General features: G+C 61.5%; 46 protein-coding genes and 2 tRNA genes (2 of these 48 cut by a window edge). 34 read left to right on the top strand and 14 right to left on the bottom strand.

Features of this window, described 5'->3' with window-relative positions; genetic code table 11:
• The 6 genes from ACOYXI_RS21965 to ACOYXI_RS21990 all read left to right on the top strand — a co-directional run.
• Positions 1–115, top strand: the final stretch of a protein-coding gene (locus ACOYXI_RS21965) for a YqiA/YcfP family alpha/beta fold hydrolase (RefSeq protein ID WP_096794752.1). The gene continues 494 nt to the left of window position 1, outside the view; 115 of the gene's 609 nt are visible here — the last part of the coding sequence; its start codon lies off the left edge, out of view; the stop codon is at positions 113–115.
• 42 nt (positions 116–157) lie between these two features.
• Entirely contained in the window at positions 158–2,065 is a 1,908-nt protein-coding gene (gene parE, locus ACOYXI_RS21970) for a DNA topoisomerase IV subunit B (RefSeq protein ID WP_003221068.1), read from the top strand.
• Positions 2,065–3,054 (top strand): esterase-like activity of phytase family protein, encoded by a 990-nt coding sequence (locus ACOYXI_RS21975; protein ID WP_098966918.1) that lies wholly within the window; start codon positions 2,065–2,067, stop codon positions 3,052–3,054. The genes parE and ACOYXI_RS21975 overlap by 1 nt, the downstream gene beginning before the upstream one ends.
• Positions 3,051–3,575, top strand: coding sequence for a retropepsin-like aspartic protease family protein (locus ACOYXI_RS21980; RefSeq protein WP_027611396.1), 525 nt, complete (start codon positions 3,051–3,053; stop codon positions 3,573–3,575). The genes ACOYXI_RS21975 and ACOYXI_RS21980 overlap by 4 nt, the downstream gene beginning before the upstream one ends.
• Before the next feature lie 7 nt (positions 3,576–3,582).
• Positions 3,583–5,847, top strand: coding sequence for a DNA topoisomerase IV subunit A (gene parC, locus ACOYXI_RS21985; RefSeq protein WP_135294830.1), 2,265 nt, complete (start codon positions 3,583–3,585; stop codon positions 5,845–5,847).
• Positions 5,848–6,033: 186 nt separating this feature from the next.
• A complete protein-coding gene (locus tag ACOYXI_RS21990) occupies positions 6,034–6,744 on the top strand; it encodes a PqiC family protein (protein WP_095138104.1) in 711 nt (236 codons plus the stop codon).
• 302 nt (positions 6,745–7,046) lie between these two features.
• Here ACOYXI_RS21990 and ACOYXI_RS21995 read toward each other — a convergent pair whose 3' ends face one another.
• Positions 7,047–8,561, bottom strand: coding sequence for an AhpA/YtjB family protein (locus ACOYXI_RS21995; protein ID WP_096794755.1), 1,515 nt, complete (start codon positions 8,559–8,561; stop codon positions 7,047–7,049).
• A 134-nt stretch (positions 8,562–8,695) separates the two neighbouring features.
• Between ACOYXI_RS21995 and serB the strand changes: the two genes are divergently transcribed.
• Positions 8,696–9,910 (top strand): phosphoserine phosphatase SerB, encoded by a 1,215-nt coding sequence (serB, locus tag ACOYXI_RS22000; RefSeq protein ID WP_461675297.1) that lies wholly within the window; start codon positions 8,696–8,698, stop codon positions 9,908–9,910.
• A 102-nt stretch (positions 9,911–10,012) separates the two neighbouring features.
• Here the strand turns inward: serB and ACOYXI_RS22005 are convergent, their stop codons facing one another.
• Positions 10,013–11,767, bottom strand: coding sequence for a molecular chaperone (locus tag ACOYXI_RS22005; protein ID WP_461675298.1), 1,755 nt, complete (start codon positions 11,765–11,767; stop codon positions 10,013–10,015).
• A 220-nt stretch (positions 11,768–11,987) separates the two neighbouring features.
• Between ACOYXI_RS22005 and ACOYXI_RS22010 the strand changes: the two genes are divergently transcribed.
• Positions 11,988–12,389, top strand: a complete 402-nt coding sequence (locus tag ACOYXI_RS22010; protein WP_027611401.1) for a lectin OAA family protein — start codon at positions 11,988–11,990, stop codon at positions 12,387–12,389.
• 60 nt (positions 12,390–12,449) lie between these two features.
• Here the strand turns inward: ACOYXI_RS22010 and asd are convergent, their stop codons facing one another.
• The 3 genes from asd to ACOYXI_RS22025 are packed head-to-tail and all read right to left on the bottom strand — an operon-like array spanning position 12,450 to position 15,724.
• Positions 12,450–13,310 (bottom strand): archaetidylserine decarboxylase, encoded by an 861-nt coding sequence (gene asd / locus ACOYXI_RS22015; protein WP_027611402.1) that lies wholly within the window; start codon positions 13,308–13,310, stop codon positions 12,450–12,452.
• Entirely contained in the window at positions 13,310–14,143 is an 834-nt protein-coding gene (gene rhdA, locus ACOYXI_RS22020) for a thiosulfate sulfurtransferase (RefSeq protein ID WP_134785298.1), read from the bottom strand. Before rhdA ends, asd begins: the two co-directional genes overlap by 1 nt.
• A 42-nt stretch (positions 14,144–14,185) precedes the next feature.
• The gene (locus tag ACOYXI_RS22025) at positions 14,186–15,724 is read right to left on the bottom strand and encodes an HDOD domain-containing protein (RefSeq protein ID WP_098966923.1); all 1,539 of its coding nucleotides are present in this window, start codon (positions 15,722–15,724) and stop codon (positions 14,186–14,188) included.
• 166 nt (positions 15,725–15,890) lie between these two features.
• Between ACOYXI_RS22025 and motA the strand changes: the two genes are divergently transcribed.
• Positions 15,891–16,742 carry a flagellar motor stator protein MotA gene (gene motA / locus ACOYXI_RS22030; protein WP_007952169.1) on the top strand — a complete coding sequence of 284 codons (852 nt, stop codon included), beginning with the start codon at positions 15,891–15,893 and terminating at the stop codon, positions 16,740–16,742.
• A 3-nt stretch (positions 16,743–16,745) separates the two neighbouring features.
• Positions 16,746–17,822 (top strand): flagellar motor protein MotB, encoded by a 1,077-nt coding sequence (gene motB, locus ACOYXI_RS22035; RefSeq protein WP_098966924.1) that lies wholly within the window; start codon positions 16,746–16,748, stop codon positions 17,820–17,822.
• 52 nt (positions 17,823–17,874) lie between these two features.
• Here the strand turns inward: motB and ACOYXI_RS22040 are convergent, their stop codons facing one another.
• The 4 genes from ACOYXI_RS22040 to rsgA all read right to left on the bottom strand — a co-directional run bounded on the left by ACOYXI_RS22040 (position 17,875) and on the right by rsgA (position 20,973).
• On the bottom strand, positions 17,875–18,360 hold the full coding sequence (locus ACOYXI_RS22040; RefSeq protein WP_027611406.1) for a toll/interleukin-1 receptor domain-containing protein: 486 nt from the start codon (positions 18,358–18,360) through the stop codon (positions 17,875–17,877).
• Positions 18,360–19,319, bottom strand: a complete 960-nt coding sequence (locus ACOYXI_RS22045) for a caspase family protein (RefSeq protein WP_098966926.1) — start codon at positions 19,317–19,319, stop codon at positions 18,360–18,362. The genes ACOYXI_RS22040 and ACOYXI_RS22045 overlap by 1 nt, the downstream gene beginning before the upstream one ends.
• A gap of 2 nt (positions 19,320–19,321) precedes the next feature.
• Positions 19,322–19,729 (bottom strand): TIR domain-containing protein, encoded by a 408-nt coding sequence (locus ACOYXI_RS22050; RefSeq protein ID WP_461675299.1) that lies wholly within the window; start codon positions 19,727–19,729, stop codon positions 19,322–19,324.
• A 212-nt stretch (positions 19,730–19,941) separates the two neighbouring features.
• The gene (gene rsgA, locus ACOYXI_RS22055; protein WP_095138114.1) at positions 19,942–20,973 is read right to left on the bottom strand and encodes a small ribosomal subunit biogenesis GTPase RsgA; all 1,032 of its coding nucleotides are present in this window, start codon (positions 20,971–20,973) and stop codon (positions 19,942–19,944) included.
• 107 nt (positions 20,974–21,080) lie between these two features.
• On the opposite strand from rsgA, the gene orn reads away from it, so the two are divergent.
• Together orn and ACOYXI_RS22065 are read left to right on the top strand one after the other, a co-directional pair.
• Complete coding sequence (gene orn, locus ACOYXI_RS22060; protein ID WP_003221098.1) at positions 21,081–21,623, top strand: oligoribonuclease; 543 nt, start codon at positions 21,081–21,083, stop codon at positions 21,621–21,623.
• Between the two features lie 204 nt (positions 21,624–21,827).
• Complete coding sequence (locus ACOYXI_RS22065) at positions 21,828–22,439, top strand: trimeric intracellular cation channel family protein (RefSeq protein WP_047290974.1); 612 nt, start codon at positions 21,828–21,830, stop codon at positions 22,437–22,439.
• A 91-nt stretch (positions 22,440–22,530) separates the two neighbouring features.
• Here the strand turns inward: ACOYXI_RS22065 and queG are convergent, their stop codons facing one another.
• Positions 22,531–23,595: a tRNA epoxyqueuosine(34) reductase QueG gene (gene queG / locus ACOYXI_RS22070; protein WP_098966929.1), complete on the bottom strand. Its 1,065-nt coding sequence runs from the start codon at positions 23,593–23,595 to the stop codon at positions 22,531–22,533.
• A 63-nt stretch (positions 23,596–23,658) separates the two neighbouring features.
• Here queG and ACOYXI_RS22075 point away from each other — a divergent pair, with 63 nt between their 5' ends.
• From ACOYXI_RS22075 to ACOYXI_RS22130, 12 genes are all read left to right on the top strand, one after another.
• Positions 23,659–25,155 carry an NAD(P)H-hydrate dehydratase gene (locus ACOYXI_RS22075; RefSeq protein ID WP_210556701.1) on the top strand — a complete coding sequence of 499 codons (1,497 nt, stop codon included), beginning with the start codon at positions 23,659–23,661 and terminating at the stop codon, positions 25,153–25,155.
• A complete protein-coding gene (tsaE, locus tag ACOYXI_RS22080; protein ID WP_098966932.1) occupies positions 25,143–25,613 on the top strand; it encodes a tRNA (adenosine(37)-N6)-threonylcarbamoyltransferase complex ATPase subunit type 1 TsaE in 471 nt (156 codons plus the stop codon). Before ACOYXI_RS22075 ends, tsaE begins: the two co-directional genes overlap by 13 nt.
• A 51-nt stretch (positions 25,614–25,664) precedes the next feature.
• Entirely contained in the window at positions 25,665–27,044 is a 1,380-nt protein-coding gene (locus tag ACOYXI_RS22085; protein WP_371260346.1) for an N-acetylmuramoyl-L-alanine amidase, read from the top strand.
• A 5-nt stretch (positions 27,045–27,049) separates the two neighbouring features.
• The gene (mutL, locus tag ACOYXI_RS22090; protein ID WP_461675576.1) at positions 27,050–28,948 is read left to right on the top strand and encodes a DNA mismatch repair endonuclease MutL; all 1,899 of its coding nucleotides are present in this window, start codon (positions 27,050–27,052) and stop codon (positions 28,946–28,948) included.
• Positions 28,948–29,919 (top strand): tRNA (adenosine(37)-N6)-dimethylallyltransferase MiaA, encoded by a 972-nt coding sequence (gene miaA / locus ACOYXI_RS22095; RefSeq protein ID WP_096794765.1) that lies wholly within the window; start codon positions 28,948–28,950, stop codon positions 29,917–29,919. The genes mutL and miaA overlap by 1 nt, the downstream gene beginning before the upstream one ends.
• Before the next feature lie 94 nt (positions 29,920–30,013).
• A complete protein-coding gene (hfq, locus tag ACOYXI_RS22100; protein ID WP_003221112.1) occupies positions 30,014–30,274 on the top strand; it encodes an RNA chaperone Hfq in 261 nt (86 codons plus the stop codon).
• Positions 30,275–30,286: 12 nt separating this feature from the next.
• Positions 30,287–31,588, top strand: coding sequence for a ribosome rescue GTPase HflX (gene hflX / locus ACOYXI_RS22105; RefSeq protein WP_003221114.1), 1,302 nt, complete (start codon positions 30,287–30,289; stop codon positions 31,586–31,588).
• Positions 31,589–31,684: 96 nt separating this feature from the next.
• Positions 31,685–32,860: an FtsH protease activity modulator HflK gene (gene hflK, locus ACOYXI_RS22110; protein ID WP_007967435.1), complete on the top strand. Its 1,176-nt coding sequence runs from the start codon at positions 31,685–31,687 to the stop codon at positions 32,858–32,860.
• Positions 32,860–33,729 (top strand): protease modulator HflC, encoded by an 870-nt coding sequence (hflC, locus tag ACOYXI_RS22115; protein WP_027611416.1) that lies wholly within the window; start codon positions 32,860–32,862, stop codon positions 33,727–33,729. The genes hflK and hflC overlap by 1 nt, the downstream gene beginning before the upstream one ends.
• Positions 33,730–34,042: 313 nt before the next feature.
• Positions 34,043–35,230, top strand: a complete 1,188-nt coding sequence (locus ACOYXI_RS22120) for an ATP phosphoribosyltransferase regulatory subunit (RefSeq protein WP_047600701.1) — start codon at positions 34,043–34,045, stop codon at positions 35,228–35,230.
• Positions 35,231–35,284: 54 nt separating this feature from the next.
• Positions 35,285–36,574, top strand: a complete 1,290-nt coding sequence (locus ACOYXI_RS22125; RefSeq protein ID WP_003221122.1) for an adenylosuccinate synthase — start codon at positions 35,285–35,287, stop codon at positions 36,572–36,574.
• A gap of 139 nt (positions 36,575–36,713) precedes the next feature.
• Positions 36,714–38,648 (top strand): methyl-accepting chemotaxis protein, encoded by a 1,935-nt coding sequence (locus tag ACOYXI_RS22130; RefSeq protein ID WP_098966935.1) that lies wholly within the window; start codon positions 36,714–36,716, stop codon positions 38,646–38,648.
• Between the two features lie 100 nt (positions 38,649–38,748).
• Here ACOYXI_RS22130 and ACOYXI_RS22135 read toward each other — a convergent pair whose 3' ends face one another.
• From ACOYXI_RS22135 to ACOYXI_RS22150, 4 genes are all read right to left on the bottom strand, one after another.
• The gene (locus tag ACOYXI_RS22135) at positions 38,749–40,314 is read right to left on the bottom strand and encodes an ABC transporter permease (RefSeq protein ID WP_282412715.1); all 1,566 of its coding nucleotides are present in this window, start codon (positions 40,312–40,314) and stop codon (positions 38,749–38,751) included.
• On the bottom strand, positions 40,314–41,324 hold the full coding sequence (locus ACOYXI_RS22140; protein WP_098966939.1) for an extracellular solute-binding protein: 1,011 nt from the start codon (positions 41,322–41,324) through the stop codon (positions 40,314–40,316). The genes ACOYXI_RS22135 and ACOYXI_RS22140 overlap by 1 nt, the downstream gene beginning before the upstream one ends.
• Positions 41,325–41,539: 215 nt before the next feature.
• Positions 41,540–41,626 (bottom strand) — tRNA-Leu (locus ACOYXI_RS22145).
• Between the two features lie 180 nt (positions 41,627–41,806).
• Positions 41,807–41,893 (bottom strand) — tRNA-Leu (locus ACOYXI_RS22150).
• 225 nt (positions 41,894–42,118) lie between these two features.
• Here ACOYXI_RS22150 and rnr point away from each other — a divergent pair.
• The 10 genes from rnr to ACOYXI_RS22200 all read left to right on the top strand — a co-directional run.
• Positions 42,119–44,749, top strand: a complete 2,631-nt coding sequence (gene rnr / locus ACOYXI_RS22155) for a ribonuclease R (protein WP_027611420.1) — start codon at positions 42,119–42,121, stop codon at positions 44,747–44,749.
• Positions 44,746–45,510, top strand: a complete 765-nt coding sequence (gene rlmB / locus ACOYXI_RS22160) for a 23S rRNA (guanosine(2251)-2'-O)-methyltransferase RlmB (protein WP_135294838.1) — start codon at positions 44,746–44,748, stop codon at positions 45,508–45,510. Before rnr ends, rlmB begins: the two co-directional genes overlap by 4 nt.
• A gap of 309 nt (positions 45,511–45,819) precedes the next feature.
• Positions 45,820–46,242, top strand: coding sequence for a 30S ribosomal protein S6 (gene rpsF, locus ACOYXI_RS22165; protein ID WP_003221133.1), 423 nt, complete (start codon positions 45,820–45,822; stop codon positions 46,240–46,242).
• Positions 46,243–46,270: 28 nt separating this feature from the next.
• Positions 46,271–46,501 carry a 30S ribosomal protein S18 gene (gene rpsR, locus ACOYXI_RS22170; RefSeq protein ID WP_002551829.1) on the top strand — a complete coding sequence of 77 codons (231 nt, stop codon included), beginning with the start codon at positions 46,271–46,273 and terminating at the stop codon, positions 46,499–46,501.
• 36 nt (positions 46,502–46,537) lie between these two features.
• The gene (locus tag ACOYXI_RS22175) at positions 46,538–47,431 is read left to right on the top strand and encodes a hypothetical protein (RefSeq protein WP_210556700.1); all 894 of its coding nucleotides are present in this window, start codon (positions 46,538–46,540) and stop codon (positions 47,429–47,431) included.
• Between the two features lie 19 nt (positions 47,432–47,450).
• Positions 47,451–47,897, top strand: coding sequence for a 50S ribosomal protein L9 (gene rplI / locus ACOYXI_RS22180; RefSeq protein WP_003221136.1), 447 nt, complete (start codon positions 47,451–47,453; stop codon positions 47,895–47,897).
• Positions 47,898–48,017: 120 nt separating this feature from the next.
• Positions 48,018–49,415, top strand: coding sequence for a replicative DNA helicase (dnaB, locus tag ACOYXI_RS22185; RefSeq protein ID WP_047600693.1), 1,398 nt, complete (start codon positions 48,018–48,020; stop codon positions 49,413–49,415).
• A 192-nt stretch (positions 49,416–49,607) separates the two neighbouring features.
• A complete protein-coding gene (locus ACOYXI_RS22190) occupies positions 49,608–51,911 on the top strand; it encodes a YgiQ family radical SAM protein (RefSeq protein ID WP_007967456.1) in 2,304 nt (767 codons plus the stop codon).
• Positions 51,912–52,250: 339 nt separating this feature from the next.
• Complete coding sequence (locus ACOYXI_RS22195) at positions 52,251–55,526, top strand: transglutaminase family protein (RefSeq protein ID WP_282413218.1); 3,276 nt, start codon at positions 52,251–52,253, stop codon at positions 55,524–55,526.
• 88 nt (positions 55,527–55,614) lie between these two features.
• Positions 55,615–57,671, top strand: the 5' portion of a protein-coding gene (locus ACOYXI_RS22200; RefSeq protein WP_461675300.1) for a circularly permuted type 2 ATP-grasp protein. Its footprint extends 430 nt past the window's final position; 2,057 of the gene's 2,487 nt are visible here — the first part of the coding sequence; it begins with the start codon at positions 55,615–55,617; the stop codon falls past the right edge of the window.

Here is a 57,671-nt window from a genome sequence, read left to right on the forward strand (position 1 = left end):
TCAGGCCGGCGGCGACCATGGTTACCAGGGTTTTGCCGAACAATTACCGGCGTTGTTGAGTTTTGCCGGCATTGGCGCCGATTTGTATCAGGCAATCGATTTCACCGCACTGTGAAGTCTTGCCCCTTTTTCATTGAATCACTGACGACGAGACCCTATGGCCACTCCCAGCGCTAGCTCTTATAACGCCGACGCCATCGAAGTCCTCTCGGGCCTCGACCCGGTGCGCAAACGCCCCGGCATGTACACCGACACCAGTCGGCCGAACCACCTCGCCCAGGAAGTCATCGACAACAGTGTCGACGAAGCCCTGGCCGGCCATGCCAAATCGGTGCAGGTCATTCTGCACGCCGATCACTCGCTGGAGGTCAGCGACGACGGTCGCGGCATGCCGGTCGACATTCACCCGGAAGAGGGTGTGTCGGGGGTCGAGCTGATCCTCACCAAGCTGCATGCGGGCGGCAAGTTTTCCAACAAGAACTACCAGTTCTCCGGCGGTCTGCACGGGGTGGGTATTTCCGTGGTCAACGCTTTGTCGACCGAAGTCCGGGTGCGCGTGAAGCGTGACGGCAACGAATACCAGATGACCTTCGCCGATGGCTTCAAGGCCACCGAACTGGAAATCGTCGGCACCGTCGGCAAGCGCAACACCGGGACCAGCGTGTACTTCGCGCCGGATCCGAAATACTTCGATTCACCGAAATTCTCCATCAGCCGTCTCAAGCACGTGCTCAAGGCCAAGGCTGTGCTGTGCCCGGGGCTGCTGGTCAGCTTCGAAGACAAGGGCACCGGCGAGAAAGTCGAATGGCATTACGAAGACGGCCTGCGCTCCTATCTGGTGGACGCGGTCAGCGAATTCGAACGCCTGCCGGACGAGCCATTCTGCGGCAGCCTCGCCGGTAATAAAGAAGCGGTGGACTGGGCGCTGCTGTGGCTGCCGGAAGGTGGCGACGCGGTGCAGGAAAGCTACGTCAACCTGATCCCGACGGCGCAGGGCGGGACCCATGTCAACGGTTTGCGTCAGGGCCTGCTGGATGCGATGCGCGAGTTCTGCGAATTCCGCAGCCTGCTGCCGCGCGGGGTGAAGCTGGCGCCGGAAGACGTCTGGGAGCGCATCGCTTTCGTGCTGTCGATGAAGATGCAGGAGCCGCAATTCTCTGGCCAGACCAAAGAGCGCTTGTCGTCCCGTGAAGCGGCGGCATTCGTTTCCGGCGTCGTGAAAGATGCATTCAGCCTGTGGCTCAACGCCAACCCGGAAACCGGTCTGGCGCTGGCCGAACTGGCGATCAACAACGCCGGTCGCCGCCTGAAAGCAAGCAAGAAAGTCGAGCGCAAACGCGTCACCCAGGGGCCGGCGTTGCCGGGCAAACTGGCTGACTGCGCGGGTCAGGATCCGATGCGTTCCGAGCTGTTCCTGGTCGAAGGTGATTCCGCCGGCGGTTCCGCCAAGCAAGCGCGGGACAAGGAATTCCAGGCGATCCTGCCGTTGCGCGGCAAGATCCTCAACACCTGGGAAGTCGATGGCAGCGAAGTGCTGGCCAGCCAGGAAGTGCACAACATCGCCGTGGCCATCGGGGTCGATCCGGGTGCGGCAGACATGAGTCAGCTGCGCTACGGCAAAATCTGCATCCTCGCCGACGCCGACTCCGACGGTCTGCACATCGCGACGCTGCTGTGCGCGTTGTTCGTCCAGCATTTCCGCCCGCTGGTGGACGCCGGTCACGTCTACGTGGCGATGCCGCCGCTGTACCGCATCGATCTCGGCAAAGAGATCTACTACGCCCTCGACGAAGCCGAGCGCGACGGGATTCTCGATCGTCTGGTGGCCGAGAAGAAACGCGGCAAACCGCAGGTCACCCGATTCAAAGGTCTGGGTGAAATGAACCCGCCGCAACTGCGTGAAACCACCATGGACCCGAACACCCGGCGCCTGGTGCAGTTGACGCTGGGCGATGATTTTGCCGAAACCTCGGAAATGATGGACATGTTGCTGGCGAAGAAACGCGCCGGTGACCGCAAGACCTGGCTCGAATCCAAGGGCAACCTTGCCGAGGTGCTGGCCTGATGCGGTTTGGCTGGGCCTTGGCGGGTGCATTGCTGCTGAGTGCGATGGGCGTGTCGGCGGAGCCGCTGCAGGAGTTGCGCGTGCTCTCGGAACATCCGGTCGAAGGCATGCGTGGTGGCAACCTGTCGGGACTGGCCATGTGTGGCAGCGAGTTGTGGACGGTGTCGGACCGCGATGACGATCAGATCTATCGGCTCAATACCGCCGATCAGGTCTGGCAGGCCGAAGCCTTGCACATCGACGTGCCGCTGGTGCCGGAGACCGGTTTGCCGTGGGGATTGCGCTCGCGCAATTGGGCCGCGTCGTTCGTGCGCGGTGGCGACCTCGATTTCGAAGGCATCAGCTGCGACAGCGCCGGCAATCGCTACATTGTCAGCGAGGGCCACGCGGCGGTCTTGCAGGTGCCCGTCAGCGGCCCGGTCAACTGGCTGAAGATTTCGCCGATGATGGTTCGCGAAGCGCGGGCCAGTGGCATGCTCCTGCATTTCAATGCGATCTTCGAAGGTCTGGCGATCAACCCGGCGGGCGATCAGATGTGGCTGGCCGGCGAACGGCAAAACCGCGGCTTGCTGCTGATCAAGCGTCAGCAGACGGTGTGGGATTGCGACGGTCGTTGCGTGCTGCTCAGCGAGGGCGGCAAGGAGATGCAGCCGCCGCAGTTCCCGCACGCCAAAGCGGTCGACCGCGACTTTTCCGACCTTTCGTTGTTCAACGGCAAATTGTTTACCCTTGAACGCAACGCCTTCCAGATTTGTCGGCGCGATGCGCAGACTGCCAAGGTCGAGCGCTGCTGGTCGTACGCCGCTGAACTGTTGCAGGCCAACCGCCGTTACTCGCAAAACTTCGGGTTGGAAGAGGCATTGATCGTTGACGCTGAGGGTGCGTGGGTCGGCGTCGACAATAATTTCGGCCCCCGCGCCGACGGTGAGGTTCGCCCGATCGTCTGGCGCTTCGCCGCGCCTGAAGGTGGCTGGAGCGCCAAGCCGTGAGTCAGCAACCGCCGGGCAAACGCGCCGGCCGGGTGTTGATGATTCTGGCCTGGTGCGCGGGGCTGTTTCTGGCCACGCGGTTTTTCGGCCAGTGGGAAGAACGTCAGCAGAATCCGAACGTGGTGGTCACGTCCGAGCAGCATGGCGGCGTGATCGAGGTGAAGCTGGCCGGCAACGCCCAAGGGCATTTTGTCGCCAGCGGTCAGATCAACGGTGAGCCGGTGGAGTTCATGCTCGACACCGGCGCGACCGATGTGGCGATCCCGGCGGATCTGGCCAAACGGTTAAAGCTGGAAGAAGGTTTCGGCGTGACCCTGAGCACGGCCAACGGCCTGAGCCAAGGTTACCGGACAAAGATCGACCGTCTGCAACTGGGCGACATTGTGCTGCGGGATGTCCGCGCGCTGGTGGCGCCGGGGCTGCATGGCGATCAGGTGCTGCTCGGCATGAGCGCCCTGAACAAACTTGAATTTACCCAGCGCGGCGGCACCATGCTGCTGCGCCAGACAACGAACCGATGAGGCCCGCATGAGCGACATCCTTGCAGACAGCTTAGACGGCGTAGAACGCCGATCGCTGGCTGACTTCACCGAAAATGCCTACCTCAACTACTCCATGTACGTGATCATGGACCGTGCTCTGCCGCATATCGGCGACGGCCTGAAACCGGTACAGCGGCGCATCATTTATGCGATGAGCGAGCTGGGGCTGGACGCCGATTCCAAGCACAAGAAATCGGCGCGTACCGTCGGTGACGTGCTCGGCAAGTTCCACCCGCACGGCGATTCGGCGTGTTATGAAGCGATGGTGCTGATGGCCCAGCCGTTCAGCTATCGCTACACGCTGGTCGACGGCCAGGGCAACTGGGGTGCGCCGGACGATCCGAAGTCCTTCGCCGCCATGCGTTACACCGAAGCACGCCTGTCGCGCTATTCCGAAGTGCTGCTCAGCGAACTGGGCCAGGGCACCGCTGACTGGGGCCCGAATTTCGACGGCACCCTGCAGGAACCGCTGGTGTTGCCGGCACGTTTGCCGAACATCCTGCTCAACGGCACCACCGGCATCGCTGTCGGTATGGCCACCGACGTGCCGCCGCACAACCTGCGCGAAGTCGCCACTGCCTGCGTGCGCCTGATCGATGAGCCGAAAGCCACGGTCGAACAGCTCTGCGAACACATTCAAGGCCCGGACTATCCGACCGAAGCGGAAATCATCACGCCGCGTGCCGACCTGCTGAAAATGTACGAAACCGGCAAGGGCTCGGTACGCATGCGCGCCGTGTACCACGTCGAGGACGGCGACATCATCGTCACCGCGCTGCCGCACCAGGTCTCCGGGGCCAAAGTGCTGGAGCAGATCGCCGCGCTGATGCAGGCCAAGCCGTCGAAAGCACCGCAGATCGCTGACCTGCGTGATGAATCCGACCACGAAAACCCGTGCCGCATCGTGATCATTCCGGTCAACAGTCGCGTCGATCATGAAGCGCTGATGCAGCACCTGTTCGCCAGCACCGAGCTGGAGTCGACCTACCGGGTCAACGTCAACATCATCGGTCTGGACGGCAAGCCGCAGCTGAAAAACCTGCGGGCGTTGCTGGTCGAATGGCTGGAATTCCGCGTGCTGACCGTGCGTCGCCGCCTGCAATTCCGCCTCGACAAGGTCGAGCGTCGCCTGCACCTGTTGGACGGTTTGCTGATCGCCTACCTCAACCTGGATGAAGTGATCCACATCATCCGCACCGAGGAGCACCCGAAAGCCAAGCTGATCGAGCGATTTGCCCTCAGCGAGATCCAGGCCGACTACATCCTCGACACCCGCCTGCGGCAGTTGGCGCGTCTGGAAGAGATGAAGCTGCGCGACGAGCAAGACGAACTGCTCAAGGAACAGGCCAAGCTGCAAGCCCTGCTGGGCAGCGAAGCCAAGCTGAAGAAGCTGGTGCGCACCGAGCTGCTCAAAGACGCTGAAACCTATGGCGATGACCGTCGTTCGCCGATCGTCGAACGTGCTGAAGCGAAAGCGCTGACCGAACACGATCTGCTGCCGAACGAGAAAGTTACCGTCGTGCTGTCGGAAAAAGGCTGGATCCGTTCGGCCAAAGGCCATGACATCGATGCCACCGGCCTGTCGTATAAGGCGGGTGACGGCTTCAAGACCTCGGCGGCGGGGCGTTCCAACCAGTCTGCCGTGGTGATTGACTCCACTGGCCGCAGCTATTCGGTCGCCGCCCACACCTTGCCGTCGGCGCGTGGCCAGGGCGAACCGTTGACCGGCCGTCTGACCCCGCCACCGGGTGCGACCTTCGAGTGCGTGCTGATGCCGGAAGACGATGCGCTGTACGTGATCGCCTCCGACGCCGGTTACGGTTTCGTGGTCAAGGGCGAAGACCTGCAAGCCAAGAACAAGGCCGGTAAAGCCCTGTTGAGCTTGCCGAACAACGCCAAGGTGATCGCGCCGCGTCCGGTGACTGATCGCGAGAATGACTTGCTTGCCGCCGTGACAAGCGAGGGGCGGATGCTGGTCTTCAATATCAGCGATTTGCCGCAGCTGGCGAAGGGCAAGGGCAACAAAATCATCGGTGTGCCGGGTGACCGTGTCGCCAGCCGTGAAGAGTTTGTCACGGACATTGCTGTGATTCCCGCGGGGGCAACCTTGATCCTGCAAGCAGGCAAACGTCCGTATAAACTGAAAGCTGAAGACCTCGAACACTACAAAGGTGAGCGTGGACGGCGTGGCAACAAGCTTCCACGTGGCTTCCAGCGGGTCGATGCACTGCTCGTCGAAAACCTCAATTAGGCGAAAACGCCCATCTAGAGGCGTCGATCTACGATTTAACGCGTAGATCGACGCTTTGGCGCTGGAGTCGGAACGCATATTCACGGATGATATGGCCTTTCCAAGCGCCGGCGTGGCCGAGCGTTCTTCATATTTATTGAGTATTTTCACTGTGGTCAGCCTTGTGGCGGCCACCTGGACGGGATGATGACTGCTCTGCGCCCCCTTATTTTCCTGCTCGCCGGCGTTTTGGGCCTGGCGGGTTGCAGCGTTCACCAACCGGTGTCGCTGTATCAGCTGGACAGCGGAAGTCCGGCTCAGCCTGCGCAAAGCACAGGCATGGCGGTTTTGTTGGGTCCGGTAGTCATTGCTGATTACCTGCAACGTGAAACTTTGCTGCAACGTCAACCGGACGGCAGCCTGCAAGCCTCGACCGACGGTCGCTGGGCGGGCAGCCTTTCGTCGGATATCGATCAATTGCTGATGCGTCAGGTGGCCGGTCATCTGGACAGCCAGCGTGTGGTATTGGCACCCGCCACTCTGGGATTTGCCCCGGATGTGCAGGTATTGCTGACCATCACGCGTCTGGACTCCGGTGAGAAGCAACCGGCGATCCTCGATGCACAATGGCGTCTGATCGACCGTCGTGGTCAGGTGCGCGATAACCGCATCGTTCATCTGCAGGAGCTGCATGCCGGTACCACGGCTTCGCAGGTGCAGGCGCAGGGGATTCTGCTACAGCGTCTGGCCGAGCAGTTGTCGGTGGCGCTCAAGCCATTGGCCAACCAGCCTCCGGTGGCCGAAGCACCGCGTAAGGCAGCGCCTAAACCGGCAGCGCCGGCGGCGGATGCAGAGAAGCAGCCGAAGATTCCGATGGCTTCGCCGATTCGCACGGATATGGAAGTGTTCCGCTTCTGAAGTCTGAATCAGAGTCAAACCAGAGCCCGCCTTTTGCGGGCTTTGTTGTATCTCCCTCACCCTAGCCCTCTCCCGGAGGGAGAGGGGGACTGACCGAGGTGTTATGCGTCATACGTCCACCTGGAAGATGTTGGCGATTGTGGATTCGGTAGAGCAGGGGCAGGTCGGTGTAACTCTGGAATATCCCCCAATGAGTCCCCTCTCCCTCCGGGAGAGGGCTAGGGTGAGGGGCTTTTCAATCGCCCACAAAAAAGCCCGCAGACAATCACTTGTCTGCGGGCTTCTGTGCATCTGGCTAAGGCTTACGCCCGGCGCTCATGCATCCGCGCCAGTTGTCGCTCGAGCATCGAGGGATAAGGCTCCATCAACCGCTCGACACAGCAGGCCCCCTCAGGGCTGGCGATCGGGCGGATCCGCGCACGCTGACGAATCAGTGCATCGTCACCGATCTTGCGCTCGACCAGCAGCAGGTTGCGACTGTGTTGCGACAGGGCCAGGGCATCCTGAGCCGAATCGGTCAGCAGCAGGTCGATCTGGCTCAGGCCGAACAACTCGTCGCCCAGGGTCAGGCCCAGTTGCAATTGCAGGGTGATGCCGCTGTCGGCGACTTCGATCTGCAACTGATGGCCCAGCGCCCGCAGCAACTCGCCGCAGCAGATGGCGTTGGTCAGGTAGTCGTCACCGCTGTCTTCGGTGTGGAACAGCATCAGTGTGCTGCCATCGTTCAGGGTTTCGATTTCGCCCTGATACAGCGAAGCGGCCTGATCGAGACAATCGCGATAGCGCTCCAGCAACTCTTCCAGGCGGGCACGCGGCAGGCGCCGCAGTTGCTCTTGCGAACCCAGCTGGATCGCCAGCACCGCGCTGTGCTGCGGCACGCTTGGTGTCGCTTTACGCGGCGCCGGAACAGCTTCGGTCAGCGACTCGTCGCGCAGATCGGCAAACGGATCTTCGTCGTCATCATCGTCTTCAACGGTGCTGACCACGTGGCGCGGCGCCGGTTTTTGCGCGGCCATCGGGCGGGTTTCGTCAAAGCTCGGGTCACGCAGGTTGCGCACTTCGAACTCTGGCTCATCCTCTTCCTCGAACTCGGGTTCCGGCTCTGGCTCAGGTTCAGGCGCAGGCTCGGGAGCGTAGTTGGCGTGCAGCTGACGCGCCAGATCGCCGATTTCGTCCTGACGATCTATGCCCGGTGTGTGTTCGTCGATGCGCCGCAGCCAGACGCGCAATTGCAGCAATGGCGTCGATAGATAGCGCCCCATGCGCAGGCTCAGGGCCAGCGACAAGGCCAGGAGGATCGCACTGAGAATGCCCATGCTCTGCAGGCTGATGGTCATCGGCTGCTGGAACTGATCCATGTCCAGGCTGATGCGCAGTTGCCCGGCAGTCACGTCCTGGAAGGTGATCTTGCTCTCGTACATGCCCTCGGCTTCGCCCAGCAGGCTGTGCTTGGGGCGCTGACCGGATTCGGCGAGGATGCGGTTGTCCACGCTATAGATAGCGGCGTGTGCCACCAGCTTGTTCTTGGTCAGGTTGTTGAGCAGCACGTTGAGGCTGAGGATGTCGTTGGACACCAACAGTTCAGTGGCGGAAGTGGCGGTCTGCGTGGTCAGGCTTTCACCCAGCGCATCGGCCTGCTCGTGCATGGCCTGCTTGAACTGCAGGCCCATCACCCCGGCATAGATCACCAGGGCCAGAGCGACCAGGATCACGTTATGGCTGGCAATGCGCAATGCAATCGGCACACGGCGATGACGCAGTGCACGGAAGATCAGCAGGAAGAAGTTATCGGTTTTAACTGGCGTGGGCCGGTTCACTGAGCTCGGCTCTTTTGTCCGTGAAGTTGACGCGCAGTATAGCGACAGGCCCTAGACCGGCAAAGCGCTCGCGGTGCCCGATGGTCACTGAAAGTGGGTAGAATGCGGTTTTTTTCCAGTTGCGGGGGTGCGCGTTGCGCGAAATCGTCCTGATTAACATCACGGGAGTCGACCGTCCGGGTCTGACTGCGGCCATTACCGGCGTTCTGGCACAAGGTGGTGTGAACATTCTCGACATTGGTCAGGCGGTGATCCACGACACCCTGTCGTTCGGCATCCTGGTTGAAATTCCCGACTCCGAGCAAGGCAAGGCCGTGCTCAAGGACATCCTGTTCAAGGGCTACGAGCTCGACCAGCAAGTGCGCTTCACCCCGGTGCCCGAAGAGGATTACCAGCAATGGGTGGGCAATCAGGGCAAGAAACGCCACATCGTCACCCTGTTGACCCGCAAAGTGACCGCCGGCCAATTGCAGGCAGTCAGCGCGATCACCGCCAAATATGGCCTGAACATCGACCATATCGACCGTTTGTCGGGTCGCATGCCGCTGGACACTCCGGCGGACAAGGGCAAGGGCTGCATCGAGTTCTCGGTGCGTGGTGAAGCGGCTGATCCGCAGGCGCTGCGTGCCGAATTCCTCAGCGTCGCGCAGGAGCTGAACGTCGACATCGCCTTCCAGGAAGATTCGCTGTTCCGTCGCAACCGGCGTCTGGCGGTGTTCGACATGGACTCGACGCTGATCGAAGCCGAAGTCATCGACGAACTGGCCAAGGCCGCCGGTGTCGGCGAGCAAGTCTCGGCCATCACCGAGCGCGCGATGGCCGGCGAACTGGACTTCCGCGCCAGTTTCAAAGAGCGCCTGGCGTTGCTCAAAGGTCTGGATGTCAGCGTGCTGGACTCGATCGGCGCTTCGCTGCGCCTGACCGAAGGCGCCGAAACCCTGTTCGCCGAACTCAAGCGCCTGGGCTACAAGACCGCGATCCTGTCCGGCGGCTTCACTTACTTCGCCAAGCAGTTGCAGGCCAAACTCGGCATCGACTACGTGTTCGCCAACGAACTGGAAGTGGTCGACGGCAAGTGCACCGGCGTGGCCATCGAGCCGATCGTCGATGCGCAGCGTAAAGCGGATCTGCTGAAGGAACTGGCGCACAAGGAAGGCTTGCGTCTGGAGCAGACCATCGCTGTGGGCGACGGCGCGAATGACCTGCCAATGCTGGCGATTGCCGGGCTGGGTGTGGCGTTCCGCGCCAAGCCGCTGGTCAAACAGTCGGCGAAGCAGGCGATTTCTACCCTTGGGCTGGATGGCGTGCTGTATCTGCTGGGCTTTCGCGATCGCGACGGGCAGCTCTGATATCTCTGTAGTCTGAGCGGGCCCTTTCGCGAGCAAGCCCGCTCCCACATTGAACTCGGTCTCCTGTGGGAGCGGGCTTGCTCGCGAAGGGCTCAACCCGATCTAAAGCGATTTCCACAACGAATCGAAATCCTCCTCGCCCCCGCCATTCTGCGCGGCCTCCAGCGAGCGATAGGCAAACTGATTGAAACTGTGCGTACTCGCCACCCGTCGATCCAGCCCGGCGCGGTGTTCTTCGCCGTGGGTGTTGATCAGCACTTTATTGCCTTCCTGAAACGGCAGGCGCGGGGCGAGCAAGGTCGCGGGCAAGTCGATGGCGCTGATCTCCGGTAGCAGCAGACCGCGCAAATACTGACTGTGATCATCTCGCGAGCGCACCAGTTGCAAACCGCAGGGTTCGGCGTGTGGCGCCACCAGTTCTATGCCCATTTGCGGCCCGCTGCCGCGCACCTGACGAATCCAGCGCACCACCGCAATGCTCCAGCCCTGATTCGCACTGTCCTGAATTCCGAGCATTTCCCCGGCCTGCAATTCGGCGGGTACTTCACTCGGCCACGCCAGACAATAGCCGCCGGGACTGTGGTTGATCACCGGCAAACTGTAGGTCGGATAGTGTGGAGGGCTGTCGGTGTTGCTCTCGTCTTCGCCCAGATGGTCGTACTGGATTTCTTCGTACGGCAGCAACTCTTCAGTCGCGCCCAGCGGTGCGGCGTCGAAGGCCTGGCTCCAGCTGTCCTTTTCGCCCTGGACCACGACGCGACTGAAATTGGCCGCGCGAGCACCGGGATGTTTCAGCAGTTCGCTGAAGCTGCGTTCGCCGCCCAGGTAAAAGTGCAGGGCGCTCATGCCGACGCACACGGTCAGGCTGCCTTGACCGGCGGTGCGCTGAAAACTGCGCTCGGCGGCCTGTCCCCAACTGGCGTGCAAATGTTGCAGGGTATCGAGGCTCAGTCCTGCCGGGACCGGTAGCGGCGTCGACGTCTCCTGCTGCAGTAAATGCGCTTCGATCATGTTCACCAGCGGTTGCGGATCGAAGCCCAGCAATGCGCCCTGTTGTTCTTTGCGAAACATGCTGCGGTAGCGCGGGCCAGCGTCCAGTTCAGCGCTGATGGCGAACAGTCCATCCTGCGGGCTGCCGGGATGCAGCTTGAGCAGGGCACTCCACGGCTCCAGCACTTCGGCCAGCCGGGCGATCTGGTTCTGCCGCAGTTGATTGCAACGGGCGCTGCCCAGCAGCAGGGCGGCGATGTAGGTCTGTTCCAGGCTCAGTTCGCTGCTCAGGCTCGCCAGATCGTCATGCACCCGACGCTGTTGCAACTGCAAGGCGCAAGCGCAGCGATACAACTGATGCAGCTCGAACCACAGATGTTCCGGCGGCGGGCTGTACAGCTGCGTCGCCCGCAGCAGTTGCCCCTTGAGCGCATGCGCGGCCCGTTGCAGGGCCTGACTGACCAGCGCCGCACGATCCTTGTGATACTTGGGGACAATGCGCAGAACGATCTGCTTGTAGCCGATAGCCAGATGACTTTGCAGCGCCTGACACAGGTTGCTGATCTTGCGCGAACGGTCATCGAGCATGATCGCCTGATGCAGGAAATGCCGCTCCAGATGCTGGCAGACGAAGTAAACCTCAGGGCGCAGCAGTTCGAGGAGTTGCAGGCGATTGTCACTAGGGGTGAGCAATTGGTTGAGTTCGCCCAGGCCTTGATACAACTGGCGGGCGGTTTCGCCGATGTTGGCCTTGGGCAGGCCGGCGATCCAGCGCTTGAGATCGCGCGGGGTGGCTTCGCAGAACGACAGGCGCGTTTGCGTCGGGATCGAGGCGCGCAGGGAGGGTTGGAGGCGTGACTCACTCATGCCGTGACTGGCTCCAGCGGCGAAATTGGCAACACCAAGAACTCTAGCAGCTGTGGTCTGTTTCGCCGGATGGCATCAGGCTTTTTGACCGCTGGTCTGCTGGCCGGATGCCATTCAACAAGCCCTACTAGTCTCTCAGACGTGCGATCGGAAACGCACGGTTGCACGGCCTGCCGTCAACCTCGGGCAGGTCTCCCGAAACTTCAAGGAGATGAGGTTCATGTCTAAATATGCAGTGGCAAATCAATGGGGCGGTAGTTCGGCACCGTGGCATCCGGGTGGAACCTGGGTGCTGGGCGGGCGGGACAACCAGCAAGTCGTCGCCATCGAGATCAAGTCGGGCGATGGCGGCAAAAGCTTCACCGGCACCATGACTTACGCCGGCGAAGGCCCGATTGGCTTCAAGGCGCAGCGCACCGGTCAAAATCAATACAACGTCGAGAACCAGTGGGGTGGCAATGATGCCCCATGGCATCCGGGCGGCAAGTGGGTGATCGGTGGCCGGGACAATCAGAACGTTGTCGCGTTGAGCGTCACTTCCAGCGATGGAGGGAAAAACCTCAGTGGCACCAATACCTACGCCAACGAAGGGCCGATCGGCTTCCGTGGGCAGATAGAGTAACGGCGCCTCCCAGGTCGTGTCCGCCCCTTCACAGACGTGTGAAAGGGCGGATCAGCCGGCTCAGGCCGTCGGCAGGGCCAGGGCCTGGCCCATTTGCACTGGCGAACCCGCCACCAGTTCTTCAGCCCATTTCACTTGATCCGGGCCAAACAGCACGATCGCCGTCGAACCCAGTTTGAAGCGCCCCAGTTCCGCACCTTTTTCCAGATGAATCGGCGCACGGGCGGCTTCGTCGTAGCGGAAGGTTTTCAGTTCGCGCTTCGGTGGGGTGACCAGACCGGCCCACACGGTTTCGATCGAGGCGACGATCATCGCGCCGACCAGCACCACGGCCATCGGCCCGCGTTCGGTGTCGAAAATGCATGCTACACGCTCGTTGCGGGCGAACAGCTCCGGAACGTTTTCCGCAGTGGTCTGGTTGACCGAGAAGATCCGGCCCGGGATGTAGACCATCTCGCGCAGGGTGCCGGCCAGCGGCATGTGCACGCGGTGATAATCCTTCGGCGACAGGTAAATGGTGGCGAAGTCGCCGCCCATGAACGGCGCGGCATTCGCCGTGTCACCCCCCAGCAGTTCCAGCACGCTGAAGCTGTGGCCCTTGGCCTGGAACACCCGACCGTGTTCGATCGGGCCGAGCTGGCTGACCGCACCGTCGGCCGGGCTGAGGATCGCGCCCGGAGTCTGGTCCAGTGGCCGCGCGCCGTCTTTCAGGGCTCGGGTGAAGAAGGCGTTGAAGTGCTCGTAGGCGGTCAGGTCTTCGACCAGCGCTTGCGACATGTCCACCTGATAACGCTTGGCGAACCACTGGGTGAAGGCATTCTTGAACCAGCGCACGCGGCACTCGGCAACGCAGCCGGCCAGGCGCGACAGCAGGTGATGAGGCAGCAGGTACTGGCTGAGGATAAACAGACGCTCTTTCATTAGTTGTCCTTAGAACCTTGAATCTCGACAGGCGTGTCAGGGTGGTTGCCCCATTCGCCCCAGGAACCGGCGTAGCCCTTGACCCGCGGATAACCGAGGGACTTGGCCACCAGATAAGTGAAGCCCGACCGGTGATGGGTCTGGCAGTGGGTAATGATTTCTTTGTCCTTGGTGATCCCGAGGTCTTCGAGGATCTGCGGCATGTCCGTGCGAATCCGCAATTGACGCGCCTTGTCCATGCCGGCGGTCCATTCGAAGTTCACCGCGCCGGGGATGTGTCCACCCTTGGCGGCCAGCACTTTCTCACCGGAATATTCTAGCGGCCCGCGTGCGTCCCAGATCGCCAGATCGGCGGCGCCGAGACGGCTTTGCAGGTATTCGCGGGTTGCCGTCGGCTCGTCGTGCAGGGTCAGCGCCACCGGGCCGCCCACCGCAGGCGGCACCTGGATCGACATCGGCATGCCGGCTTCCAGCCACGCCGGCAGACCGCCGTCGACGTAGTGGTATTTGTCGTGACCGATCACGTCGAGCAGCCAGATGAAACGCCCGGCCCAGCCACCGCCCTCGTCGTCATAGACCACGTAGACCGCGTCTGGACGATGGCCCAACTCACCGAACAACGCTTCCAGATCCGCTTTGGCCGGCAGCAGCCCCGGCGCCGGCGGCTGGCCGAGCTGGGTGCGCTTGGGGTCGACAAAACGTGCGCCGGGCAGATGGCCCTCGGTATAGCGGGCGGCACTGGTCAGGTCCACCAGAATCAGTTCGCTGGCATCCAGACGAGGGAGCAGGTCGCTCGGTTCGATGACGAGCGGCAAGCCAGAGAAGTCAGACATGTGAGGTCTCCAGAGCACAAAGGGGGGGATTGTAGCGCAGCCTCATCGGCCACGGCTGCTAAAGCTGTGCAGGGCCTTTTCGATGCACTGCGCGGTTTTGCCGAAAGCCTGCACGCTGATGTCGGCGAACGGCCCACCGCCCTGGTCGGCGACGACGATCATGATCACCCGGCCGTTATTGACCAGCGAACGCAGGAACAGATGCTCGCCACGGAACAGCGCACGCAGGCCCGGCGGCAACAATGCGGAAAATTGTGCGTTGTTCTCGGGGTTGATCCGCACCTGTGCCTGTTGTGCGAGCAGGCGCTGCAAGACTTTGCTCTGACTGACGACAAAATTCAGCGCGGCGGCTTCCTTCGGCAAACCGAAGGTCTGGTTCACCCGCAGATTCGATTGCGTGCGGTCGGCCATCAGAATCATCACCCGGCGCATGCCGCTGGCGACCAGCGCATCACGGGCGGCGACGGTCAGGCTCATGGCATTGGTGAAGCGACTTGGCTCGGCCAGCAGTTCGGCGCATTGCCGGCGCCATTGAGTCAGATCCTCGGCATTCGGCGCCGCCGCCGGCAGCATCCCGGCCGGCAAGCGATGGGTGCCCCATGGCCATAATAATGAAACGGCCGGGTGCCACAGATCGGGCATGGCATGCTGGCGCGCACTGTTGGCGGCTTGCTGGTGCAACTGCTGCTGCACTTCGTCCATCGAGATTTGCAGATAAAGGCTGGTCAGGTACTGCCAGCGCTCGCTGTGCGGACTGTCCCAGGCCTGTTGTGCCGACAGCGCCAGGCCGTTGGCCAGCAACACGGTGTTGGCCGGCTGGTTGAGCCAGCGGCGCAGGGTCGGATCGTCGTCGAGGCGATTCTGCTGGCGCAACGGATGTTCGCTGTCGCGGGCGATGCGCAGAACTTTCACCAGTTCGCGCTGTTCGCTGAGCAGCAGTTTATAACCCTGCTGCACCCAGATCGGCAGGTGCCAGACTTGCACCAGCGCCTCGGCGATCTTCAGCAGGCGCACGCCAAACAATTGCTTCTCGACCGTGCGCGCCGATTCGCCCTTGTGGATAACCCGCAGCTCCCACTCTTCGAGCAATTCGGGAAACGTCAGCGCCAGCGGCCATAACGGCGACAGAAACAACAGGCTGCCCCAGTGAATGTCCTGCCACAGGCGCGCCAGGCGACTGGCAAAAAAACCGTTGGCCTGTTGTGTCGCGTGCTGGCTGATCATCTGCAGTTGGCGCAAGGCCTTGGGGATCTGCATCTGCGGTTCGACGGGCAGACGTGCGAGCAATTCTTCGGTACGCGCCAGGCCCAGACGGTTGATCGCCACCTCGAGATTTTCCGCCGGAGCGGCCATGGTGCCGTGGGTGTGACGATTTGCCTCACGGATGATGCTCAAGGCCAGCGCCGGACTGTCCTGCATCAGGTCGGCGATATCGCGCAACGAGCTGCGGTTGTCGCGGATCGCCCGGCAAACCTTGTCGTGCGCCTCTTGCGGCACGGGCAGGCGCACGCCATCGAGCAGTTTGACCCAGCCCTCGAGCGTGGTCGGTTTTGCGTGTGGGACGTTCGTTTCATTAGCCATGTCTGGACGAGATCTTCACTGACTGTAGACGCGCCCGGCATGGGCTAAATTGGCTTTTCGCCTGAACTGGCTATAGTCTGGCGCAGTTTTGCCGATAAGTAGAAGAAGAGATTTTTTAACTTCCGAATATGACCTTGAACCCGACTTAAATAAGTACTTTCTACCTATGGCTAAAATTATCGGCATCATCGTCGTATTCGCGAGCGTGCTCGGCGGATACGTGCTCTCCCACGGCAAAATTGCCGCCCTGATCCAGCCCTTCGAGGTGATGATCATCGGTGGTGCGGCCCTCGGTGCATTCCTCCAGGCCAACCCCGGTTACATGACGATGCACGTGCTCAAGAAATCCCTGAGCATGTTCAGTTCGCGCTTCAGCCACACGTTCTATCTGGAAGTGCTCGGCCTGATCTACGAGATCCTCAACAAGAGCCGCCGCGAAGGCATGATGGCCATCGAAGGCGACATCGAAGACGCTGCCGCGAGCCCGATCTTCGCCAAGTACCCGGCCGTGCTCAAAGACGAACGCATGACCGCGTTCATCTGCGATTACCTGCGCATCATGTCCTCCGGCAACATGGCTCCGCATGAGCTGGAAGGCCTGTTCGACATGGAACTCTACAGCCTCAAGGAAGACCTCGAGCACCCGTCCCATGCGGTGAACGGCATCGCCGACGCCATGCCCGGTTTCGGTATCGTCGCGGCGGTACTGGGTATCGTGGTGACCATGGCGTCCCTGGGTGAAGGCGATCAGAAGTCCATCGGTCTGCACGTGGGTGCGGCACTGGTCGGTACCTTCTTCGGTATTCTCGCGGCCTACGGCTTCTTCGGGCCGTTGGCGCATTCCCTGGCGCACGATGCCAAGGAAGAACTGAACGTCTACGAAGCCATCAAGGCCTCGCTGGTGGCGTCGGCTTCCGGTATGCCGCCATCGCTGGCCGTGGAGTTCGGGCGCAAGGTTCTGTACCCGGCGCACCGTCCAAGCTTTGCCGAGCTGGAACAAGCCGTTCGCGGTCGCTAAGCCATGGAAAATAATCAGCCGATAATCATCAAGCGCGTCAAGCGCATAGCCGGTGGGCACCACGGCGGGGCGTGGAAAATCGCCTTCGCCGACTTCGCCACGGCGATGATGGCGTTTTTCCTGGTGTTGTGGCTGCTGTCCACCGCAACGCCTGAGCAGAAGATCGCCATCGCCGGTTACTTCAAGGACCCGGTCGGCTTCTCCGAAAGTGGCACGCCGTACATCATTGATCTGGGCGGCACGCCGACCCTGGCGCCGGAAAACACCCTCAACCCTGAGGTGAAGTCGCAGCCGCAACCGGACAAGGTCACGGTCGACACCGAGCAGGTCGAAGGCATGGCCGAGCAGGTCGAGAAAGAGCGCCTGGAGCTGTTGCTGCAAGAACTGCAGAACAAGGTCGACGAGAACCCGCAGCTGCAGAAGTTCAAGGATCAGATCCTGTTCGAGATCACCCCGAACGGCTTGCGCATTCAGATCATGGACGCGGAAAACCGGCCGATGTTCGACTCGGGCTCCGCGCGTCTGAAGCCGTACTTCGAAGACATCCTGCTGGCCATGGCCGACACCATCAAAGCGGTGCCGAACAAGATCAGCATCAGCGGCCACACCGACGCCAAGCCGTACATCGGCACCGGCGATTTCGGCAACTGGGAGCTCTCGGCCAACCGTGCCAACGCTGCACGGCGTGCGCTGGTGGCCGGGAGCTATCCGGATTCGCAGGTGGCGCGGGTTGTCGGTTATGCCTCGTCGGCGCTGTTCGACAAGGAAAACCCGTTCAATCCGGTCAACCGCCGCATCGACATCGTGGTCCTGACCAAAAAGGCCCAGGCCGCCATCGAAGGTTCGCAAGGTGCCGACGCGGCCAAGCCAGCCGCCGAAGGTCAGAACGGCGCCGCTCCGGCGACGCCGGTCGATCCGAACGCGCTGCCGGCGGATCAGCAACCGGTGCCGGCGCACGAGTTGCGCGAACGCTTGAACCTGTTCGACGACGCCGCACCGAAACCGGCAGTGCCGGGGACTGCGGCGCCAGCGCCAACAGCTCCGCCAGCCGCTGCACCGGCCCCTGCGCCGAAGCAGTGAGCGACAAAAAAGCCGACAGTGATGTCGGCTTTTTTGTGGCTGTCGATTGGCCTCAGAAACCGCGCCGAATCCGGTTCTTCAGTTGTTCATGGAAAAGATCGGCGTTGCGCTTATAGGTGCCGCTGAAGGATTCGTTGCTCGAATCCAGCGTCATCGAGCGCTTGCTCGATACTTCTTCACGATAGGCATCGATGAAGAAATTCAGATCACTGGCCGTGCTCAGCTTCGGCCACTTGTCCAGATACTCCGGCAGCTTTGCCGGCCCGGTGCGGAACGAGCAGATCCGGCGGTTGCTGATGGTCGCTTCGCCGATTTCGAACGGCACCCACCACGACAGAGCGGTTTTCTCTGAAACCACCGCGAGCAGGTGTGTGCATTCGGTGATGTTGCGGGTGATCACCCCGGTGATGTCGTCGGTGGTCTGCGACTCCGGGTCGAGTACGTCGAGGTAAGTCTTGATGTTGGCCTGCATCAATTGCGCATTGATCGCCATGGCCTGCGGGCGATCCATGTGGCGGTAGCTGATGAATACGGGCATCAGAAGTGTCCTTTGAGGGCGAGTTCACGGTAATAGGCGCCGAGCGCCGTGAGGCGGCAGCCCGTGGAGTGAATGGCGGCGTAGTACATGTGCTCGGCATCCACCGGTTCGATCAAGCTGTGGCGATTGCACATTTGCAGTTGCTTGAAAATGTCGCCGTGCTCGGGGTCGAACAGCGCTTCGGTGGGCTCGTAGCTGGGATCGAGTCTGAAAACGAAGCTCGGCTCCGGGAACCAGTCCTTGAGTTTGCGCAGGGTTTCCTCGGCAATCAGCGGCGCGACCTCGCGTAGCGGTACGAACTGCGAGACATTGGTCTTGAATACCGGACGCTGTTCCCAGGCGCCCAGCGCATTGTCGACAAACGAGTAAACGCTACCGGGGGTGACCTTGCCGAGTACGTTGGCAGCGCCACCGTGCAGCGCTTGCAGCAACAGATCCGTGAAGACGCCATGACCGCGACTTTCCAGGGCGTACTGTTCTTTTTTGCAGGCCGTGAGAATGGTCACGCCTTCGCCGATCACACTGCTGCCGCCACGCAGATTGCGCATGGCGCCTGCTGCGCCGGCCTGGCAGCAATCGAGAATGATGATTTTGTTCTTGATGTGCGGGGCCTTGTCCGCCCATTCCAGAATGTCGCTGATGCGGATCCCGTCTCCGCCAGGCTGATAGTCCTGGGGAATCAGGAGTCCTTCGTCGATGCTGGTGTCAAACTGACCATGGCCGGCGAAGTACAGCAGTGCCACGTCACAATCGCCTGAGAACAGGCTCTGGATCTGCTGTTTCATGTGGCTGAGCGTGAGTTTTTCTTCGGCTGAAGTCAGCACTTTGCTGCTGAAGTTCGGTCGCCCGTTGGCATGACGCTCCAGCACCGACGCCATGGCCATGGCGTCGTTGTTACAGCCGCTCAAGGGCGAGACGTGGTCGTAGTGGTTGATGCCGATAAACAGTCCCTTGCGCATGGTTACACCGCCGTGTGCTGACGGATCGCACCAATAATGCTGTTGGTGTTCCACGCGCACTCGGCGTGCGCCGCCTCACGCACGACGCTGGAAATACGCTCGGCGCCGAACGGCTTGATCGCGATGATCACTTTGCCCATGCGCTTGGCGATCTCGATTTCCTTGTTGATCCACTTGCTGTAAGTCGAATACATCCCGGCCATGATCAGCACCGCCGAGCACGGGCGAATCTTGTTCTCGATGGCTTCTTCGAGTTGCTTGTCGGTCTGCGCGCCCATGATCGGGTTGTGCGGCGGCACGGAAAAATTCTTGAAACTGAAATCCGGTCTGGCGCCGAGCAGGCGTACCAGATTGTCGTGAGCGTGGGCGTAGCTCCACGAATGGCTGATGAACAAATGGTAGGTCTGCATGGGGTTCCTCGAAGGTCGCGAAGGTGCGAAGGAGGACCCCAATCTAGGCATCTGACGCGAGCCTACAAGGGCTGGGCGGTGAAAGAGAAATGTCCTGCAAACAGGTGTGAACGAGTCTGTCAGAAGAGTCTGACGTTTAACGGAATCGAGGATTTGTCAGGCGCGGTCCGACATCCGGCAGCCCTCGGGCGAGAGGCTGCCGGTGCAGATGTTTAGTAGCCGTTTTCCGGCAGGCTGGCGATGATCGAGCGGTAGCTGTTCATCCGCTGCTGCTGCACGCGGCCGTCTTCCAGGGCCTTGAGCAGTGCGCAACCCGGTTCGCGATCGTGCTTGCAGTCGCGGAAGCGGCAAGTGCCGAGCAGGTCGTTGAACTCGATGAAACCGGCTTCGACGTCGGCGCGGCTGACGTGGCCCAGACCGAACTCACGGATACCCGGGGAGTCGATCAACTCGCCGCCGCCCGGGAAGTGGAACAGGCGTGCGGTGGTCGTGGTGTGCGTGCCCTGACCGGAAAGCTCCGACAACGGGCCGACGCGGGTTTCGACTTCCGGCAGCAGGCTGTTGACCAGCGACGACTTGCCGACGCCGGACTGGCCGACGAACACGCTGATGCGCCCGTCGAGCTGCTTCTGCAACTGTTCCATGCCATTGCCGTGATGCGCCGAGACTTCCAGCACCGGATAACCCAGCGTGCGGTACACCGCCAGCAGGGCGTTGAGTGCCGGGGCGTTCTGCTCGTCGATCAGGTCGAACTTGTTCAGCAACAGCAACGGGCGGATGCCGGCGTGTTCGGCGGCGACCAGGTAGCGGTCGATCAGGTTGGCATGCGGCTCGGGCAGCGGTGCGAAGACGATGACGATCATGTCGACGTTGGCGGCGACCGGCTTGAGCTGGCCACGGCTGTCCGGGCGGCAGAGCTCGGTGTTGCGCGGCAGTTGCGCGACGATCACCCCGATGCCCTGGTTGCCGGCGCGCCAGACTACCCGATCACCGGTCACCAGCGCCGGCAGGTTGGCGCGCAAGTGGCAACGGAAAACCTGGCCGGCCTGTTCGCCGTCCACGGCCTCGACTTCGACCTGCACACCGAAGTGGGCGATCACCAGGCCGTGTTGCTCGGGGCCGAGATCGCCGCCCTCGAGGGCTTCGACCGCCGAGGACTCGCGTTTGGCGGCGCGGGCGGCGCGCTCGCCCTGAATCTTTTCGATGCGCCAGTTTTGACGACGATTGAGTTGGCGTTTGGCCATGGGTGTTCCGTCTGAAGAATGCAGCGATTAGGTAAAACGGCCGCGAGTTTAGCACGCCCGGGCACCGGCCTAGGCTAAACTGCGCAGCATTGCCTAGGAGCCCGAATATGCAAAACCCGCAGAACCTGATCTGGATCGACCTGGAAATGACCGGTCTGGATCCGGAAAACGACGTCATCATCGAAATGGCCACCATTGTCACTGACAGTGACCTGAACACCCTGGCCGAAGGTCCGGTGATCGCCATCCACCACAGTGACGAAGTGCTCGCCCGCATGGACGAGTGGAACACCCGCACCCACGGCAACTCGGGCCTGACCCAGCGCGTGCGTGACAGCCGTATCAGCATGGCCGAGGCCGAGGCCGAAACCATCGCTTTCCTCGAGAAATGGGTACCGAAGGGCAAGTCGCCGATCTGCGGCAACAGCATCTGCCAGGATCGTCGCTTCCTTTATACCCACATGAAGGCACTGGAAAGCTACTTCCACTACCGCAACCTCGACGTGTCGACGCTCAAAGAGCTGGCCGCACGCTGGGCACCGGACGTGCGCGACAGCTTCAAGAAGGGCAGCACTCACCTGGCGCTGGACGACATCCGCGAATCGATCGCCGAGCTGCAGCACTACCGCAAGCATTTCATCAAATTCTGATTGAGGGGTGTCTGCCCTGACGTCTTCGCGAGCAAGCCCGCTCCCACAATTTGGAATGCGTTCCCCCTGTGGGAGCGGGCTTGCTCGCGAAGAGGGCGTCAGAGTCCCGTAAGATTCAAGTCAGAAATGCATCCCGGAGCGCGCCCCCTTCTGGTGCGGCGCTGAAATGGCTAGACTGCGCGCCTTCCTGCCAGGACCGCCGCCATGTTGCTGATGCTCTATCTGATCGCCATTACCGCTGAAGCCATGACCGGCGCGCTGTCTGCCGGGCGGCGCGGCATGGACTGGTTCGGGGTGGTGTTGATCGCCTGCGTCACGGCATTGGGCGGCGGTTCGGTGCGCGATGTGTTGCTTGGGCATTATCCGCTGACGTGGGTCAAACACCCGGAATACCTGGTGCTGACCTCAGCCGCCGCGATGCTCACCGTGTTCACCGCGCGCTGGATGCGCCACCTGCGTTCGCTGTTTCTGGTGCTCGATGCGGTTGGCCTGGTGGCGTTCACCCTGATCGGCTGCATGACCGCTCTGGAAATGGGCCACGGCATGCTGGTGGCCTCGGTCAGCGGTGTGATCACCGGCGTCTTCGGCGGCATCCTGCGCGACATCTTCTGCAACGACATCCCGCTGATCTTCCGCCGCGAACTGTACGCCAGCGTCTCGTTCGCCGCCGCGTGGTGCTACATGCTCTGCCTGTACCTGAATGTGCCGAGCGAACAGGCGATTCTGATCACCTTGTTCGGCGGCTTTCTGCTGCGGTTGCTGGCCATCCGTTTCCACTGGGAAATGCCCAAGTTCGTCTACAACGACGAGCATTAATACATTTCTCTGTAGGAGCTGCCGCAGGCTGCGATCCTTTGATCTTGTCTTTTAAAAATCAAAGTCAAAAGATCGCAGCCTGCGGCAGCTCCTACAATTGACCGTGCTGTTTCAGCGCCCACTCGACGTGTTCACGTACCAGCTCTGACGGGTAGTCGCGGCGCGCCTTCAAGGCTTCCAGCACCGGAATGCTCGACGGCGCGTTGCCCAAGCCGACCGCCAGATTGCGCAGCCAGCGCTCGTAACCGGCGCGGCGCAGCGGCGAGCCTTCGGTGCTGCTGAGAAATTTATCCTCGTCCCACATGAACAGTTCCGCCAGTTCGGCGTTGTCCAGGTTGTGCCGGGGCTTGAAATCGCTTTCCCCGGATGGCTTGGCGAAGCGGTTCCACGGGCAGACGATCTGGCAGTCGTCGCAGCCGAACACGCGGTTGCCGATCAGCGGGCGCAGGTCTTCGGGGATGGCGTTTTTCAGTTCGATGGTCAGGTAGGAGATGCAGCGCCGGGCGTCCAGCACATAGGGGCCGACGAAGGCGTTGGTCGGGCAGATGTCCAGGCACGCGGTGCAGCGCCCGCAATGTTCGCTGCTGTGCGGTTCGTCCACCGGCAGCGGCAGATCGACAAACAGTTCGCTCAAGAAGAAATAACTGCCGGCCTTTCGGTTCAGTACCAAAGTGTTTTTGCCGATCCAGCCCAGCCCGGCCTGCTCGGCGATGGCTTTTTCCAGCACCGGGGCGCTGTCGACGAAGGCGCGAAAACCGAACGGGCCGATCTCCGACTGAATCCTGTCAGCCAATTGCTGCACACGTTTACGGATCAATTTGTGGTAATCGCGGCCCAAGGCATAACGCGAAACGTAGGCTTTCTCCGGTTGCGCGAGCATTTGCGCCATTTGCGTGTCGCCGGGCAGGTAGTCCATGCGCAGCGAAACCACGCGTAACGTACCCGGAACCAGTTGCTCCGGATGCGAGCGTTTACTGCCGTGGGCGCCCATGTAATCCATTTCGCCGTGGTAGCCGGCGGCGAGCCAGCGCTCCAGGTGCTGCTCATGCTCGGCCAGGTCCAGACCGCTGATGCCGACTTGCTGGAAGCCCAGCTCGCGGCCCCAATCCTTGATCGATTGGGCGAGGGCGGGCAGATCTGTGGTGATGGCGGACATGAGGCGAGAGAAACCGGAGCTGAGGTGCGTATAATTCTGCCAGACATCGGAGCCCGAAGACGCATGCCGCACACGAAAGATGAATTACCCGACGCGCTGTATGGCGCTGCACAGGTGCGAGCACTCGATGCGCGGCTGATCGCTGCGGGCACGCCGGGCTTCGAATTGATGCAGCGCGCCGCGCACGCGACCTGGCGTGCATTGGTGCGGCAATGGCCGTCGGCGAGCGAAATGACTGTGCTTGCCGGGCATGGCAACAACGCCGGTGATGGTTTTCTGATCGCCGCGCTGGCGCACCGGGCCGGGTGGGCGGTGCGGGTGCTGGCCGTCGGTGATCCGCAACGTTTGCAGGGCGATGCAGCACAGGCTTATGCGCAGGCCATCAACGATGGCGTCGCCGTGCAGGGTTGGACCGCGCAAAGCGAGCTGCGCGGGGTGATTGTCGATGCCTTGCTCGGCACTGGGCTGGCCGGCGATGTCCGTGAACCGTATGCCGCTGCAATCAAGGCGATCAATGCCAGTGGCCTGCCGGTGGTGGCGGTGGATATTCCTTCCGGACTGTGTGCCGATACCGGACATGTCCTCGGCATTGCGGTTCACGCTGACCTTACCGTGACTTTCATCGGCTTGAAGCTCGGCCTGTTCACCGGGGATGCGGCGGATCAGGTCGGGGCGTTGGTGTTTAACGATCTGCAAGCCGCCGCCGACATCTACCGTGACATTCCTGTCAGCGCTCTGCGTCTCTCGGCGGCTAATCTTCCACGATTGGCCCCGCGTGCGCCCGCTGCACACAAAGGGCGCTTCGGGCATTTGCTGCTGATCGGTGGCGATCAGGGTTTTGGCGGGGCGATTCTGCTCAGTAGCGAAACGGCCTTGCGCAGCGGCGCGGGCATGGTGTCGCTGGCGACCCGTCCGGAGCATGTCCCGGCAGCGCTGACGCGAATCCCGGAAGTCATGGCCCTCGGCACGTCGTCGGCCAATCAGTTGATGGGGCTGCTGGAAAAGGTTTCGGTGGTGGTTGGTCCGGGACTCGGACAGGCGAGTTGGGGGCGGGCACTGTTGTCCGCTGCCGCCAATGCGCCGCTGCCACAGGTTTGGGACGCCGACGCATTGAATCTGCTGGCGAGCGGATTTGTCAGTCTGCCCAAGGAATGCGTGATCACCCCGCATCCGGGCGAGGCGGCGCGCCTGTTAGGGATCAGCACTGCCGAGGTGCAGGCAGATCGTCCGGCCGCCGCGCGGGCGTTGAGCAAAAAATACTCGGCCGTCGTCGTGCTCAAAGGCGCCGGCAGCCTGATCGCCCACCCCGATGGGCGTCTGGCGCTGTGTCATCAAGGCCATCCGGCCATGGCCACCGCCGGCCTGGGCGACGTACTCGCCGGCTTGACTGGCGCGTTGTTGGCCCAAGGCATGGATGGCTTCGATGCCGCGTGCCTGGCCGTCTGGCTGCACGCCAATGCCGGCGCGCAACAAGGTAAATTCGGCCGTGGACTGGCGGCCAGTGATCTGATTCCAGTCATTCGTCAGTTGTTGGAGGAGCATGCACCGTGTCTGAAGTAACCCTGTACCTGGCCGATGAACAGGCCATGAGCGACTTTGGCGCACGGATCGCCCGCATTACCCAGGGCCACGGCCTGATTTTCCTGGAAGGCAATCTGGGCATGGGCAAAACCACCCTGTCGCGGGGCATCATTCGTGGGCTGGGGCATGTCGGCGCGGTAAAAAGTCCGACCTTCACCTTGGTCGAACCCTACGAGATCGGTGATGTGCGCGCCTTCCACTTCGACCTGTATCGCCTGGTCGATCCGGAGGAGCTGGAGTTTCTCGGCATCCGCGACTATTTCGAAGACGATGCCCTGTGCCTGATCGAGTGGCCCGATAAAGGTGCAGGCTTTTTGCCAAAGCCTGACCTGACCATTACCATTAGCCCGCAAGACAGCGGGCGTTCGCTGAAAATTTTATCCCAGGGCTCGCGTGGCGAGGCCTGGTGTGCCGCTTTGGCATTGGAATCCAATTAAATGATGGGGTTAGGTATGCGCTTTCGCGCGTTGGTGGCTGCCGTTGGACTGATGTTGATGGCAGTAACCGTCAACGCTGTGGCCGAGACAAAGGTCAACAGCGTGCGCCTGTGGCGGGCGCCGGACAACACGCGACTGGTCTTCGACCTGAGCGGTCCGGTGCAGCACAGCGTCTTCACCCTGACCGCACCGGATCGGCTGGTGATCGACATCAATGGCGCCACCCTGGGGGCGCCGTTAAAGGTCTCGACTGCTAACACGCCGATCACCGCGATGCGCTCGGCCCAGCGCACGCCGACCGATCTGCGAGTGGTCATCGACCTGAAAAAAGCCGTCACCCCGAAAAGTTTCTCGCTGGCGCCGAACGCGCAATATGGCAACCGTCTGGTGGTCGACCTGTTCGACAACCCGGCCGATGCCGCGCCGCCGCCTGCGCCAACGCCATCGGTCGCCACCGTGCCGGCAGTGCCGGTGACACCGTCTGAACCGGCGATCAAGTTGCCACCGGCCCCGGCTGGCAAGCGCGACATCATTGTGGTGATCGACGCCGGTCACGGCGGCGAAGACCCGGGTGCGTCCGGCTCGCGCGGCCAGCGTGAGAAAGACGTGGTGCTGCAGATCGCCCGCGAGCTGCAGCGTCAGGTCAACGGCATGAAAGGTTTCCGCGCCGAACTGACCCGTACCGGCGACTACTTCATCCCGTTGCGCGGCCGTACCGAAATTGCCCGCAAGAAGGGCGCCGACCTGTTCGTTTCGATCCACGCCGACGCTGCGCCGTCTGCGGCAGCCTTCGGTGCCTCGGTGTTTGCCCTGTCTGATCGCGGCGCGACATCCGAGACCGCCCGTTGGCTGGCCGACAGCGAAAACCGTTCCGACCTGATCGGTGGTGCCGGCAACGTCAGCCTCGACGACAAGGACCGCATGCTCGCCGGCGTACTGCTTGACTTGTCGATGACCGCATCGCTGACTTCCAGCCTCAACGTCGGCCAGAAAGTCCTGACCAACATCGGTCGCGTGACTCCGTTGCACAAGCAGCGCGTGGAGCAGGCCGGGTTCATGGTGTTGAAGTCGCCGGACATCCCGTCGATCCTCGTCGAAACCGGCTTCATCTCCAACGCCAACGAGGCGAACAAACTATCGGCTTCAAGCCACCAGCAGGCGCTGGCGCGTTCGATCAGCAGCGGCGTGCGCCAGTTCTTCCAGCAGAATCCGCCACCGGGCACCTACATTGCCTGGCTGCGTGACTCCGGCAAGATCGCCCAAGGCCCGCGCGATCACCGCGTGAGCCCGGGCGAGACGCTGGCGATGATCGCCGTGCGTTATCAGGTGTCCCCCGCGACGCTGCGCAGTGCCAACAATCTAAGTAGCGATGAGCTGAAGATCGGCCAGCACCTGACCATTCCCGGCACCGAACTGGCGTCCAAAGAATGAATCAGGTGTTGAAAGCCGCACGCATCGAACTGCTCAGCCCGCGGCTGGCGAACCAGATCGCCGCCGGCGAGGTGGTCGAGCGCCCGGCTTCGGTGATCAAGGAGTTGCTGGAAAACAGTCTCGACTCCGGTGCCAAGCGCATCGATGTCGATGTCGAGCAGGGCGGCGTCAAGCTGCTGCGGGTGCGTGACGATGGCAGCGGCATTTCCGCCGACGACCTGCCGCTGGCGCTGGCCCGTCACGCCACCAGCAAGATTCGCAATCTCGAAGATCTGGAGCAGGTGATGAGCCTGGGCTTCCGTGGTGAGGCACTGGCGTCGATCAGCTCCGTGGCGCGCCTGACCCTGACCTCGCGCACCCGCGATGCTGATCAGGCCTGGCAGGTCGAAACCGAAGGTCGCGACATGGCGCCTCGGGTGCAGCCGGCGGCGCATCCGGTCGGTACCTCGGTGGAAGTGCGCGACCTGTTTTTCAATACGCCGGCGCGGCGCAAGTTTCTCAAGACCGAAAAAACCGAATTCGATCACCTGCAAGAAGTGATCAAGCGTCTGGCGCTGGCGCGTTTCGACGTGGCCTTCCATCTGCGCCACAACGGCAAGACCATCCTCAGCCTGCACGAGGCCCACGATGATGCAGCCCGCGCCCGGCGTGTGGCGGCGATCTGTGGTTCGGGGTTCCTCGAGCAGGCGCTGCCGATCGAGATCGAGCGCAATGGCCTGCATCTGTGGGGCTGGGTCGGGTTGCCGACCTTCAACCGCAGCCAGGCGGACTTGCAGTATTTCTTCGTAAACGGTCGTGCGGTGCGCGACAAGCTGGTGGCCCACGCGGTGCGTCAGGCTTATCGCGATGTGCTGTTCAACGGTCGTCATCCGACCTTCGCGCTGTTTTTCGAAGTCGATCCGGCGGCGGTGGACGTCAACGTGCACCCGACCAAGCACGAAGTGCGCTTCCGTGACGGGCGCATGGTGCATGACTTCCTTTATGGCACGTTGCACCGCGCCTTGGGTGATGTGCGTCCGGAAGATCAGCTAGCCGGCTCTGTCACCACCGCTGTGGTGCGTCCAAGCGGCATCGAGGCCGGCGAGTTCGGCCCGCAGGGCGAAATGCGTCTGGCGGCCAACGCGCTGCTGGAACAGCCGCAGGCGCAACCGGCGTTCAATACTTCGTCGGGCGCCAGCGCTGGTGGCGCTTATCAGTATCAGTACACGCCGCGTCCGCAGTCGGCTGTGCCGGCCGCCGAGGCACAAGCTGCTTACCGCGAGTTCTTCGCACCGTTGCCGGAAGCGAATGCCAACGCGCTGCCAGCCGGCCAGGAAGACATTCCGCCGCTCGGTTACGCGCTGGCGCAGCTCAAGGGCATCTACATTCTCTCCGAGAATGCTCAGGGGCTGGTGCTGGTGGACATGCATGCCGCGCACGAGCGGATCATGTACGAACGCCTGAAAATCGCCATGGCCAGCGAAGGTCTCAGCGGTCAGCCGCTGTTGGTGCCGGAGTCGCTGGCGGTCAGTCAGCGAGAGGCCGATTGCGCTGAAGAACACGCTGCATGGTTCCAGAAACTGGGCTTCGAGCTGCAGCGTCTGGGCCCGGAAACATTGGCAATCCGCCAGATTCCGGCGCTGCTCAAGCAGGCCGAGGCCAATCGTCTGGTGGGTGACGTGCTGTCGGACCTGATGGAATACGGCACCAGCGACCGGATTCAGGCGCACCTGAACGAACTGCTCGGCACCATGGCCTGCCACGGCGCGATCCGTGCCAACCGGCGCCTGGCCCTGCCGGAAATGAACGGCCTGCTGCGCGACATGGAAAACACCGAGCGCAGCGGTCAATGCAACCATGGCCGACCGACCTGGACCCAGCTGGGCCTGGACGATCTGGACAAACTGTTCCTGCGCGGTCGTTGATGAGCCAGCTTCCTCCAGCGATTTTTCTGATGGGCCCGACCGCTGCGGGCAAGACCGACCTGGCCATCGAGCTGACCAAGGTGCTGCCGTGCGAGCTGATCAGCGTCGACTCGGCGCTGGTCTATCGCGGCATGGACATCGGCACCGCCAAACCTTCCAAAGAATTGCTGGCCGAGTTTCCGCACCGGTTGATCGACATTCTTGATCCGGCCGAGGCCTATTCGGCTGCGGATTTCCGCCGCGATGCCCTGCAAGCCATGGCTGAAATCACCGCACGCGGGAAAATTCCGCTGCTGGTCGGCGGCACCATGCTCTATTACAAGGCGTTGGTTGATGGCCTGGCGGACATGCCGGCGGCGGATCCCGAAGTCCGTGCGCAGATCGAGGAAGAGGCTGCACGCCTTGGCTGGCAAGCCTTGCATGATCAACTGGCGAGCATCGATCCGGTATCGGCGGCACGCATTCATCCGAACGATCCGCAGCGCCTGAGTCGGGCGCTGGAGGTTTATCGGGTCAGCGGTCAGAGCATGACTGCCCTGCGTCAGCAACAATCTGCGCAAAGTACTGAAGCAGCCGCTTCGGGACGGCAACAATTGCCCTATACTGTCGCGAACTTGGCCATTGCTCCGGCAAATCGCCAGGTACTGCATGAGCGCATTAAACAAAGATTCACAAATATGCTGGAACAGGGGTTCATCGACGAGGTCGTAGCCCTGCGTAAAAGAAGTGACCTGCATTCCGGGTTGCCGTCTATACGTGCGGTAGGCTACCGCCAAGTCTGGGACTACCTGGATGGCAAGCTGTCGTTAGCTGAAATGCAGGAACGCGGCATCATTGCCACGCGTCAATTGGCCAAGCGCCAGTTCACCTGGCTGCGCAGCTGGGAAGAACTGCACTGGCTGGACAGTCTTGATTGCGACAATCTGCCACGCGCCTTGAAATACCTTGGGACCATCTCCATATTGAGCTGAGTCCTTGCAATTGCCGTCTATCCTTGGGGGTGTGGCGGCCAAAGCCATCTGAATTACCTATTTTTATTATTGAATCCTTAAAGGAGTGCGGCACATGTCAAAAGGGCATTCGCTACAAGACCCTTACTTGAATACTTTACGTAAAGAGAAAGTTGGGGTTTCCATCTACCTGGTCAACGGTATCAAACTGCAAGGCACGATCGAGTCGTTCGACCAGTTCGTTATCCTGCTGAAAAACACCGTCAGCCAGATGGTTTACAAACACGCTATCTCGACAGTCGTGCCAGTACGTCCAATTCGTCTGCCTAGCGCAACCGAATCCGATGCGGGTGACGCTGAGCCAGGTAACGCCTGATAGGAGTCTCCTTTGTTCTTTGAGCGCCACGGTGGTGGTGAGCGAGTCATCCTCGTTCACTTGGAAGGTCAGGACCCTGAGGCGCGCGAAGATCCGCAGGAGTTTCAGGAATTGGCTAATTCGGCGGGCGCCGAGACCGTTGCGTTTTTTAACGTACCGCGTCATCGGCCAACCGCCAAATTCCTGATTGGCAGCGGCAAGGTCGAGGAATTACGCGACCTGGTCCATGCCGAAAAGGCCGATCTGGTGATTTTCAATCACATTCTCACGCCCAGTCAGGAACGTAACCTCGAACGTGTTTTCGAGTGTCGCGTGATCGACCGTACCGGCCTGATTCTCGATATCTTCGCTCAGCGCGCCCGTACCCATGAAGGCAAGCTCCAGGTAGAACTGGCCCAGCTTGATCACATGAGCACCCGCCTGGTTCGCGGCTGGACTCACCTTGAGCGTCAGGGTGGCGGTATCGGCATGCGTGGCCCGGGTGAAACCCAGCTCGAAACCGACCGGCGTCTGCTGCGGGTTCGTCTGCGTCAGATCAAGGGTCGTCTGGAAAAAGTGCGCAGCCAGCGCGAGCAATCGCGTCGCGGCCGTTCCCGTGCGGATATCCCTACCGTGTCTCTGGTGGGCTATACCAACGCCGGCAAATCCACGCTGTTCAATAACGTGACCAAATCCGAGGTGTACGCGGCCGACCAGTTGTTCGCCACCCTCGACCCGACCCTGCGCCGTCTGGAACTGGACGACCTGGGGCCGATCGTTCTGGCTGACACGGTAGGGTTCATTCGGCACTTGCCGCACAAGCTGGTCGAGGCATTTCGGTCTACGCTCGAAGAGTCGAGCAATTCCGACCTGCTGTTGCACGTGATCGATGCGGCCGAACCGGATCGCATGTTGCAGATCGAGCAGGTGATGGTGGTACTGGGCGAGATCGGAGCCCAGGACTTGCCGATCCTCGAGGTATACAACAAACTCGATTTGCTTGAAGGCGTTGAGCCACAGATCCAGCGCGATGCCGATGGCAAACCGCAGCGGGTCTGGCTGTCGGCGCGCGATGGCACGGGGCTGGAATTGCTTGAGCAAGCCATTGCCGAGTTGCTGGGCAGTGATTTGTTTGTGGGGACATTGCGCTTGCCGCAACGGTTCGCTCGACTGCGTGCGCAGTTCTTCGAACTCGGTGCGGTACAGAAAGAAGAGCATGACGAAGAAGGCATCTGCCTGCTGGCCGTTCGTTTGCCCCGGGTCGAGTTGAATCGACTGGTAAGCCGCGAAGGATTGCAGCCGATGGAATTCATCGAGCAACACACTTTGCAATAAAAGCCTGGCAAAGCGGTTGTGCCGCAACGGCAGGCATTCTGTAGCATTGGTCGGCGCGCCGTGGGTGCGTCTTTGCTTTATCAGATGGAGAGCGCTATGGCTTGGAATGAGCCGGGTGGCAACTCGAATAATCAGGATCCTTGGGGTGGCAAGCGCCGCAATAACGGCGACCGCAAGGGGCCACCGGATCTCGACGAGGCCTTCCGAAAGCTGCAGGAAAGCCTGAACGGGTTGTTCGGTGGTGGTAAGAAACGCGGTGGTGATGACGGCGGTGGTTCGGGCAGGAGTGGTGGCGGCTTCGGCGGTCTGCTCGGCATCGGCCTCGTGGTGCTGGCGGCTGTCTGGCTGTACAGCGCGGTCTATGTGGTCGACGAGCAGGAGCAAGCCGTGGTGCTGCGCTTCGGCAAGTACTACGAGACCGTCGGCCCCGGCCTGAACATCTACTTCCCGCCGATCGACAAGAAGTACATGGAAAACGTCACGCGTGAGCGTGCCTACACCAAGCAGGGCCAGATGCTGACTGAAGACGAGAACATCGTCGAAGTGCCGCTGACCGTGCAGTACAAGATCAGCAACCTGCAGGACTTCGTGCTGAACGTCGATCAGCCGGAAATCAGTCTGCAGCATGCGACCGACAGCGCCCTGCGCCACGTGGTGGGTTCGACCGCCATGGATCAGGTGCTGACCGAAGGTCGTGAATTGATGGCCAGCGAAATCAAGGAGCGTCTGCAACGTTTCCTCGATACCTATCGCACCGGTATCACCGTCACCCAGGTCAACGTACAGAGCGCAGCGGCACCGCGTGAAGTGCAGGAAGCCTTCGACGACGTGATCCGCGCCCGTGAAGACGAGCAGCGTTCGCGCAACCAGGCGGAAACCTACGCCAACGGCGTCGTGCCGGAAGCCCGTGGTCAGGCCCAGCGTATCCTCGAGGATGCCAACGGTTACCGCGACGAAACGGTTTCGCGCGCCAAGGGTGAGGCGGATCGCTTTACCAAACTGGTCGCCGAGTATCGCAAGGCCCCTGAAGTCACCCGCCAGCGTCTGTACCTGGACACCATGCAGGAAGTCTTCAGCAATACCAGCAAGGTACTCGTGACCGGCAACAAGAACGGCCAGAGCAACCTGCTTTACCTGCCGTTGGACAAAATGATCCAGAACAGTTCGGGCAGCAATGCACCGGTTACCGGTTCGGCTGCCGCCAGCAACAACACGGACGTCGCGCCGCATGTCACTGACCTGCCGCAGACACGTACAAGGGAGACCCGCTGATGAGCAATAAATCGCTGATCGCCCTGATCGTTGGCGTTGTCGTGGTGCTGGTGGGCTGGAACTGCTTCTATATCGTGGCTCAGACCGAGCGCGCGGTGCTGCTGCAATTCGGTCGTGTGGTTCAGGCCGATGTCCAGCCGGGCCTGCATGTGAAAGTGCCTTACGTTAACCAGGTGCGTAAATTCGACGCACGTCTGATGACGCTGGATGCACCGACACAGCGCTTCCTGACCCTGGAAAAGAAAGCCGTGATGGTCGATGCCTACGCCAAGTGGCGCGTGAAAGATGCCGAGCGCTTCTACACCGCGACTTCCGGCCTCAAGCAGATCGCCGACGAGCGTCTGTCCCGTCGTCTGGAATCCGGTCTGCGTGACCAGTTCGGCAAGCGCACCCTGCACGAAGTGGTGTCGGGTGAGCGTGATGCGCTGATGGCTGACATAACCGCGTCGCTGAACAAGATGGCGGAAAAAGAGCTGGGTATCGAAGTCGTCGATGTCCGGGTCAAGGCCATCGATCTGCCGAAAGAAGTGAACCGCAGCGTGTTCGAACGTATGAGCACCGAGCGTGAGCGTGAAGCTCGCGAGCACCGCGCCAAGGGTAACGAGCTGGCCGAAGGCATCCGTGCCGACGCCGATCGTCAACGCCGCGTGCTGCTGGCTGAAGCCTATCGTGAGTCCGAAGAGATTCGCGGTGATGGCGATGCCCAGGCCGCTGCGATCTACTCCAAGGCCTACGGCCAGGATCAGGAGTTCTACGGTTTCTACCGTAGCCTGCGTGCCTACCGTGAAAGCTTCGCGAACAAATCCGACGTCATGGTTCTCGACCCAAGCAGCGACTTCTTCCGTTACCTGGAAAAGTCCAAGCCTTGATACGACGTTGACCTGAATCATTCCGCCCGGCGGCTAAAACCTCGGGCGGGGTGATCCTTTGGGAAAACGTGTGTATGATGCGGCAGCCGGGAAATTCCCGGCTTTTTTGCGTCTGCACGTTTGATTGCTGTTTTTTGTTGCAGGCATCGGGTTGAATGGCCCGAGCGTTTTTCGAGGAAAGTGATGGGCGAAGCCGGTAACAGGCCTTTCGCCGCGTCGTTCATGCGCGTGCGTTTTGAACGGATCGGTCATTTTCTGCTTCACTCAAGGCTCGCCCGCAGGCTGGCCGCCCGGATCAAAGGGGAATGGCGTAATGGCAACGGTAGACCGCTGGCTGCTGCCAGATGGCATCGAAGAAGTACTGCCACCGGAAGCGGCGCGCATTGAAGTCGCGCGTCGTCAGGTGTTGGATCTGTTCCAGAGCTGGGGTTACGAGTTTGTCGTGACTCCCCATATCGAGTACCTGGAATCCCTGCTGACCGGTGCGGGCCAGGACCTGGATCTGCGTACCTTCAAGGTCATCGACCCGCAGTCGGGTCGGCAGATGGGGTTCCGTGCCGACATCACGCCGCAAGTGGCGCGCATCGATGCGCACACCCTGCGTCGCGAAGGCCCGAGCCGTCTGTGCTACGCCGGCAGCGTGCTGCATGCCCAGCCGCGTGCACTGTCGTCCTCGCGCAGCCCGATCCAGTTGGGTGCCGAGCTCTACGGCGATGCCAGCCCGAGCAGCGACGTTGAAGTGATCAGCCTGATGCTGGCCATGCTGCAACTGGCCGATGTGCCGGATGTACACATGGACCTTGGCCATGTCGGCATCTACCGTGGTCTGGCGCGTGCCGCCGGTCTGTCCGGTGAAGTCGAGCAGCAGTTGTTCGATGCGTTGCAACGCAAGGCCATCGACGAGGTCATTACCTTGACCGAAGGCCTGCCGGCCGATCTGTCCGGCATGCTGCGGGCGCTGGTCGATCTGTGTGGCGGCCGTGAAGTACTGAGTGCGGCCCGTGAGCGTCTGGCCAATGCACCGGCGCCGGTTCTGGCGGCGCTGGAAGATTTGCTGGAGATCGCCGATCGTCTGGCGACGCGTTTCCCGGAGTTGCCGCTGTACTTCGACCTGGGCGAGCTGCGCGGCTACCACTACCACACGGGTGTGGTGTTCGCGGTGTTTGTCCCGGGCGTGGGCCAGTCCATCGCTCAGGGCGGTCGTTACGACGACATCGGCGCCGACTTCGGTCGTGCCCGTCCGGCGACCGGCTTCTCTACCGATTTGAAAACCCTGGTGACCCTGGGGCGTGCTGAGATCGAGCTACCGTCTGGCGGTATCTGGATGCCTGACAGTACGGATGCGGCACTCTGGCAGCAGGTTTGCCAGTTGCGCAGTGAGGGTCAGCGTGTCGTTCAGGCATTGCCTGGACAACCTTTGGCCGCCGCCCGTGATGCGGACTGCGACCGGCAATTGATTCAGCAGAACGGGCTTTGGCAAGTATCGCCACTGGCTTCTTGAGTTTTCCTGCCGGCCATCGCCGGCACCAAGTTTGCGCGAATGAGGACAAGTGTTATGGGTAAGAATGTCGTAGTCCTGGGCACCCAATGGGGTGATGAGGGCAAAGGCAAGATCGTTGATCTGCTGACCGAACATGCTGCCGCCGTAGTGCGCTACCAAGGTGGCCACAACGCTGGCCACACCCTGGTGATCGACGGCGAGAAAACCGTCTTGCACCTGATCCCGTCGGGCGTGCTGCGCGAAGGCGTGCAGTGCCTGATCGGCAACGGCGTGGTGGTTGCACCTGACGCCCTGCTGCGTGAGATCACCAAGCTGGAAGAGAAAGGCGTACCGGTGCGCGAGCGCCTGCGTATCAGCCCGTCCTGCCCGCTGATTCTGTCCTTCCACGTGGCGCTGGACCAGGCCCGTGAAAAAGCCCGCGGCGAGCTGAAGATCGGTACCACCGGTCGCGGCATCGGCCCGGCTTACGAAGACAAGGTTGCCCGTCGTGGTCTGCGCGTGGGCGATCTGCTGAACATGCCGCGTTTCGAAGACAAGCTGCGTGAGCTGGTGGATTACCACAACTTCATGCTGGTCGGTTACTACAAGGAGCCGGCCATCGAGTTCGAAAAGACCTTGGCCGAGTGCAAGGAATACGCCGAGCTGCTCAAGCCGCTGATGCTCGACGTGACTGCCGAGCTGCACGACCTGCGTCGCGCCGGCAAAGACATCATGTTCGAAGGCGCTCAGGGTTCGTTGCTCGACATCGACCACGGTACCTACCCGTACGTGACCAGTTCCAACACCACCGCAGGTGGCGTGGCGACCGGTTCGGGCGTTGGCCCGATGTTCCTCGACTACATCCTGGGCATCACCAAGGCTTACACCACTCGCGTCGGCTCGGGTCCATTCCCGACTGAGCTGTTCGACGACGTGGGTGCGCATCTGGCCAAGCAAGGTCACGAGTTCGGCGCTACCACCGGTCGTGCCCGTCGTTGCGGCTGGTTCGACGCCGTCATCCTGCGTCGCGCTATCGATGTGAACAGCATCTCGGGCATCTGCCTGACCAAGCTGGATGTACTCGATGGTCTGGAAACCATCAACATCTGCACCGGCTACAAGGACGCGCAAGGCAATGCCGTGGCGCCGACCGACGCTGACAGCTACGTGGGCCTGCAGCCTGTGTACGAAGAAGTGCCGGGCTGGACCGAATCGACCGTGGGTGCCAAAACCCTGGAAGAGCTGCCAGCTAATGCTCGTGCCTACATTAAACGCGTTGAAGAGTTGATCGGCGCGCCGATCGACATTATTTCGACGGGCCCGGACCGCAACGAAACCATCGTTTTGCGTCATCCGTTCGCTTGATAAGTCGTTGATGTAAAAAACAAAGGCCCCTTAATCGGGGCCTTTGTCGTTTATGCCTGTTGGACGGCATGACCTTTGCTGTAAATCTTCCTACAAGAGTGCCATCAAATTAATGGCGTCAGAAGTAGAGGGATTCACAGTGTCGGCCGTTCTCTCACTGTTACAAAGCCGTTTGTTGCGGCCCGTGTTCGTTACCCTTGGTATCGCCCTTTTGGTGCAAGTGCTGGTGGCAGTCGCCCTGACACGAAGCACGGTCACGGCGCTGGAGGCCGATCTCGGCACTCGTCTGGGCGCTGACAGCCAAAAGCTCTCCGGCGAGCTGGAACAGGCCGGGCGTGAGGTCACCTCAAGCCTCGATAACCTTTCCTCAAGTACCCGGCAGCGTCTGACCGCCGGCCTGTCTTCCCGTCTGAAGGAGGAGCAGGCGCAACTGCGTACGACACTGGAAAAAGATCTCAAGGACTCGGCCAATGACATGGCTCAGTTGCTCGCCTCGGTGGCGCCGCGCGCCATGTGGGACAGCGACGTGCCGACCCTGTCCGAATTTGCTCGTCGCGCCCAGCGCAATCCCAACGTGTTGTTCGTGGTTTACGACGATGCCACCGGTCAACACCTGACGCGTTACCTCAACCGCGAAAATCCGATCAACAAGGCTTTGCTGGAAAAAGGCCAGGGCGAGCGCGCGCTGGACAAGGTGCTGGACGCGGCGAAAAACGATCCGTCGGTCTACTACCTCGAAGCCTCGATCAACCCTAACGGCGTGGAAATCGGCAAAGTGCTGATGGGCGTCTCGACCGCGTCGGTGGAAACCGATCTGGCGGCGCTCGACCAGCGCTTCTCGGCGCTGATCGCCAGCAGTGATCAACTGGTGGGCGACAGCCTCAAGGGCGCCGCCGCCGACAGCGCGACGGCAATGCAGGCGCGCCTGCAGTCGGCGCAATCCACCGCTGCCGAAATGAAAGCCAATACCACCAGCACGGTACAGGACGCCGCTGCGACCTTGCGCTGGCGGATCGGCATGGGTCTGGCGCTGGTCGGCTGTGGCGTGCTGCTGTTGCTGGCGGTGGTGCTGGGGCACCGGGTGGTCAATCGCTTGAAGATGCTCAATGCGGCGATGGACGATCTGGCGGCAGGCGAGGGCGACCTGACTAAGCGCGTGCAGATCAACAGCAAGGACGAAATCGGCGACATGGCCTCGGCGGTCAATCGCTTTGTGGATAAGTTGCAGCCGATCGTGCGCGAGGCGGGCGACGTGGCCCAGCGTACCGGTGTGGAAATCGGCGCCATGACCCTGCGCAATGCCGGTGCCGACGCAGCGGCCGGGATGCAGCGTGACGAAGTGGCGGAAAGCCTGCGCGCGCTGTCGCAAATGGCTGACGAGGCGCAATCGGAAAGCCATGCCATGCAGGCGGCGTTGAAGCAGGTGGTGGATATTCGCCAGGCCACCGATGAAAACACTCGTACCTCGGCGAAAGTCGGCAGCCTGATCGAGGCGCTGGCAGGGCAGGTTGATACCGGGGCGAAAGTCATCGAGCGACTGGCGCAGCAGAGCGAACAGATCGAAGTGGTGCTGACGGTGATTCACGGCATCGCCGAGCAGACCAACCTGTTGGCCCTGAATGCGGCGATCGAAGCGGCGCGGGCCGGTGAGACCGGCCGCGGTTTTGCCGTGGTCGCGGACGAGGTGCGCGCGCTGGCGAGCAAGACGCAAAGCTCGACCGGTGACATTCAGGCGCACATCGTCGCGTTGCAGCAGGGCGCGCGTGAGGCGGTCGAAGCGATCGGCCAGGCGGGGCGTCAGGCCAGCGAAGGTTTGCTGGTGTTACGCGACAGCGCACGGTTGCAGCAGTCAGTGCAGGCCTCGGTCGAGCAGGTGCATGCGGCGATCGGTCTGGCAACGCAGGCAGCGGCGCATCAGGCGCAGGGCGCGCAGGCAGTGCGTGGGCGGGTCGAAACGATTCATGCCCAGGCCGAGAAAGCGGCGCAGGCGGTGGTGGAAACCACGGCCAGTGGCAAGGTGCTGGATGGGCTGGCGGCGCAGCTGAAGGCCAGTCTGGGACAGTTCAGGGCCTGATGTTTCCCCCTTCGCGAGCAGGCCAGCTCCCGCATTCGATCGCATTCCTCTGGTGGGACTCGGTCAAACTGTGGGAGCGGGCTTGCTCGCGAAGGCGATTTCAGCGGCTCAGATACATCCGCGTCGTCAGCAGATACACCGGCAACCCCGACACCACAATCAACAACGCCGCATAAGGCGCCGCCGCCGCGAACTCGACATTTGCCGTATGCGCCCAGACCTCGGTCGCCAGCGTGTTCAGCCCGGTCGGACTGAGCAGCAGCGTCGCCGTCAATTCCTTCATCGCATCCAGAAACACCAGCGCAAACGCCGCACCCAGTGCCGGGAAGATGATCGGCAGGGTCACCCGGCAAAACGCGGTGAATGACGATGCCCCCAACGTGCGTGCCGCTTCCTCCAGCTGCGGCGCAGCCTTGTTCAGTGCCGTGCGGATCGGCGCCTGTGCCAATGGCAGGAACAGCAGCGCATAAGCGATCAGCAGCAATGCCGAGGTCTGGTACAGCGCCGGCACGTAGTGCAGGGCGAAATACACCAGCGTCAGCGCGATTACCAGGCCCGGCAAGGCGTGGAGCAGATACGGCAAGCGTTCGGCCCAGATCGCCAGTTGGCCCTTGTAACGCACCACCAGCAGCCCGACCGGCACCGCCAGCAGCAGGCACAGCGCTGCGCCACCCAGCGACAAGGCCAGCGAAGACAGCAGGGCTTCGGTGATCGCCGCGACCGGGAACGCTGCCGATGAGCCCACCGCCAGCCAGTACGCGAGCATTCCCAGCGGAATCCCGCTACCGACAATCGCCAGCAACAGGCAATAGAACTGACCGGCAACCGCCCACGGTCCCAACCGCACTTGCTCGGCTCGACGCGCTGCACCCTGGCCGGTGCGCACATGGCGCCCTTTACCGCGCACCCGCAGCTCCAGCCACAGCAGCATCAGACACAGCGTGAGCAGCACCGCCGAAAGCATCGCCGCATTGGCGTTGCTGAATTCCAGTTCGAATTGCTGGTAGATGGCGGTGGTGAAGGTTTGCAGGCCGATGATCGACAGCGCGCCGAACTCGACCAGCATGTGCAGGGCAATCAGCAGCGAGCCAGCCAGCAGCGACGGCCAGAGCAGCGGCAGGGTGACGCGGAAAAACACGCCCCAGCGATTCTGTCCCAAGGTGCGAGCCGACTCTTCAAGGGACGGATCGAGGTTGCGCAGGGTCGCCGCGACCGGCAGAAAGATCAGCGGATACTTCGACAGGCTCATCACCAGAATCGCCCCGCCGAGGCCTTCGAACTGCGCGCTCAACGACACCCAGGTGAAGCTGCTGACAAACGCCGGCACCGCAAATGGCAGGCACAGAATCACCCCCCACAGGCGTCGTCCCGGCAGATTGCTGCGCTCCAGCAGCCACGCCAGTGACAGGCCGATCACGCCGCAAGTCAGCGTTACGCCGACCATCAACGCCAAGGTGTTGCGCAGCAGACCGAATACGTAAGGGCGCCACAACAGGTGCAGCGCTTCGGCCCAACCGGCCTGCCAGGCTTTCAGGCCGACATAGGCCAGAGGCAACAGGCTCATGACCACCAGCAATAAAACCGGCAGCACCAACCAGATCGACGGCCGCTTGCGTCGTGGCACATAACCCCCGCGCGCGGCGGGGGCGGATAACGATGTGGCCATCAGTTCAGGCCAACTTCACGTTCCAGCTCCAGCGCTTCTTCGGCGTTGCCCAGATCGGCCGGGGTCACGTTCGGGGCTTCTAATTCGCTGAACGGCTTGAGTCCGCGATCCGATTCCATGCCTTTGTGCAGCGGATATTCGGCGGTGGTCTGAGTGATCACGCGCTGGCCTTCCTCACTGGCCATGTAGGCAAGGAATTGCTGGGCTTCTTTTGGATGTTTGCTGGATTTCAGCACGGCAGCGCTGGATACAGTGATCAGTCCGCCGACGTCGCCGCCGGTGAAGTAATGCAGTTTCGAGTCGAGTTTGCCTTTCTCGCGCTGCAGGGCGAACCAGTAATAGTTGTTCACCAGTACGGTGGCGACTTCGCCGTTTTCCACAGCTTTGAGGGCGACCATGTTGTTGCTGTAGGTCTTGCCGAAAGCGCGCAGGCCGGTCAGCCATTCTTCGGCGGCGTCGCGACCGTGCATCTTGATGATCGCCACGGCTTGTTCCTGGAATGCGCCGCTGGTTGGTACGAAACCGACTTTGCCTTGCCATTTCGGATCGGAGAATTCCATCACCGACTTCGGCAGGTCTTTCTCATCGACCAGTTTCGGGTTGTAGGCAACCACGCGAACCCGCGCGGTGACACCGATCCAGGTGCCGTTGCCGGCTACGTATTGCTTGGGCAGCACGGCCAGCGTGGCGTCGTCAGTCTTGGCCAGCAGGCCTTGCTCGCCGAGGTTGTTCAGCGGAGGAGATTCTTCGGTGTAAATCACGTCGGCGGGGGAACGGTCGCCTTCTTCGATGACCTGGCTGGCGAGCTGGTTGCTGCTGCCCTTGCGTACGTTGACGTGAATGCCGGTCTTGGCCTCGAAAGCCTTGGCGATCGCATCGCCGACTTCCTTGTGTTGACCGTTGTAGAGCGTCAGGGAAACCGCATCGGCTGCCTGGGTGAGGGGAGTGGCGAGTGCCAGGCCGAGCAGGGTGAAGGTCAAGCCGCGGCGCAGGGTATTTCGAAACATCATTCGCAGGGTTCCTCACTGTCGCATTGCAAAAACTTGCAACAATGATAAACGATATTGTTTCTCAAGTGCGCCTTGCGACGAGGGCGGAGGTTTGCTAGAGCATGATCTGGTGATCATGTGTGGCGAGGGAGCTGCAGGTTTTCAAACGCCAGAAACGCAAAAACCCGCTTTCGCGGGTTTTTGGGAAACTCAACGTCGTAACCTTGAGTTTGAATTGGTGCCCAGAAGAAGACTCGAACTTCCACGACCGTAAGGTCACCAGCACCTGAAGCTGGCGTGTCTACCAATTTCACCATCTGGGCATTCATCGCGAGCGTTGCCGCTGTTGATGTGGCGCACTATACGGAGCGCTTTTTGATCTGTAAACCCCTGATTTAATTTTAATTAATCAGTTTTAACAAACCCGTTCCTTAGAATGCAAAAAACCCGCTTTCGCGGGTTTTGTGTGAGTCTTGAAACTGATCTAGTCTCAAACTCGAAATTGGTGCCCAGGAGAAGACTCGAACTTCCACGACCGTAAGGTCACCAGCACCTGAAGCTGGCGTGTCTACCAATTTCACCACCTGGGCATCTCGTCAACGTATGTACGTCGTCGATGGCGCGCACTATACGGAGCGCCTTTTTAACTGTAAACCCCTGTCAGCAAAAAAAATGATTTTTTTTACCAGCGGTGTTCAAAAGGGCTTTCAGGCGTCGATACAAGGCTCCAGAAGGGCCTTATATAGTCGGAAATTTCCCGTTTGATGGCGCCTATGCCAAACTAACCCGCATATAGACAAGGTGAAAACTCTCTAATGGCCGATTGGCAGTCCCTCGATCCCGAGGCCGCTCGTGAAGCGGAAAAATATGAAAACCCTATTCCCAGCCGCGAACTGATCCTGGCGCATCTCGCCGATCGGGGTTCGCCTGCTGCCCGCGAGCAACTGGTCGAAGAGTTTGGTCTGACCACAGAAGACCAGATCGAAGCCCTGCGCCGCCGCCTGCGCGCCATGGAGCGCGACGCTCAATTGATCTACACCCGCCGTGGCACCTATGCGCCGGTGGACAAGCTCGACCTGATCCTCGGCCGCATCAGCGGTCACCGCGACGGTTTCGGCTTCCTGGTGCCGGACGACGGTAGCGATGACCTGTTCATGAGCCCGGCGCAGATGCGTCTGGTGTTCGATGGCGATCGTGCGCTGGCCCGTGTTTCCGGTCTCGACCGTCGTGGCCGCCGTGAAGGCGTGATCGTCGAAGTGGTGTCCCGTGCCCACGAAACGATCGTCGGTCGCTACTTCGAAGAGGGCGGTATCGGTTTTGTCGTTGCCGACAATCCGAAGATCCAGCAGGAAGTGCTGGTTACGCCAGGCCGCAACGCCAACGCGCAGATCGGTCAGTTCGTCGAGGTGAAAATCACCCACTGGCCGACGCCGCGCTTCCAGCCGCAAGGCGATGTGGTCGAAGTGGTCGGCAACTACATGGCGCCGGGCATGGAAATCGATGTCGCGCTGCGTACCTACGACATTCCGCATGTCTGGCCTGAAGCGGTACTCAAAGAAGCCGCCAAGCTCAAGCCGGAAGTCGAAGAAAAAGACAAAGAGAAGCGTGTCGACCTGCGCCATCTGCCGTTCGTCACCATCGACGGCGAAGATGCCCGCGACTTCGACGACGCGGTCTACTGCGAAGCCAAACCGGGCAAGTTGCGCCTGTTCTCCGGCGGCTGGAAGTTGTACGTGGCGATTGCCGACGTTTCCAGCTACGTGAAGATCGGTTCGGCGCTGGACAACGAAGCCCAGGTACGCGGCAACTCGGTGTATTTCCCCGAGCGCGTGGTGCCGATGCTGCCTGAACAGCTGTCCAACGGCCTGTGCTCGCTGAACCCGCACGTCGATCGTCTGGCCATGGTTTGCGAGATGACCATCTCCAAGTCCGGCGAAATGACCGACTACTGCTTCTATGAAGCGGTGATCCATTCCCACGCCCGTCTGACCTACAACAAGGTCAGCGCGATGCTGGAAACCCCGAAAGCCACCGAAGCGCGCAAGCTTCGCGGCGAATACACCGACGTGGTGCCGCACCTCAAGCAGCTCTATGCGCTGTACAAAGTGTTGCTGGCTGCCCGTCACGTGCGTGGCGCGATCGATTTCGAAACCCAGGAAACCCGGATCATCTTCGGTTCCGAGCGCAAAATTGCCGAAATCCGTCCGACCACCCGTAACGATGCGCACAAGCTGATCGAGGAATGCATGCTGGCGGCCAACGTGGCCACCGCCGAATTCCTCAAGAAGCACGAAATCCCCGCGCTGTACCGTGTCCACGACGGCCCGCCACCGGAGCGTCTGGAAAAACTGCGCGCGTTCCTCGGCGAGCTCGGCCTGTCCCTGCACAAAGGCAAGGATGGCCCGTCGCCAAAGGACTATCAGGCCCTGTTGGCGAGCATCAAGGACCGTCCGGATTTCCATCTGATCCAGACCGTGATGCTGCGCTCCCTGAGCCAGGCGGTGTACAGCGCCCAGAACGAAGGCCACTTCGGCCTGAATTACGAAGCCTATACCCACTTCACCTCGCCGATCCGTCGTTACCCGGACCTGCTCACGCACCGCGCCATCCGCAGCGTGATCCATTCGAAACAGGACACTCCGCACGTTCGTCGTGCCGGGGCGATGACCATTCCGAAGGCGCGCATCTATCCGTACGACGAAGCGGCGCTGGAGCAACTCGGCGAGCAGTGCTCGATGAGCGAGCGCCGTGCCGACGAAGCCACCCGCGATGTGGTGAACTGGCTCAAGTGCGAGTTCATGAAAGATCGCGTGGGCGAATCGTTCCCGGGGGTGATCACCGCCGTGACCGGTTTTGGTCTGTTCGTCGAGCTGACCGATATCTACGTCGAAGGCTTGGTGCACGTCACCGCGCTGCCAGGCGATTACTACCACTTCGACCCTGTGCATCACCGCCTGGCGGGCGAGCGCACCGGTCGCAGCTTCCGTCTCGGCGATACCGTTGAAGTGCGCGTGATGCGCGTCGATCTCGACGAGCGCAAGATCGACTTCGAGATGGCCGAAAAAACCATCAGCGCACCGATTGGTCGCAAGAAACGTGGCGCCGATACCGCAGCGCCTGCGAGCAAGGCTGTGGAAGACAAGGCTCCGGCCAAAACCGCTAGCCGTCGTCCGGCCAAGGAAAAAGCTGTCGAGGCCTATCGCCCGAGCGATGCCGTGGCGAAAAATGCCGAGCTGCGCAAAAGCCGTGAATTGAAGAAGGCCTTGCTGGCCGAAGCCAAAAGCGGTGGTAAAGCGGCGTCTGGGGGAAAGACCGGACGGTCGGCGCCTGAGAAGGCCGTCGGCGGCAAGCCAGCCAAACCGAGCAAACACCGTAAAGGCCCGCCAAAAGCGGGTTCGGCTCCAGCCAAAAGTGGCGGGTCGCGTAAACCGAAGGCGAAGTCATGAGTCAGTTGGAAAAAATCTACGGCGTTCACGCGGTAGAAGCGTTGTTGCGTCACCACCCGAAACGCGTCAAGCAGATCTGGCTGGCCGAAAGCCGCAACGATCCGCGCGTGCAGACCCTGATCGAACTGGCCAACGAAAATCGTGTGCAGATCGGTCAGGCCGAGCGCCGCGAAATGGACGCCTGGGTTGAAGGCGTGCACCAGGGCGTGGTGGCGGACGTCAGTCCGAGCCAGGTCTGGGGCGAGGCGATGCTCGATGAGCTGCTCGACCGTACCGAAGGCGCACCGCTGTTGCTGGTGCTCGACGGCGTGACCGACCCGCACAACCTCGGCGCCTGCCTGCGTTCGGCGGATGCTGCCGGCGCGCTGGCGGTGATCGTGCCCAAGGACAAGTCGGCAACCCTGACGCCGGTGGTGCGTAAAGTGGCCTGCGGCGCGGCGGAAGTGATTCCGCTGGTGGCGGTGACCAACCTCGCGCGCACTCTGGAAAAGCTTCAGCAGCGCGGTCTGTGGGTGGTCGGCACGGCGGGTGAGGCCGAGGTCAGCATTTATGACCAGGACCTGACCGGCCCGACCATCCTGATCATGGGCGCCGAAGGCAAAGGCATGCGTCGCCTGACTCGCGAGCACTGCGACTATCTGGTGAACCTGCCGATGGCCGGCAGCGTCAGCAGCCTCAACGTGTCCGTGGCCACCGGTGTGTGTCTGTTCGAAGCACAGCGTCAACGCGGCGCCAAGGCCAAGGCTGCAGCCAAGAATTAAGGCTGTACGCAAACAAACTGTGGGAGCGGGCTTGCTCGCGAAAGCGGTGTGTCAGACAACAATAATGTTGCCTGATGAAACGCATTCGCGAGCAAGCCCGCTCCCACAGTGTTTTGTGCGAAGGCAAAGAAATGGTGGTTGTTCAAATAATCACCAATTGCCTTGCACCTCCGCAGTCCCTTCTCTACAATTGCGCCCCTTGCTGTGACGGCAGGCACGCATGTGCCCCGCGCCAGCAAGTCCATAAGTGTCATTCACTCCTTGTCTGACCGTTTTTGAGCGGCAGGCTACAACCCGTAAGGAGCATTCATGCGTCATTACGAAATCATCTTTCTGGTCCACCCTGACCAGAGCGAGCAAGTCGGCGGCATGGTTGAGCGTTACACCAAGCTGATCGAAGAAGACGGCGGCAAAATCCACCGTCTGGAAGACTGGGGCCGTCGTCAACTGGCCTACGCAATCAACAATGTTCACAAGGCTCACTACGTGATGCTGAACGTTGAGTGCACTGGCAAGGCCCTGGCCGAGCTGGAAGACAACTTCCGCTACAACGATGCTGTGATCCGTAACCTGGTCATCCGTCGCGACGAAGCCGTTACCGGCCAGTCCGAGATGCTCAAGGCTGAAGAAAACCGCAGTGAGCGCCGTGAGCGTCGCGACCGTCCTGAGCACTCCGACGCTGATGGCGTTGAGGGTGATGACAGCGACAACAGCGATAACGCTGACGAGTAATCCACGGACCTTTTAAGGAGCCTATCAAATGGCACGTTTCTTCCGTCGTCGTAAATTCTGCCGCTTCACCGCTGAAGACGTGAAAGAGATCGATTACAAAGATCTCAACACTCTGAAAGCCTACGTATCCGAGACCGGCAAAATCGTTCCAAGCCGCATCACCGGTACCAAAGCTCGTTATCAGCGTCAGCTGGCCACCGCTATCAAGCGCGCCCGCTTCCTGGCCCTGCTGGCCTACACCGACAGCCACGGCCGCTGAGACCGGGCAGTCGACAAGTAGCAAAGGATTGAATGCATGCGTGCCTTAGCTGAGTTCATCATGCGAGGCCGTATGCAGGCCACTCTCGTGGTGGCCGGATGTGCAACATTGCCGTTGTTGTATTGGTTGGGTGCTGCCGCCGGGAGCCTGGTGCTTCTGCGGCGCGGACTGACGGACGCCATTGGCGTTCTGTCCCTGGGGCTGCTGCCGGCTTTGGTCTGGTGGCTGTATGCCGATGATCCACGGGCACTTCTGGTGCTGCTGGGGTCTTCGGGGCTTGCGTTGGTGTTGCGCGCAAGCGAGTCCTGGGTTCGCACGCTGCTGGTCAGCGTAGTGATTGGAGTGGTGTTTTCAGTGGTGCTCGGGGCAGCGTTTGCGGCCCAGATCGAGATGCTCGCGCAGGCCTTGATAAAGGTCATGCCGGCGCTTCTTGGTGAAACCTACAAGCAATTGTCGGTCGATGAGCAAGCGCGCTTCGCGTCCCTGATTGCACCAGTCCTGACCGGACTGATTGCGGCTCTGTTGCAGATCGTCAGCGTGCTGAGCCTGATTGTCGGGCGGCATTGGCAGGCGTTGTTGTACAACCCGGGTGGTTTTGGTCGCGAGTTTCGCGCCATCCGGATCCCGCTGGGGCCGGCGATGTTGCTGCTGGCGTTGATGCTTCTGGGCCCGAATCTCGGTGCACAGATGGCCATGTTGACGCCGTTGTGCAGTGTACCGCTGGTGTTCGCCGGACTCGCCCTGATTCACGGGCTGGTCGGGCAGAAGCGACTGGCCGGTTTCTGGCTGGTGGGGTTGTACGTCACGCTGCTGTTGTTCATGCAGCTGCTCTATCCGTTGCTCGTGGTTCTGGCCATTGTCGACAGCCTGATTGATTTTCGCGGTCGTCACGTGTCGAAAGACACCGATAACGCGAACGGTGAAGGTTAAAAGTTAAGAGGATTTCCACATGCAACTGATCCTTCTGGAAAAAATCGCCAACCTGGGCAACCTGGGCGACAAAGTAAACGTTAAGGCCGGTTACGGCCGTAACTACCTGCTGCCTTTCGGCAAGGCTACCGCTGCGACCGCTGCCAACCTGGCTGCGTTCGAAGAGCGTCGTGCCGAGCTGGAAAAAGCCGCCGCAGACCGTAAAGCATCGGCTGAAAGCCGTGCTGCCCAACTGGCCGAGCTGGAAGTGACCATCACTGCCACCGCTGGCGACGAAGGCAAGCTGTTCGGTTCGATCGGTACTCACGACATCGCTGACGCACTGACCGCTTCCGGCGTTGAAGTGCAGAAGAGCGAAGTTCGTCTGCCGAACGGCACCATCCGCAACGTGGGTGAATTCGACGTGGCTGTGCACCTGCACGCCGAAGTTGAAGCCACCGTACGCGTTGTCGTGGTAGCAGCTTAAGCAATACTTGTCGGCTGGCACCCTCGGGTGCTTGCCGGTAACATCGGGCACGATCCTGTTTACAGGTCGTGCCCTTTGTCTTTCTGGTACTCCCGTTTTCAAACCTGACTCCAAGTGGCCATGAACGAAATCACCGCTCCCGAGCAATACGATCTGCAAACCGCTGCCCTGAAGGTGCCGCCGCATTCCATCGAGGCCGAACAGGCCGTACTCGGTGGTCTGATGCTGGACAACAACGCCTGGGAACGCGTGCTCGATCAAGTCTCCGACGGCGATTTCTACCGACATGACCACCGTCTGATCTTCCGTGCGATCGCCAAATTGGCCGATCAGAACATGCCGATCGACGTCGTGACACTTGCCGAGCAACTGGACAAGGAAGGTCAGACGTCCCAGGTCGGCGGCCTCGGTTACCTCGGCGAACTGGCGAAAAACACGCCGTCCGTCGCCAACATCAAAGCCTATGCGCAGATCGTTCGCCAGCGCGCGACGTTGCGCCAGCTGATCGGTATCAGCACCGAAATTGCCGACGCCGCCTTCAACCCTGAAGGCCGTACAGCCGAAGAGATCCTCGACGAAGCCGAACGGCAGATCTTCCAGATCGCTGAGGCGCGGCCGAAGACCGGCGGCCCGGTGGGGGTCAACGAACTGTTGACCAAGGCCATCGATCGCATCGACACCCTGTTCAACACTGCCGACGCGATTACCGGTCTGTCCACCGGATATACCGACCTCGACGAGAAGACCAGTGGCCTGCAGCCGTCCGACCTGATCATCGTCGCCGGCCGTCCGTCGATGGGTAAAACCACCTTCGCGATGAACCTGGTGGAAAACGCCGTACTGCGCAGCGACAAGGCGGTGCTGGTGTACTCCCTCGAGATGCCAGGTGAATCGTTGATCATGCGTATGCTCTCGTCCCTCGGTCGTATCGACCAGACCAAGGTGCGTTCCGGCCAACTGGAAGACGACGATTGGCCGCGCCTGACCTCGGCGGTCAACCTGCTCAACGACCGCAAGCTGTTCATCGATGACACCGCCGGCATCAGCCCGTCGGAAATGCGCGCGCGGACCCGGCGTCTGGTGCGCGAGCACGGCGACGTCGGCCTGATCATGATCGACTACCTGCAGCTGATGCAGATTCCCGGCTCCAGCGGTGACAACCGGACCAACGAGATTTCCGAGATTTCGCGATCCCTGAAAGCCCTGGCCAAGGAATTCAACTGCCCGGTGGTGGCGCTGTCGCAGCTCAACCGTTCCCTGGAACAACGTCCCAACAAGCGTCCGGTGAACTCCGACTTGCGGGAATCCGGAGCGATCGAGCAGGACGCCGACGTCATCATGTTCGTGTACCGGGACGAGGTGTATCACCCGGAAACCGAACACAAGGGCATCGCCGAAATCATCATCGGCAAGCAGCGGAACGGCCCGATCGGCTTTATCCGCCTGGCCTTTATCGGTAAGTACACCCGCTTCGAAAACCTCGCGCCGGGCAGTTACAACTTCGACGACGATGAGTAAATTCTTCATCGTTTGAGCTGACGCTTTCGCGAGCAAGCCCGCTCCCACACCTGGAATGCATTCAAATGTGGGAGCGGGCTTGCTCGCGAATGGGCGTGGCGCAATTTCCGACCACAGCCGTCGGAATTGGTCAAAATTTGTGCTATATTCCGCGCCCGCGAAATTCAATGAAAGCCAACACCGGTTATCGACATGCAAGCAGCCAAGCCGTTATTTGACTATCCGAAGTACTGGGCCGAATGTTTCGGGCCAGCGCCATTCCTGCCGATGAGCAGGGAGGAGATGGATCAGCTCGGCTGGGATTCCTGCGACATCATCATCGTCACCGGTGATGCCTACGTCGATCACCCGTCGTTCGGCATGGCGATCATCGGCCGGCTGCTGGAGTCCCAAGGCTTCCGCGTCGGGATCATTGCCCAGCCGAACTGGCAATCCAAAGACGACTTCATGAAGCTCGGCGAGCCGAACTTGTTCTTCGGCGTCGCGGCCGGCAACATGGACTCGATGATCAACCGCTACACCGCGGACAAGAAAATCCGTTCCGACGACGCCTACACCCCGGGTGGCATGGCGGGCAAACGTCCGGATCGCGCGAGCCTGGTTTACAGCCAGCGCTGCAAGGAAGCCTACAAGCATGTGCCGATCGTCCTCGGCGGCATCGAAGCTTCCCTGCGTCGCATCGCCCACTACGACTACTGGCAGGATCGCGTGCGCAACTCGATCCTGATCGACGCCAGCGCCGACATTCTGCTGTACGGCAACGCCGAGCGCGCCATCGTCGAAGTGGCCCAGCGTCTGTCCTACGGGCACAAGATCGAAGACATCACCGACGTGCGCGGCACCGCGTTCATCCGTCGTGACACGCCGCAGGGCTGGTACGAAGTCGACTCCACGCGTATCGACCGTCCGGGCAAGGTCGACAAGATCATCAACCCGTACGTCAACACCCAGGACACCCAGGCTTGCGCCATCGAGCAAGAGAAGGGCCCGGTGGATGATCCCGAGGAAGCCAAGGTCGTACAGATCCTGGCCAGCCCGCGCATGACTCGCGACAAGACCGTGATCCGCCTGCCGTCGATGGAAAAGGTGCGTAACGACCCGGTCCTGTACGCCCACGCCAACCGCGTGCTGCACCTTGAAACCAACCCGGGCAACGCCCGTGCGCTGGTGCAGAAACATGGCGAGATCGACGTCTGGTTCAACCCGCCGCCGATTCCGATGACCACTGAAGAAATGGACTACGTGTTCGGCATGCCTTACGCACGGGTTCCGCACCCGGCGTACGGCAAGGAGAAGATTCCGGCCTACGACATGATCCGTTTCTCGGTGAACATCATGCGTGGCTGCTTCGGCGGCTGCACCTTCTGCTCGATCACCGAGCACGAAGGCCGGATCATCCAGAACCGTTCCGAAGAGTCGATCATTCGCGAAATCGAAGAGATCCGCGACAAGGTCCCGGGCTTCACCGGTGTCATCTCCGACCTCGGCGGCCCGACCGCGAACATGTACCGCATCGCCTGCAAGAGCCCGGAAATCGAATCCGCGTGCCGCAAGCCGTCCTGCGTATTCCCAGGCATCTGCCCGAACCTGAACACCGACCACTCGTCGCTGATTCAGCTGTACCGCAGCGCCCGTGCCTTGCCGGGTGTGAAGAAGATCCTGATCGCCTCCGGCCTGCGTTACGACCTCGCGGTCGAGTCGCCGGAGTACGTCAAAGAACTGGTGACCCACCACGTCGGTGGCTACCTGAAGATCGCCCCGGAGCACACCGAGGAAGGTCCGCTCAACCAGATGATGAAACCGGGCATTGGCAGCTATGACAAGTTCAAGCGCATGTTCGAGAAGTACACCAAGGAAGCAGGCAAAGAGCAGTACCTGATCCCGTACTTCATCGCCGCGCACCCGGGCACCACCGACGAAGACATGATGAACCTGGCGCTGTGGCTCAAGGGCAACGGCTTCCGTGCCGACCAGGTGCAGGCGTTCTATCCGTCGCCGATGGCCACCGCAACCGCGATGTACCACTCGGGCAAGAACCCGCTGCGCAAGGTCACCTACAAGAGCGACGGCGTGACCATCGTCAAGAGCGAAGAGCAGCGCCGCCTGCACAAGGCGTTCTTGCGTTATCACGACCCGAAAGGCTGGCCGATGCTGCGCGAAGCGTTGATTCGCATGGGCCGTGGTGATCTGATCGGTCCGGGCAAGGATCAGTTGATTCCGCTGCATCAACCGGCTACCGACAGCTACCAGAGCGCCCGTCGCAAGAACTCGACGCCGGCCGGCAGCCACAAGGTCGCGAAAGAGAAGACCACCAAGATTCTCACCCAGCACAACGGCCTGCCGCCGCGTGCCAGCGACGGTGGCAATCCTTGGGACAAGCGTGAACAGGCCAAGGCTGCGGCATTCGCCCGCAACCAGCAGGCGGCCAAGGAGCGCAAGGAAGCGGCCAAGGGCAAGGGGCCGAAACCGGCTCGCAAGCCCGTCGTACCGCGCTAAATCGCTTTTTGTTTCAACAGAACGCCAACCTTCGGGTTGGCGTTTTGCATTTCAGGTTTCAGGAAATGCGCTGAATCGACTGGCCCCTTCGCCGAGCAAGCCCGCTCCCACAGTTGGAATGCGGTCTCCTGTGGGAGCGGGCTTGCTCGCGAAGGCGTCATCTTAGGCGCCGCATCTACCACTGCCGCCACATTTAGGCGCAACTTCCTCAATCCATTTCCCCGCATCGCCCGATTTTGGTGCTGTACTGCCCTGAGCATTCCGGGAAAGCGCCCAAGCCTCTGCATGGCATAAGTCTTGCGCGCTTTCGAATACGCTTAGGCTCGCAGGAGGCACGCCGTGTCGATTCATGTCGCATTGCATCACGTCACGCATTACCGCTACGACCGCGCTGTCGAACTCGGCCCGCAGATCGTACGCCTGCGTCCGGCCGCCCACAGCCGCACGCGGATTCTTTCGTATGCGCTGAAGGTCTCGCCCGAGCAGCATTTCATCAACTGGCAGCAAGACCCGCAGGGCAACTACCTCGCGCGTCTGGTGTTCCCCGAGAAAACCGACGAGTTGCGCATCGAAGTCGATCTGCTGGCCGAGATGGCGGTGTTCAACCCGTTCGACTTCTTCCTCGAACCCTACGCCGAGAAAATCCCCTTCACTTACGCGGCCGATGAGCGCAAAGAGCTGGCGCCGTACCTCGAAACCTTGCCGCTGACCCCGGCATTCAAAGCCTATCTGGACGGGATCGACCGTACGCCGCTGCCTGCTGTGGATTTCCTGGTGATGCTCAACCAGCGCCTCAGCGAAGACATCCGCTACCTGATCCGCATGGAACCGGGCGTGCAGACCCCGGAACACACCCTCGAACATGCGTCCGGCTCCTGCCGCGACTCGGCGTGGCTGCTGGTGCAACTGCTGCGCAACCTCGGGCTGGCCGCGCGGTTCGTTTCCGGTTATCTGATTCAACTGACCGCCGACGTGAAGAGTCTCGACGGCCCGTCCGGCACCGAAGTGGACTTCACCGACCTGCACGCCTGGTGCGAGGTGTACTTGCCGGGCGCTGGCTGGATCGGTCTGGATGCTACGTCCGGGTTGTTCGCCGGTGAAGGGCATATCCCGCTGGCCTGCAGTCCCGATCCGTCCTCGGCGGCGCCGATCAGTGGCCTGGTCGAACCGTGCGAATGCCAGTTCAGCCACGAAATGTCGGTGGAGCGGATCTGGGAAGCACCACGGGTGACCAAGCCCTATACCGATGAGCAGTGGCTGGCGATTCAGGCGCTGGGCCGGCAGATCGATGCCGACTTGCTGGAAGGCGATGTGCGCCTGACCATGGGCGGCGAGCCGACCTTCGTCTCCATCGACGACCCCGATGGCGCCGAGTGGAACACCGCCGCGCTGGGCCCGGACAAGCGCCGCCTCTCCGCCGAACTGTTCCAGCGCATGCGCCAGCACTATGCGCCGAAAGGTCTGGTGCATTTCGGTCAGGGCAAGTGGTACCCGGGCGAGCAATTGCCGCGCTGGTCGCTCAACTGCTACTGGCGCCGCGATGGCGTGCCGATCTGGCAAAACAGCGCGCTGATCGCCGATGAGCAGCAGGACTACGGCGCCGATGGCGAACTGGCGGGACGCTTTCTTGCGAGTGTTGCCGAACGCCTGAAACTGCCTGCTCGTTTCGTGTTTCCAGCCTACGAAGACAATTTTTATTACCTCTGGCGTGAGGGCGCATTGCCGAGCAACGTCAGCGCTGAAGACTCGCGTCTTGAAGAACCGCTGGAGCGTGCGCGTCTGCGCAAGGTTTTCGCGCAGGGCCTGGATAAAGTGATCGGCCAGGTGCTGCCGCTGGCCCGCACCGGCAAGGGTGATCAATGGCAGAGCGGGCGCTGGTATCTGCGCGACGAGCATTGCCGACTGGTACCGGGGGATTCGCCGCTGGGTTATCGCTTGCCACTCGGCTCGCAGCCGTGGGTGAAGGCCGCCGAGTATCCGTTCATTCATCCCAACGATCCGAATCAGGACTTCCCCGAGCTGCCGAACACCGCGCAGCTCAACAGTCATGCCGAACCCGCCACGGCCGCCGAACGCGCGCCGAAAATTGACGAGTCCGCCGACTGGCTGACCCGCACCGCCTTCTGTGCCGAAGCGCGCGAAGGGCGTCTGTATCTGTTCATGCCGCCGCTGGAGCGGGTCGAGGACTATCTGGAACTGGTGGCGGCCATCGAAGCCACCGCCGAAGAGCTGCATTGCCCGGTGCTGCTGGAAGGTTACGAGCCGCCGAGCGATCCGCGCCTGAGCAACTTCCGCATCACCCCGGATCCGGGCGTGATCGAGGTCAACGTGCAGCCGTCCGCGACTTGGGACGAACTGGTCGAACGCACCGAGTTTCTCTATGAACAGGCGCGGCAAACCCGCCTGACCACCGAAAAATTCATGATCGACGGGCGCCATACCGGCACCGGCGGCGGCAACCATTTCGTCCTCGGTGGCGCGACCCCGGCAGACTCACCATTCCTGCGCCGCCCGGACCTGCTGCGTAGCCTGATCAGCTACTGGCACAACCATCCGTCACTGTCCTACCTGTTTTCCGGTCTGTTCATCGGCCCGACCTCGCAGGCGCCGCGGGTCGATGAAGCGCGCAACGACGCCCTGTACGAACTGGAAATCGCCTTCGCGCAGATGCCTGAACCGGGCGAAGCGTGCGCGCCGTGGCTGGTGGATCGACTGCTGCGCAATTTGCTGATCGACGTCACCGGCAACACTCACCGCGCCGAGTTCTGCATCGACAAACTGTATTCGCCGGATGGCGCTACCGGGCGCCTTGGCCTGCTGGAGCTGCGCGCCTTCGAAATGCCGCCGCATGCGCGGATGAGCCTGGCTCAGCAGTTGTTGCTGCGTGCGCTGGTTGCGCGATTCTGGCGCGAGCCCTACGCGCCGCCGAAACTGGCGCGCTGGGGCACCGAGCTGCACGACCGCTTCATGCTGCCGCACTTTATCGAGCAGGATTTCGCCGACGTCATCGTCGAACTGAACAACGCCGGTTATCCATTGCGCGCCGAGTGGTTCGCTGCGCATCTGGAGTTCCGTTTTCCCAAGGTCGGCGATTACGCGGTCAGCGGCATCGAGATGGAGCTGCGCCAGGCGCTGGAACCTTGGCATGTGCTGGGCGAGGAGGGTACGGCCGGCGGCACGGTGCGTTATGTCGATTCGTCGCTGGAGCGTTTGCAGATCAAGCTCAGCGGCCTGCCGCCGCAGCGCTATCTGCTGACCTGCAACGGCATTCCGCTGCCGCTGCAACCGACCGGGCGCATCGGTGAGTTCGTCGCCGGCGTGCGCTTTCGGGCCTGGCAACCGGCCAACTGCCTGCAACCGACCATCCCGGTGCACGCGCCGCTGGTGTTCGACCTGCTCGACACCTGGATGCAGCGTTCACTGGGCGGTTGCCAGTACCACGTGGCGCACCCGGGCGGGCGCAATTACGAGACGTTACCGGTCAATGCCAACGAAGCGGAGAGCCGGCGCATGGCGCGGTTTTTCCGCATCGGACACACGCCGGGGAAACTTCCGATACCGAACCTGACAATCTCCGACGAGTTGCCGATGACGCTCGATTTGCGACGTTTCTAAGTCCTGCACGACATGCGGATTTTTCGTATATCCGCACGTCATGTGCCTGCGTTAGTCTGACCGTTCCCTGCTGTCTGCCGAGCTTTCCATGCCTGACCTGCTAGACCGCTACCCGCTGACCGCGGGCACTTATCACGAACTGCTGAATGACAGCGGGGAAGTGCGCCCGCATTGGCGGCGGCTGTTCGATCAATTGCAGCGCAGCACCCCGGCGCAACTGGTGCAGCGGCAGGCGCTGCTGGCCCGGCAGATTCAGGAAAACGGCGTGACCTACAACGTCTATGCCGATCCCAAGGGCGCCGACCGCCCCTGGGAGCTGGACCTGCTGCCGCACGTGATCGCTGCTGATGAGTGGCAGCACCTGTCGGCGGGGATTGCCCAGCGAGCACGCCTGCTCAACGCGGTACTGGCTGATCTGTACGGGCCGCAGCGGCTGATCAGCGAAGGGTTGTTACCGGCGGAGCTGGTGTTCGGCCACAACAATTTTCTCTGGCCCTGTCAGGGCATCGCGCCACCGGAAGATGCCTTTCTGCATCTGTACGCCGTGGACCTGGCGCGCACGCCGGACGGGCGCTGGTGGGTCACGGCGGATCGTACTCAGGCGCCGTCGGGCGCGGGGTATGCGCTGGAAAATCGCACCATCGTTTCGCGGGCGTTTCCCGAGTTGTACCGCGATCTGAAAGTGCAGCACCTGGCCGGCTTCTTCCGCACCCTGCAGGAAACCCTCGCGCGTCAGGCGCCGTGTGCCGATGACGCGCCGCTGGTGGTGTTGCTCACGCCAGGGCGCTTCAACGAAAGTTACTTCGAACACCTTTATCTGGCACGCCAGCTCGGTTATCCGCTGGTGGAGGGCGGCGACCTCACCGTGCGCGATGCCACGGTGTACCTGAAAACCCTCAGTGGTCTGCGCCGGGTGCACGCAATCATGCGCCGGCTCGACGATGACTTCTGCGACCCGCTGGAGCTGCGCACCGACTCGGCACTCGGGGTGCCTGGCTTGCTGGAAGCGGTGCGTCAGGGCCGGGTGCTGGTGGCCAATGCGTTGGGCAGCGGCGTGCTGGAGTCGCCGGGATTGCTTGGATTTCTGCCGAAGATCAATCAGTACCTGTTCGGCGAGGAACTGCTCCTGCCGTCCATCGCCACCTGGTGGTGCGGCGAGGCACCGGTATTGGCGCAGGCGCTGGAAAAGCTTCCGGAGCTGCTGATCAAACCGGCGTTCCCCTCACAAAGCTTCGCCCCGGTATTCGGCCGCGATCTGAGTGAACAACAGCGCCAGGCACTCGCCGAGCGGATGCAGGCGCGGCCGTACGCGTATGTCGCGCAAGAGCTGGCGCAGTTGTCGCAGGCGCCGATCTGGCAAGCCGAAGACGGCCAGTTGCAACCGCGAGCCATCGGCATGCGCATGTACGCCGTGGCCAGTCGCGATGGCTATCGCGTATTGCCCGGTGGGCTGACCCGGGTCGCCGCCGAGGCCGATGCCGAAGTGGTGTCGATGCAGCGCGGTGGCGCGAGCAAGGACACTTGGGTGCTGGGCGAGCGTGCGCCGAGTGGCGAACAATGGAAAACCCAGCGCAACGTCGGCGTACACGATCTGGTGCGCCGCGATCCTTATCTGCCCTCGCGGGTAGTGGAAAACCTGTTCTGGTTCGGTCGTTACTGCGAGCGTTGTGACGACAGTGCGCGACTGCTGCGGATCATGCTCGCGCGGTATGTCGATGGCGATGATCCGCAAGCGTTGCAGGCCGCTGTGGAGCTGGGTGAGCGTCTGATGTTGCTGCCGGAGGAGGGTGAGCTGCCGGAGCGGCTGCTGGCGGCGCTGCTCGGCGAGGACTGGTCGTTCAGCCTGCGCTCCAACCTGCAGCGCCTGCAATGGGCGGCCTCGCAGGTGCGCGGCAAGCTCTCGCGGGAGAACTGGCAGGCCTTGGTCGAGTTGCAACGCGAGGCGCTGGAACTGGACACCGAGGAGCCGGACTTCGGCGAGTTGCTGGATTTTCTCAACCGGCTGGTGATGTCGCTGGCGGCGCTTTCGGGTTTCGCGCTCGACGACATGACCCGCGACGAAGGCTGGCGCTTTCTGATGATCGGTCGGCGGATCGAACGCTTGCAGTTTCTCAGCCGCAGTCTGGCCGCATTTCTGCGCGGCGC

The sequence above is a fragment of the Pseudomonas sp. G3-19 genome (assembly GCF_054855875.1).

What these genes read in the sequence shown, in the direction of transcription:
- parE (WP_003221068.1), top strand. Translation starts at nt 158, where the DNA reads ATGGCCACTCCCAGCGCTAGCTCTTATAACGCCGACGCCATCGAAGTC.
- ACOYXI_RS21975 (WP_098966918.1), top strand. Translation starts at nt 2,065, where the DNA reads ATGCGGTTTGGCTGGGCCTTGGCGGGTGCATTGCTGCTGAGTGCGATG.
- parC (WP_135294830.1), top strand. Translation starts at nt 3,583, where the DNA reads ATGAGCGACATCCTTGCAGACAGCTTAGACGGCGTAGAACGCCGATCG.
- ACOYXI_RS21990 (WP_095138104.1), top strand. Translation starts at nt 6,034, where the DNA reads ATGACTGCTCTGCGCCCCCTTATTTTCCTGCTCGCCGGCGTTTTGGGC.
- ACOYXI_RS22005 (WP_461675298.1), bottom strand. Translation starts at nt 11,767, where the DNA reads ATGAGTGAGTCACGCCTCCAACCCTCCCTGCGCGCCTCGATCCCGACG.
- ACOYXI_RS22010 (WP_027611401.1), top strand. Translation starts at nt 11,988, where the DNA reads ATGTCTAAATATGCAGTGGCAAATCAATGGGGCGGTAGTTCGGCACCG.
- asd (WP_027611402.1), bottom strand. Translation starts at nt 13,310, where the DNA reads ATGAAAGAGCGTCTGTTTATCCTCAGCCAGTACCTGCTGCCTCATCAC.
- rhdA (WP_134785298.1), bottom strand. Translation starts at nt 14,143, where the DNA reads ATGTCTGACTTCTCTGGCTTGCCGCTCGTCATCGAACCGAGCGACCTG.
- ACOYXI_RS22025 (WP_098966923.1), bottom strand. Translation starts at nt 15,724, where the DNA reads ATGGCTAATGAAACGAACGTCCCACACGCAAAACCGACCACGCTCGAG.
- motA (WP_007952169.1), top strand. Translation starts at nt 15,891, where the DNA reads ATGGCTAAAATTATCGGCATCATCGTCGTATTCGCGAGCGTGCTCGGC.
- motB (WP_098966924.1), top strand. Translation starts at nt 16,746, where the DNA reads ATGGAAAATAATCAGCCGATAATCATCAAGCGCGTCAAGCGCATAGCC.
- ACOYXI_RS22040 (WP_027611406.1), bottom strand. Translation starts at nt 18,360, where the DNA reads ATGCCCGTATTCATCAGCTACCGCCACATGGATCGCCCGCAGGCCATG.
- ACOYXI_RS22045 (WP_098966926.1), bottom strand. Translation starts at nt 19,319, where the DNA reads ATGCGCAAGGGACTGTTTATCGGCATCAACCACTACGACCACGTCTCG.
- ACOYXI_RS22050 (WP_461675299.1), bottom strand. Translation starts at nt 19,729, where the DNA reads ATGCAGACCTACCATTTGTTCATCAGCCATTCGTGGAGCTACGCCCAC.
- rsgA (WP_095138114.1), bottom strand. Translation starts at nt 20,973, where the DNA reads ATGGCCAAACGCCAACTCAATCGTCGTCAAAACTGGCGCATCGAAAAG.
- orn (WP_003221098.1), top strand. Translation starts at nt 21,081, where the DNA reads ATGCAAAACCCGCAGAACCTGATCTGGATCGACCTGGAAATGACCGGT.
- ACOYXI_RS22065 (WP_047290974.1), top strand. Translation starts at nt 21,828, where the DNA reads ATGTTGCTGATGCTCTATCTGATCGCCATTACCGCTGAAGCCATGACC.
- queG (WP_098966929.1), bottom strand. Translation starts at nt 23,595, where the DNA reads ATGTCCGCCATCACCACAGATCTGCCCGCCCTCGCCCAATCGATCAAG.
- ACOYXI_RS22075 (WP_210556701.1), top strand. Translation starts at nt 23,659, where the DNA reads ATGCCGCACACGAAAGATGAATTACCCGACGCGCTGTATGGCGCTGCA.
- ACOYXI_RS22085 (WP_371260346.1), top strand. Translation starts at nt 25,665, where the DNA reads ATGTTGATGGCAGTAACCGTCAACGCTGTGGCCGAGACAAAGGTCAAC.
- miaA (WP_096794765.1), top strand. Translation starts at nt 28,948, where the DNA reads ATGAGCCAGCTTCCTCCAGCGATTTTTCTGATGGGCCCGACCGCTGCG.
- hfq (WP_003221112.1), top strand. Translation starts at nt 30,014, where the DNA reads ATGTCAAAAGGGCATTCGCTACAAGACCCTTACTTGAATACTTTACGT.
- hflK (WP_007967435.1), top strand. Translation starts at nt 31,685, where the DNA reads ATGGCTTGGAATGAGCCGGGTGGCAACTCGAATAATCAGGATCCTTGG.
- hflC (WP_027611416.1), top strand. Translation starts at nt 32,860, where the DNA reads ATGAGCAATAAATCGCTGATCGCCCTGATCGTTGGCGTTGTCGTGGTG.
- ACOYXI_RS22120 (WP_047600701.1), top strand. Translation starts at nt 34,043, where the DNA reads ATGGCAACGGTAGACCGCTGGCTGCTGCCAGATGGCATCGAAGAAGTA.
- ACOYXI_RS22125 (WP_003221122.1), top strand. Translation starts at nt 35,285, where the DNA reads ATGGGTAAGAATGTCGTAGTCCTGGGCACCCAATGGGGTGATGAGGGC.
- ACOYXI_RS22135 (WP_282412715.1), bottom strand. Translation starts at nt 40,314, where the DNA reads ATGGCCACATCGTTATCCGCCCCCGCCGCGCGCGGGGGTTATGTGCCA.
- ACOYXI_RS22140 (WP_098966939.1), bottom strand. Translation starts at nt 41,324, where the DNA reads ATGATGTTTCGAAATACCCTGCGCCGCGGCTTGACCTTCACCCTGCTC.
- rnr (WP_027611420.1), top strand. Translation starts at nt 42,119, where the DNA reads ATGGCCGATTGGCAGTCCCTCGATCCCGAGGCCGCTCGTGAAGCGGAA.
- rlmB (WP_135294838.1), top strand. Translation starts at nt 44,746, where the DNA reads ATGAGTCAGTTGGAAAAAATCTACGGCGTTCACGCGGTAGAAGCGTTG.
- rpsF (WP_003221133.1), top strand. Translation starts at nt 45,820, where the DNA reads ATGCGTCATTACGAAATCATCTTTCTGGTCCACCCTGACCAGAGCGAG.
- rpsR (WP_002551829.1), top strand. Translation starts at nt 46,271, where the DNA reads ATGGCACGTTTCTTCCGTCGTCGTAAATTCTGCCGCTTCACCGCTGAA.
- ACOYXI_RS22175 (WP_210556700.1), top strand. Translation starts at nt 46,538, where the DNA reads ATGCGTGCCTTAGCTGAGTTCATCATGCGAGGCCGTATGCAGGCCACT.
- rplI (WP_003221136.1), top strand. Translation starts at nt 47,451, where the DNA reads ATGCAACTGATCCTTCTGGAAAAAATCGCCAACCTGGGCAACCTGGGC.
- dnaB (WP_047600693.1), top strand. Translation starts at nt 48,018, where the DNA reads ATGAACGAAATCACCGCTCCCGAGCAATACGATCTGCAAACCGCTGCC.
- ACOYXI_RS22190 (WP_007967456.1), top strand. Translation starts at nt 49,608, where the DNA reads ATGCAAGCAGCCAAGCCGTTATTTGACTATCCGAAGTACTGGGCCGAA.